The sequence below is a fragment of the Nitrospirota bacterium genome (assembly GCA_030645475.1).
In the GTDB taxonomy this organism is placed as follows: Bacteria; Nitrospirota; Nitrospiria; order Nitrospirales; family Nitrospiraceae; genus Palsa-1315.
Genome location: JAUSMA010000065.1, coordinates 54,572 through 112,242 on the forward strand (window position 1 = coordinate 54,572; position 57,671 = coordinate 112,242).

59 protein-coding genes (2 of these 59 running past the window's edge) are annotated in these 57,671 nt (G+C 57.0%); 56 read left to right on the forward strand and 3 right to left on the reverse strand.

The window, feature by feature from the left end; translation table 11 throughout:
* Window positions 1-15 carry the start of a hypothetical protein gene (locus Q7U76_13025; protein MDO8357306.1) on the reverse strand. It extends 411 nt beyond the left edge of the window, so the window shows 15 of its 426 coding nt (coding positions 1-15); it begins with the start codon at window positions 13-15; its stop codon lies off the left edge, out of view.
* 217 nt (window positions 16-232) lie between these two features.
* Between Q7U76_13025 and Q7U76_13030 the strand changes: the two genes are divergently transcribed.
* From Q7U76_13030 to Q7U76_13160, 27 genes are all read left to right on the forward strand, one after another.
* Window positions 233-1,165, forward strand: a complete 933-nt coding sequence (locus tag Q7U76_13030; protein MDO8357307.1) for a hypothetical protein — start codon at window positions 233-235, stop codon at window positions 1,163-1,165.
* A complete protein-coding gene (locus Q7U76_13035) occupies window positions 1,158-1,940 on the forward strand; it encodes a hypothetical protein (GenBank protein ID MDO8357308.1) in 783 nt (260 codons plus the stop codon). The genes Q7U76_13030 and Q7U76_13035 overlap by 8 nt, the downstream gene beginning before the upstream one ends.
* Window positions 1,941-2,063: 123 nt before the next feature.
* On the forward strand, window positions 2,064-3,536 hold the full coding sequence (locus Q7U76_13040) for a hypothetical protein (GenBank protein ID MDO8357309.1): 1,473 nt from the start codon (window positions 2,064-2,066) through the stop codon (window positions 3,534-3,536).
* Window positions 3,537-3,621: 85 nt separating this feature from the next.
* Window positions 3,622-3,954, forward strand: a complete 333-nt coding sequence (locus Q7U76_13045; GenBank protein ID MDO8357310.1) for a hypothetical protein — start codon at window positions 3,622-3,624, stop codon at window positions 3,952-3,954.
* A gap of 46 nt (window positions 3,955-4,000) precedes the next feature.
* Entirely contained in the window at window positions 4,001-4,552 is a 552-nt protein-coding gene (locus Q7U76_13050; protein MDO8357311.1) for a hypothetical protein, read from the forward strand.
* 6 nt (window positions 4,553-4,558) lie between these two features.
* Window positions 4,559-5,332: a hypothetical protein gene (locus Q7U76_13055; protein ID MDO8357312.1), complete on the forward strand. Its 774-nt coding sequence runs from the start codon at window positions 4,559-4,561 to the stop codon at window positions 5,330-5,332.
* Between the two features lie 66 nt (window positions 5,333-5,398).
* Window positions 5,399-6,010, forward strand: coding sequence for a hypothetical protein (locus Q7U76_13060; GenBank protein ID MDO8357313.1), 612 nt, complete (start codon window positions 5,399-5,401; stop codon window positions 6,008-6,010).
* Window positions 6,007-6,942 carry a hypothetical protein gene (locus Q7U76_13065; GenBank protein MDO8357314.1) on the forward strand — a complete coding sequence of 312 codons (936 nt, stop codon included), beginning with the start codon at window positions 6,007-6,009 and terminating at the stop codon, window positions 6,940-6,942. The genes Q7U76_13060 and Q7U76_13065 overlap by 4 nt, the downstream gene beginning before the upstream one ends.
* Entirely contained in the window at window positions 6,939-7,874 is a 936-nt protein-coding gene (locus tag Q7U76_13070; GenBank protein ID MDO8357315.1) for a hypothetical protein, read from the forward strand. Before Q7U76_13065 ends, Q7U76_13070 begins: the two co-directional genes overlap by 4 nt.
* 14 nt (window positions 7,875-7,888) lie before the next feature.
* Window positions 7,889-8,116, forward strand: a complete 228-nt coding sequence (locus tag Q7U76_13075; GenBank protein MDO8357316.1) for a hypothetical protein — start codon at window positions 7,889-7,891, stop codon at window positions 8,114-8,116.
* Between the two features lie 62 nt (window positions 8,117-8,178).
* The gene (locus tag Q7U76_13080) at window positions 8,179-9,969 is read left to right on the forward strand and encodes a phage tail sheath subtilisin-like domain-containing protein (protein ID MDO8357317.1); all 1,791 of its coding nucleotides are present in this window, start codon (window positions 8,179-8,181) and stop codon (window positions 9,967-9,969) included.
* 62 nt (window positions 9,970-10,031) lie between these two features.
* Complete coding sequence (locus Q7U76_13085; GenBank protein ID MDO8357318.1) at window positions 10,032-10,514, forward strand: hypothetical protein; 483 nt, start codon at window positions 10,032-10,034, stop codon at window positions 10,512-10,514.
* A gap of 40 nt (window positions 10,515-10,554) precedes the next feature.
* Entirely contained in the window at window positions 10,555-10,992 is a 438-nt protein-coding gene (locus Q7U76_13090) for a hypothetical protein (GenBank protein MDO8357319.1), read from the forward strand.
* Window positions 10,964-11,176, forward strand: coding sequence for a hypothetical protein (locus Q7U76_13095; protein ID MDO8357320.1), 213 nt, complete (start codon window positions 10,964-10,966; stop codon window positions 11,174-11,176). Before Q7U76_13090 ends, Q7U76_13095 begins: the two co-directional genes overlap by 29 nt.
* A 3-nt stretch (window positions 11,177-11,179) precedes the next feature.
* Entirely contained in the window at window positions 11,180-13,243 is a 2,064-nt protein-coding gene (locus Q7U76_13100) for a hypothetical protein (protein ID MDO8357321.1), read from the forward strand.
* A complete protein-coding gene (locus Q7U76_13105) occupies window positions 13,243-14,841 on the forward strand; it encodes a hypothetical protein (protein ID MDO8357322.1) in 1,599 nt (532 codons plus the stop codon). Before Q7U76_13100 ends, Q7U76_13105 begins: the two co-directional genes overlap by 1 nt.
* Before the next feature lie 3 nt (window positions 14,842-14,844).
* Window positions 14,845-15,678 (forward strand): phage baseplate assembly protein V, encoded by an 834-nt coding sequence (locus tag Q7U76_13110; GenBank protein MDO8357323.1) that lies wholly within the window; start codon window positions 14,845-14,847, stop codon window positions 15,676-15,678.
* Complete coding sequence (locus Q7U76_13115) at window positions 15,678-17,201, forward strand: hypothetical protein (GenBank protein MDO8357324.1); 1,524 nt, start codon at window positions 15,678-15,680, stop codon at window positions 17,199-17,201. Before Q7U76_13110 ends, Q7U76_13115 begins: the two co-directional genes overlap by 1 nt.
* 33 nt (window positions 17,202-17,234) lie before the next feature.
* Window positions 17,235-17,876: a DUF2634 domain-containing protein gene (locus tag Q7U76_13120; GenBank protein MDO8357325.1), complete on the forward strand. Its 642-nt coding sequence runs from the start codon at window positions 17,235-17,237 to the stop codon at window positions 17,874-17,876.
* Window positions 17,877-17,885: 9 nt separating this feature from the next.
* A complete protein-coding gene (locus Q7U76_13125; protein ID MDO8357326.1) occupies window positions 17,886-19,034 on the forward strand; it encodes a baseplate J/gp47 family protein in 1,149 nt (382 codons plus the stop codon).
* Window positions 19,034-19,807, forward strand: a complete 774-nt coding sequence (locus Q7U76_13130) for a hypothetical protein (GenBank protein ID MDO8357327.1) — start codon at window positions 19,034-19,036, stop codon at window positions 19,805-19,807. Before Q7U76_13125 ends, Q7U76_13130 begins: the two co-directional genes overlap by 1 nt.
* A 20-nt stretch (window positions 19,808-19,827) precedes the next feature.
* Window positions 19,828-21,624 (forward strand): tail fiber protein, encoded by a 1,797-nt coding sequence (locus Q7U76_13135; GenBank protein MDO8357328.1) that lies wholly within the window; start codon window positions 19,828-19,830, stop codon window positions 21,622-21,624.
* A gap of 19 nt (window positions 21,625-21,643) precedes the next feature.
* Window positions 21,644-21,886, forward strand: coding sequence for a hypothetical protein (locus Q7U76_13140; protein MDO8357329.1), 243 nt, complete (start codon window positions 21,644-21,646; stop codon window positions 21,884-21,886).
* Between the two features lie 54 nt (window positions 21,887-21,940).
* Entirely contained in the window at window positions 21,941-22,474 is a 534-nt protein-coding gene (locus Q7U76_13145) for a hypothetical protein (GenBank protein ID MDO8357330.1), read from the forward strand.
* Window positions 22,475-22,500: 26 nt separating this feature from the next.
* A complete protein-coding gene (locus Q7U76_13150) occupies window positions 22,501-22,872 on the forward strand; it encodes a hypothetical protein (GenBank protein MDO8357331.1) in 372 nt (123 codons plus the stop codon).
* Between the two features lie 255 nt (window positions 22,873-23,127).
* Window positions 23,128-23,373, forward strand: coding sequence for a hypothetical protein (locus Q7U76_13155; GenBank protein ID MDO8357332.1), 246 nt, complete (start codon window positions 23,128-23,130; stop codon window positions 23,371-23,373).
* 341 nt (window positions 23,374-23,714) lie between these two features.
* On the forward strand, window positions 23,715-24,365 hold the full coding sequence (locus tag Q7U76_13160) for a hypothetical protein (GenBank protein MDO8357333.1): 651 nt from the start codon (window positions 23,715-23,717) through the stop codon (window positions 24,363-24,365).
* An 88-nt stretch (window positions 24,366-24,453) separates the two neighbouring features.
* Here Q7U76_13160 and sthA read toward each other — a convergent pair whose 3' ends face one another.
* Both sthA and Q7U76_13170 read right to left on the reverse strand, forming a co-directional pair.
* A complete protein-coding gene (gene sthA / locus Q7U76_13165) occupies window positions 24,454-25,866 on the reverse strand; it encodes a Si-specific NAD(P)(+) transhydrogenase (protein MDO8357334.1) in 1,413 nt (470 codons plus the stop codon).
* Complete coding sequence (locus Q7U76_13170) at window positions 25,863-26,732, reverse strand: HDOD domain-containing protein (protein ID MDO8357335.1); 870 nt, start codon at window positions 26,730-26,732, stop codon at window positions 25,863-25,865. The genes sthA and Q7U76_13170 overlap by 4 nt, the downstream gene beginning before the upstream one ends.
* 581 nt (window positions 26,733-27,313) lie before the next feature.
* Here Q7U76_13170 and Q7U76_13175 point away from each other — a divergent pair.
* The 29 genes from Q7U76_13175 to Q7U76_13315 form a co-directional block, all read left to right on the forward strand.
* The gene (locus Q7U76_13175; protein MDO8357336.1) at window positions 27,314-28,018 is read left to right on the forward strand and encodes a response regulator transcription factor; all 705 of its coding nucleotides are present in this window, start codon (window positions 27,314-27,316) and stop codon (window positions 28,016-28,018) included.
* Window positions 28,019-28,590: 572 nt separating this feature from the next.
* Complete coding sequence (locus Q7U76_13180) at window positions 28,591-30,000, forward strand: sigma-54 dependent transcriptional regulator (protein MDO8357337.1); 1,410 nt, start codon at window positions 28,591-28,593, stop codon at window positions 29,998-30,000.
* Window positions 30,001-30,510: 510 nt separating this feature from the next.
* Window positions 30,511-32,661 (forward strand): tetratricopeptide repeat protein, encoded by a 2,151-nt coding sequence (locus tag Q7U76_13185; GenBank protein MDO8357338.1) that lies wholly within the window; start codon window positions 30,511-30,513, stop codon window positions 32,659-32,661.
* 4 nt (window positions 32,662-32,665) lie between these two features.
* Window positions 32,666-33,970: an ATP-binding protein gene (locus tag Q7U76_13190; GenBank protein ID MDO8357339.1), complete on the forward strand. Its 1,305-nt coding sequence runs from the start codon at window positions 32,666-32,668 to the stop codon at window positions 33,968-33,970.
* Entirely contained in the window at window positions 33,967-35,373 is a 1,407-nt protein-coding gene (locus Q7U76_13195; protein ID MDO8357340.1) for a sigma-54 dependent transcriptional regulator, read from the forward strand. Before Q7U76_13190 ends, Q7U76_13195 begins: the two co-directional genes overlap by 4 nt.
* 179 nt (window positions 35,374-35,552) lie before the next feature.
* On the forward strand, window positions 35,553-35,960 hold the full coding sequence (gene flgB, locus Q7U76_13200; GenBank protein ID MDO8357341.1) for a flagellar basal body rod protein FlgB: 408 nt from the start codon (window positions 35,553-35,555) through the stop codon (window positions 35,958-35,960).
* Between the two features lie 102 nt (window positions 35,961-36,062).
* Entirely contained in the window at window positions 36,063-36,512 is a 450-nt protein-coding gene (flgC, locus tag Q7U76_13205) for a flagellar basal body rod protein FlgC (GenBank protein MDO8357342.1), read from the forward strand.
* A 2-nt stretch (window positions 36,513-36,514) separates the two neighbouring features.
* On the forward strand, window positions 36,515-36,820 hold the full coding sequence (gene fliE, locus Q7U76_13210) for a flagellar hook-basal body complex protein FliE (GenBank protein MDO8357343.1): 306 nt from the start codon (window positions 36,515-36,517) through the stop codon (window positions 36,818-36,820).
* Window positions 36,821-36,852: 32 nt separating this feature from the next.
* The gene (gene fliF, locus Q7U76_13215; GenBank protein ID MDO8357344.1) at window positions 36,853-38,412 is read left to right on the forward strand and encodes a flagellar basal-body MS-ring/collar protein FliF; all 1,560 of its coding nucleotides are present in this window, start codon (window positions 36,853-36,855) and stop codon (window positions 38,410-38,412) included.
* Between the two features lie 15 nt (window positions 38,413-38,427).
* A complete protein-coding gene (gene fliG / locus Q7U76_13220; protein ID MDO8357345.1) occupies window positions 38,428-39,420 on the forward strand; it encodes a flagellar motor switch protein FliG in 993 nt (330 codons plus the stop codon).
* 18 nt (window positions 39,421-39,438) lie between these two features.
* A complete protein-coding gene (locus Q7U76_13225) occupies window positions 39,439-40,470 on the forward strand; it encodes a response regulator (protein MDO8357346.1) in 1,032 nt (343 codons plus the stop codon).
* The gene (locus Q7U76_13230) at window positions 40,457-41,764 is read left to right on the forward strand and encodes a FliI/YscN family ATPase (protein ID MDO8357347.1); all 1,308 of its coding nucleotides are present in this window, start codon (window positions 40,457-40,459) and stop codon (window positions 41,762-41,764) included. Before Q7U76_13225 ends, Q7U76_13230 begins: the two co-directional genes overlap by 14 nt.
* Entirely contained in the window at window positions 41,761-42,201 is a 441-nt protein-coding gene (locus Q7U76_13235) for a flagellar FliJ family protein (protein MDO8357348.1), read from the forward strand. The genes Q7U76_13230 and Q7U76_13235 overlap by 4 nt, the downstream gene beginning before the upstream one ends.
* Before the next feature lie 116 nt (window positions 42,202-42,317).
* Complete coding sequence (locus Q7U76_13240) at window positions 42,318-42,968, forward strand: hypothetical protein (GenBank protein MDO8357349.1); 651 nt, start codon at window positions 42,318-42,320, stop codon at window positions 42,966-42,968.
* Between the two features lie 199 nt (window positions 42,969-43,167).
* Window positions 43,168-45,000: a flagellar hook-length control protein FliK gene (locus Q7U76_13245; protein MDO8357350.1), complete on the forward strand. Its 1,833-nt coding sequence runs from the start codon at window positions 43,168-43,170 to the stop codon at window positions 44,998-45,000.
* Between the two features lie 23 nt (window positions 45,001-45,023).
* A complete protein-coding gene (locus tag Q7U76_13250) occupies window positions 45,024-45,689 on the forward strand; it encodes a flagellar hook assembly protein FlgD (GenBank protein ID MDO8357351.1) in 666 nt (221 codons plus the stop codon).
* Between the two features lie 60 nt (window positions 45,690-45,749).
* Window positions 45,750-47,486, forward strand: a complete 1,737-nt coding sequence (locus Q7U76_13255) for a flagellar hook protein FlgE (protein ID MDO8357352.1) — start codon at window positions 45,750-45,752, stop codon at window positions 47,484-47,486.
* Between the two features lie 310 nt (window positions 47,487-47,796).
* Window positions 47,797-48,360, forward strand: a complete 564-nt coding sequence (locus Q7U76_13260; GenBank protein ID MDO8357353.1) for a flagellar basal body-associated FliL family protein — start codon at window positions 47,797-47,799, stop codon at window positions 48,358-48,360.
* Window positions 48,361-48,381: 21 nt separating this feature from the next.
* Window positions 48,382-49,356: a flagellar motor switch protein FliM gene (gene fliM, locus Q7U76_13265; protein MDO8357354.1), complete on the forward strand. Its 975-nt coding sequence runs from the start codon at window positions 48,382-48,384 to the stop codon at window positions 49,354-49,356.
* A 29-nt stretch (window positions 49,357-49,385) separates the two neighbouring features.
* Window positions 49,386-49,742 (forward strand): flagellar motor switch protein FliN, encoded by a 357-nt coding sequence (fliN, locus tag Q7U76_13270; GenBank protein ID MDO8357355.1) that lies wholly within the window; start codon window positions 49,386-49,388, stop codon window positions 49,740-49,742.
* Window positions 49,743-49,764: 22 nt separating this feature from the next.
* A complete protein-coding gene (locus tag Q7U76_13275; GenBank protein ID MDO8357356.1) occupies window positions 49,765-50,151 on the forward strand; it encodes a flagellar biosynthetic protein FliO in 387 nt (128 codons plus the stop codon).
* Window positions 50,138-50,920 (forward strand): flagellar type III secretion system pore protein FliP, encoded by a 783-nt coding sequence (gene fliP, locus Q7U76_13280; GenBank protein ID MDO8357357.1) that lies wholly within the window; start codon window positions 50,138-50,140, stop codon window positions 50,918-50,920. Before Q7U76_13275 ends, fliP begins: the two co-directional genes overlap by 14 nt.
* Before the next feature lie 104 nt (window positions 50,921-51,024).
* Entirely contained in the window at window positions 51,025-51,294 is a 270-nt protein-coding gene (gene fliQ / locus Q7U76_13285) for a flagellar biosynthesis protein FliQ (GenBank protein ID MDO8357358.1), read from the forward strand.
* A 25-nt stretch (window positions 51,295-51,319) separates the two neighbouring features.
* Window positions 51,320-52,102: a flagellar biosynthetic protein FliR gene (fliR, locus tag Q7U76_13290; protein ID MDO8357359.1), complete on the forward strand. Its 783-nt coding sequence runs from the start codon at window positions 51,320-51,322 to the stop codon at window positions 52,100-52,102.
* Window positions 52,095-53,183: a flagellar biosynthesis protein FlhB gene (flhB, locus tag Q7U76_13295; protein MDO8357360.1), complete on the forward strand. Its 1,089-nt coding sequence runs from the start codon at window positions 52,095-52,097 to the stop codon at window positions 53,181-53,183. Before fliR ends, flhB begins: the two co-directional genes overlap by 8 nt.
* 12 nt (window positions 53,184-53,195) lie before the next feature.
* Window positions 53,196-55,322 carry a flagellar biosynthesis protein FlhA gene (flhA, locus tag Q7U76_13300; GenBank protein MDO8357361.1) on the forward strand — a complete coding sequence of 709 codons (2,127 nt, stop codon included), beginning with the start codon at window positions 53,196-53,198 and terminating at the stop codon, window positions 55,320-55,322.
* Window positions 55,323-55,330: 8 nt separating this feature from the next.
* Entirely contained in the window at window positions 55,331-56,689 is a 1,359-nt protein-coding gene (gene flhF, locus Q7U76_13305; GenBank protein ID MDO8357362.1) for a flagellar biosynthesis protein FlhF, read from the forward strand.
* A gap of 12 nt (window positions 56,690-56,701) precedes the next feature.
* Window positions 56,702-57,562, forward strand: coding sequence for a MinD/ParA family protein (locus Q7U76_13310; protein MDO8357363.1), 861 nt, complete (start codon window positions 56,702-56,704; stop codon window positions 57,560-57,562).
* A 39-nt stretch (window positions 57,563-57,601) separates the two neighbouring features.
* A protein-coding gene (locus tag Q7U76_13315; GenBank protein ID MDO8357364.1) for a FliA/WhiG family RNA polymerase sigma factor crosses the window boundary here: on the forward strand, window positions 57,602-57,671 show its 5' portion. Its footprint extends 683 nt past the window's final position; 70 of the gene's 753 nt are visible here — the first part of the coding sequence; it begins with the start codon at window positions 57,602-57,604; its stop codon lies beyond the right edge, outside the window.

Genomic DNA, 57,671 nt, shown 5'->3' on the forward strand with positions numbered 1-57,671 from the left:
CATGAATAGCTTCATGAGTGTTGAGTATGGGACATCCTCCGCCATGGCTGCGCCTGGCATTATCGCTAGCATCACGAGCATTGCTCTGACATAGAACCGCGTGGACTGGTACATGCTTCTCTCCTGCCACAGAGCATACCAACCGGTTGATTAGTCGATCAACCATATTCTCGCTTGTCTCTGTATTCTCTCTATTCCAGAGAGAGCCAAAAACGCATGGTATGACAGACCTGTGAATCCTACGGTATCTGAAAACATCAGCGTGACGGCCCCGTTTTGGAAGGCCACTCCTCATGTCGAAGGAGGCAAGCGATGGGTCTATTGTGAGCCAAGCAACGAGGCGACCGACCTCGATAATGAGCGGATGTTGCGCCAAGCGTTGATGGACTCCGCGGACTACTTCTTGTCTAAGGGCAATCTGGACATTGAGCATCTTACCTTGCTCGGTCAACAGAAGGGCATCCAGAATCCTCGCAAATATGAGATTGGGTTTCCCGTCGAAGTAAAGTTTGATGAGGGGCGCACCTTCGTCAAAGGTGAGATCTATCAAGGCACAGGCGAAGAACTCGAACAAGCCAATTTCTTTTGGAAATCCATCACTGAATTTGTACCGTCGATGCGCTGGTTTCCCAGTGTCGGTGGGCATATTCGGGATACGGGCATGATCCACCCCAAGGGCGCGCCCTCACCGGTGAAGGCCATCAAAAAAGTCTATTGGAACAACATCGGGTTTGCGCGTGAGCCCGTCAATCCAACGGTACCCGGCGTGTCCGTGATGGCTATGGGAGCTTTTGCAAAATGCTGGATCGGTGCCGGGTCCACGCTTGAATACACCCCTATCCTCAAAACCATTCAGGCGGGGTATGGCACGAGCTTACCTGATCTGACTGGCGGTGGTGCGTTGCGAAAAGAATCGATGCAGGGACTGGCCAGCTACTCATCGGTCGCCGACAAGCTGGTATCGGCCATGAAGTCTGGGCGCGTCAAGTCGAGCACGTCTCGCTTGACCCCGCAAGATCTCGTCGAGCATTTAATGCAGGAAGAGCAGATGTCTCACGTAGAAGCCGTCGCGGCGGTGCGGCAACTCTTGTCGCATGTGGCTTCAACACGGGCCGCACGGACACTTACACACCAGTCAGTTAGAAAGGAGTCTGTCCATGTCTAAGCAGCACTTGTTTGCAAAGTCCACTTCCGCGGCTGTGGCGGAGGCTGAGACCGGCGAAGAGTTGTTGGGAGAATTTACCGAATCCATGAAGGAATTGGATGCCTTCGTGAAGGCGAATGCCGAGAGCGCACCAATCGTTTCTAAGAGGAAACAGTTCGTGAAAGAGGAAGAGGACGAAGACGACCAGGCCGGTGAAAAGCCGCATGACGAGGATGAGAGCGATGTCATGGGCAAAGCTCAGGAGCGCAATCTTGAGATGAACACGAACGGACAGACCAGCAAGAAAAAGATTGTGCATGCCAAGACCATGGCGAAGTCCGTTGAGACGGACGAGGACGACTCGTCACAGACCTACGACGGCGAAAAAGTCATTGCTGGATTCCAGGAGAGCCTGAACAAGGTGGCCAAGAGCGTGTCTATGATGATGCGTCGGATGGACGAGATGCAGGCGGAGAACGCTAGCCTCACCGTCATGCTGGCGAAGGCCATCAAGATCGAGGGCACGCTCATTAAGGCAGTGGCGGGAGAAATCAGCCAGATCGGCAATACGGGCCGTCCGCGCAAGAGCACCTTGGCGATCTTCGAAAAATCAGCCTCGGGCTCAGTGACCAAAGATGAGAGGCCGGCGTTCGATGGGGCAGACTTCCTGAACAAGGCGGTGGCGGCATCCGCTGCCGGTCGTATTTCTCCGGTCCAGGTGGGCGAGATCCGGCAAATGCTGACCATGAATCAGTCATTGCCTGAGCAATTGGTGAAGCAGGTCGAAGGCAAGTAAGAGAAGAAAAAGGTGGGCCTAGCCTGATCAGCGAAACAGCCGGCGTCCCTCCGGCCCAGGCCCACCCTCCTTTGAGAGAGGGACTTACCGCACGCGGGGAGGTGCCAATGAGGAGCTTTAGATATGTACGGACAACAAGCCACGTTCGGCATTGGCACCCCCAATGTGCCGGGTATGCAGGGTTCCGAGTGGGACGCATTCATGAAAGCCATTACCGCGGGGTATGGCACCGATCTCTCCACCTTGAGCGGCGGTGGCGCACTCCGTATCGAGTCGTTGGAATCGACGCTCATGGCGGTTGTGCAGACCATGAAGGATTTTGCTCTCTTCAACAAGCTGGGCAAAACTCCGGCCACCGCCACGGTCGACGAGTGGATGGAAATGTCGAACGTCGGGCATCGTCTGGGTGGTGCGTTCAATACCGAATTGGGCGCGATTCAGGCCCAGAGCGGGACCTACAACCGGCGTGTGGCGTTCGTCAAGTATTTGATGACGCGGAGGTCCGTGTCGTTCGTGCAGAACGTGCAGCAGAGCTTGATCAGCGCCAAGGCCCAGGAAGAGGTCAACGGAACACTGGAACTGTTGTCCTCGGCAGAATGGGCCTGCTTCGGCGGTGACTCGTCCGTGGTGCCGGCTGAGTTCGATGGCTTGCAGAAAGCGATCGAAGGGGCTGGCAGTGTCGAGAACATCATTGACCTCGGCGGGACCGCACTGGACACCACAGGGTTTCAGGCCGTGTTGAATGCCGCGCAGGTCATTCGCAAGCGCGGGCACTTCGGTCGACCGACCGATTTGTATACGTCAGTAGCCGCGCAGACCGATCTCGATCAGGGATTGGACCCCGCGTTCCGTGTGCCGCTGAATGCGGTCCCCAACGGCGGGATTTCGCTGGGAAGTCCGGTGATTGGTGTGCGCACCTCCTTCGGTGATGTCGCCACGAATCCGGACATTTTCCTGGAGGAAAGCAAGAGTCCTGATGAAACCTTGACGCCTTCCATTGCCACGGCAACAAACCCGACTCCGCCCGTGAGCATGACGGCTGCGGTCAATACTGACGCCGCCAGCAAGTTCACCGCCGCCAATGCCGGCAACTACTACTACCGCGTGGCCTCCATCAGCAACGTGGGAGAATCCACGACTGTGCTCGTGGGGTCAGGACCGATTGCCGTGGCGGCTGGTCAGTCCGTGACGCTCACCATTACGCGCTCCGGGGCGATCGATGAGACCGGCTACATCATCTTCCGTGGTCGACTCAACGGCACCAATGCCGCGGCGGATATGCGCGCGATGCGTCGGATTGCCTACTCGGGATCGGCCACCTCCACCTATGTGGATCAGAACCGAGACATTCCGGGAACCTCCAAGGGATTCGTGCTCAACATGGACCCCTCCTACAACGCGATCAGCATTCGGCAATTGCTACCGATGACGCGCTTCCAACTGTACCCCACTCAGATCGCGGAAGATCCGTGGGCACAGTTGCTCTTCGTGTACCTCAGAGTCACCAAGGCGCTGCAGCACGTCATGATCAAGAACATCCTGCCGAATACGGCGGCTGCCAAGTGGCATCCATTCGGCGCGAACAACGGCGGATAAGTCCGTTGAGTGGAGTGGGTAGGGACTATATGCGGGAGCTCGAACGCTCCCGCATATCACAGGGAACCGCATAGGGAGACACGTTATGAAACGAGTGCTGTGTACTATTCCGAACTGCCCGGACACCATTATGGGCGTGAAATATACCCCAATCGCGGGAGGCATGCTGTCCGATCCGTTGCCAAACGAGGAAGCGGATCGTCTCTGCACGATTAACGGCTATGAGTCGTATATCAATGTCGAGGATGCGAAGGCCTTAGCGGAAGAAGCCTCACAGAAGGCCGTTGATGCCATGCGTGACGCCGATGAGGCAGCCAAGGTCGCTGCGGATCTGCAAGCACAAGAAGAGACCAAAAACGCTGCGTTAAAGGACGGACAGGGCGGCAAGGACGAGAAGAAGGGTAAGGGATCGAAGTAACCAAGCTATACGCGCACGTCGAACGTGCTGATCGGGAGGAAACATCATGCCTCAAGTAGATGTGCTGAACAAGATTACTCGTGGCTCGAAGGTGGCTGGTCTTGGCACCAAGCTCGCCGCGCTGATTGCCCTAGTCAATCAGCTTGCATCCGTAAAGTGCCGTACGCTGAACTCTGCAGGGCTGGCCATTGGTACCGGCTCATTGGCGGCCGTCAAAATCACCACGGCTACTGTCAATGTACTGATCAATTCTGAGTTCAAGTCCATCTCGACTCAGGAAGTGGCATTTACCGCGGTGACGCACAGCATTCCTGCCAACGCGGCCTCAGTGCAGGAAGCCGTCTATGTGTTGTCGGTCCCTATTGGATTGACTCCGATCATCACCATGGGAAGAATTGCTACTGGGGCTGGCAATGCCGTGGCCCCGTCCGCTCCCGCCAATCACGCGGTGCTGGGACAGGTGCGTATTGCAGTTGCGGCGGGGGCCACACCGTTTACAGCGGCCACGACCTTGCTCAATGCCGGAGCTGTGACCGTGACCTACACCAATCTCGAAATGTTGCCGATCACGGCTCCAATCGTCGACGTACTGGTTTAGGCACATATGGCGCTTCCCGTCACGAAGACTGGCATTCTGCCGAATGACATTCGGAGTGATTACCTGTTCGGCCTGATTCAATCAATTAGGCCGAACAGTGATTTCTCTGAGGTGTATCTCCTCAATAAACTTCGACAGGCCGAAGACGCGATCGAGCGTGACCTCGGAATTCTCCTCCAAACGCAAGTGATTGTGAGCGAGGGAGTACCTGGATTAGCAGAGGGCGTTGTCGGCGCGAACTGCGACATTGCTGAGCCGGCCTATGATTACTCGTCAGATTTCTATGACGGAGAACGCTGGGGGTCGATTCGACTTCGGCGCTATCCCGTGCAGTCGGTGCAATCAGTCGTCTTTGCCTATCCCAATATCAACAGCGTGGTGTTTACCGTGCCGTCCTCCTGGATTCGCCTAGACGGACCATTCGGCTTGATTCGATTGGTGCCGGATAGGGTGGCGATTTACGCCAGCTTCACATCGTACCTGCTCTCCCTATTTGCAGGAGGGCGAGGGGTCCCACAGTCGCTCTTTGTGAATTATACGGCGGGGTTTGGCGGTGGGACGAAGATGATCGTCAATGACACGGATCTTCTGGAACACGTCAAGCGCACGGTAGTCGTCGAGATTGCGCGTGATGCGATGCTGCCCAATTCGCTTTCCAACTCGGCAGACGGGATCTCGCAGAGCATTAGCGCCTCGCTCAAGGATTACCGTGACGAGATCAAGGAAGATCGGAAGGTCTTTCGCGAAAAAATAAAAGGCGTCCGCATGGTGGTCTGCTAACTCCGAGTCAGTTCCTGAATGCAAGGGCCCTCCATGGTTGGCTTCAATGTCAGTAGCCTTAACAATATGTTGTTCAGCCTGGGACAGACGGCGCTCTGGCAACAGGCGCAACTATGTCCATGCCGCAATGCCTCAACGGGAGGAGCCAATGTGAAGGACCCGGTATGCGGTGGCACGGGATATTTGTGGGCCGCCCCCATCGCCTGCTCAATCGCCGTCGAGGGGATGACCACCCATCGTGAGTATGCCATGACCACCGAGTGCGAAAAGGGAGACCTGGTCGCAACGCTGCCCTCGAACTCCCCCGCGTATCAGGCCGGCGAATATGATCGCCTGACGCTCACGCAATCCAGCATTCGACTGAACCATATATTGGTGCGAGGCACGAATGACAAGCTGCGGTATCGATCGCCTATTGCCATTGCGCAAGTCTTCGGCCTCGTCAATGGCGTCAAGACATTGTTGCTGCCGACAGCGGACTATACGTTGTCTGGACAGACGATTGTGTGGAATAGCCCGAGGCTTCCCGTGGGGAGTCAGTACAGCGTGCTCTATACCGCCAATCCAGAGTATTTCGTCTACAAGGAATTGGTGATGGATCGCCCGCACGGTGGGCGGTCGCTGCCTCGTAAGGTGCATTTGCGGCTCATGGAACTCTTCGGGCGGGCCATCGCATGAACATCCCTGTCACGATCCAGTTAGTGACCACGATGCCAGCTGGCCTCGAACGGCTCTTAACGGAGGGTTTGCGACCGGAAGATGCCGCACGCTTGTTCCCCAACACCATTCGTCGGCTCTCGCAACTCGCCCAGGTGGGGGTAGATTTGTGGAAGGAAAAGGCCCGCTCGATTGCCGGAACCGAGGGCCGTCCACTCACAGCCGGGAGCGCAGGATCACCGATGGTGCGTCTCGATCGCAAGGGATACGAGGACAGTATTGTGCTCGGGTCGTCAGTCGCACAGTCGAATGGCCTGAGCATCGAGATCTATAGCGATTCACCACAGGCGATGCCGATTGAAGAGGGCAGTACGATCATTGACCTGCATGCCGTCCTGCCGTATGCCAGGAAAGTTAAGATGAGCAAGTCCGGCAAGCGGTATCTCAGCATCCCCTTTCGGCATGCGACGACCGAACCAGGAGGCCGCGGAGGATCCCGTTTCCAATCGGTCAGCAACCGCTGGGGGTCGAACGTGCTGCCGCCCCAAGTGGTGGCCGCCATGCGAAAGAAGACCCCGTCGACCATCATCGGGACCACGACACGTCCATCCGTGAATTATCCAGGTCAACACGTGAAGCAGAACCTCTATAGCCCACATCCTGGCAGGCTCACACCGAACGAGTTGCGTCGGCTGGGCCTGAGCCCGCTCTTTCCGGCAGGTCGGAAGCTCGTCGGGCTCATGCGAACGGGCGCACAGGGACATTCATCGTACATCACTATTCGCACGCTCTCTGAGGCGAATCCTGAGGGATGGAGGATTCCAGCGTATCAGGCGCAGCATGTGGCCAGTGCAACCGCACGCGGCCTGCAAGCCCTGTCAAGCGATTGGTTTGATCAGGCGATTCGTGCCGACCTGGATGCCGTACTGCACACGATTGACGGTGGCGCATGAATCCAGTCACCGTGCAACAGGCTACCCCATTCGCGTTTGGCGGAGCCGTGAGTCTGGCATGGATCAATCCGTTGGATCTCACCTATGATCACGTCAAGATCCTGCGGAAAACCACGGACACGATCAGTGGGCCCACTGACCCGAGCGCGATCGTAATCTACACGGGCAGCGGCAACGTGTGTGCGCCCTATCGCGGGATCTTCATGCCGGTGGATGACGTGACGCTCGCGCGCTACCGGAAGGTCCTTGACGTTGTCACCGTGGGGTATGGTACCACCTATTACTATGCCATCTTCGCCTGCAATCTAGATGAAACCGACATCTCCGTCGCCGCACTGATCCAGGCTAGAACGCCTAACGTGTCGGCCTTTGAGGAAATCGACATCCTGCAACTGCTCATCGACTATATTAACCCGTACATGAATGCACAGATTGTGGCAGACTCGCTCGCCCTGCGTGATGGGCAAACGATCAACGTGCTGAATGGGCCACCGTTGCTGGATTGCGCGACTTGGCCTATGGTCTCCGTCCACCTGGACGATGATCACCCCTCAGATTTCTCCATTGGTGATGTGGTTGGAACCGATGATGTCACGGGCGATGCCGTCCTGCATCGACGCGGCTATATGTCGGATGCGTCAATCTCTGTCGTGGGATGGACGGATAACCCCGATGTCAGGAAGTCCCTCTATCGCAATCTCAAGGGCTGTCTCATTTCCGTGCGGCAACTCCTTGAACAGCTCGGGTTTATGAATATCGTCGTGTCGGGGCGCTATGCTGAAGATTTCGAGAGCTATGGCCTGCCCCTGTTCTTCGCCTTATTCACGATAAAGGGTAACCTAGTCACAAGTGTGCGTGAGGTGCCGTCAGAAGGCGTCATTGCGACCATCGATTTGCAGGTGCCTGTCCTGTCGGCCATTCAGACTGAATAAGGGGGGGGGTACCAGTGGCAAGGGAACAACCAAAATACTCGGGCGACGATGCCGACAATTCTGTGCCGGAGAAAGACCGAGCGGACGTGATGACCGTGCGCGATTATGCACGAGAGGCCAAGGTCAGCCCGAGCTTGCTGGCAGGATTCCTGTCAACACTCACGAGTCAATCCGGACTCCATTGGCGCACGCGAGGCGAGTGGAAGACGGTGCTTGAGACGTTTGCCAACGCTCCCGCGTAGTCGTTGGCGTAGGAACTAACTTACCGGTCAGTCTATAGTTCGATCTGAAGAAGGAGGCGGCAATGAGCAAGGGTATTTACTTCGGTGCGCGCAGCATCGTTAAGCCTGGGGCCTACTCAGTGGTGAATGCGTCCGAGATGGTGCCGAATCGTCTTGGGGCAGCCAACACCATCGCGGTAATTGGTCAAGCGACCGGTGGGAAACCGCGCACCTTCACGAAGGTCGGTTCGCCGGCTGATGCCGCGAGCCAGTTGCGGAGCGGGGTGCTGCTCGATGTGATGAACAATATGTACGACCCCTCGAACGAAGTGCCAGGGGCTGGTGATGTGCTGTATTACCGGCTCAACCTGGCCGTACAAGCGGCACTCAGTGTACTGGATGCTGGAGCGGTGGCCGTGCTCAATCTCACTGCAAAAGATTACGGTGTGCATACAAACCAGATCCGCACGAAGATTGAGGCAGGATCGATCAGCGGTAAGAAAATCACGATCAACGATGTCTTGGATACCGTCAATTACGAGATGGGCGACAACCTGGGCAATGCCTTCAGCCTCCAGTATACGGGTGCCTTGTTCGCCTGCCGTCTCTCGATCACCAAGACGGGTGATGTGGCCACGGCGCTACTTCTGCAGACTCAGGCCGCAAGCGGGGCTGATCCATGGGTGACCATGGCCTCGGTCGATCTGACCAATTCTTCCTTGGCGACGATGGGCATGCTCACGCGCTACCTCGCGGGGCTACAGAGCATGACGGTCACCATTCTCGGTGATTCGAATGAGCCGGTCGGGGATCTCGATGCCGTCTCTAATCAAAACGTGAAGTCAGCGGCATATACCGCGACGGCGAACATCGGAGCCATCGTCAATTGGGTCAATCGCAACTCCCAACTGATGACGGCGGCTCGGGTCGCGTCGGCAGTCAATGTGCCGGCGAACGTGGGCTACACGTTTATGACCGGTGGGAGCGAGGGGGCGGCTCCGTCGAATAGCGATTGGCAGGCTGCGCTCGATGCCTTGTTGTCAGTCGAATGCAACCTTGTCTTTGTGTGTTCGGAGAGTGCGGCCATTCATGCCATGGCGCTCTCGCACTGCAATACGGCCTCGGACGTGAAGGCGCGAAAAGAACGTATGTGCTTCGTCGGTGGGGCACGCGGGGAAACCGTGAGCCAAGTGGTAACGAGAGCGCAGGGCCTGGCCGGAGCTCGTTCCGTGCTCTGTTATCCTGGTGTGAATCAGATCGACCTCCTCTCAGGCAACATCGTGAACCGGTCTTCTCTGTATACCGCGGCCTTGGTATGCGGGATGGCCGGTGGAATTCGACCTGAAATCCCGCTGACCTTCAAGACCGTCAACGGCACGGTGCAGGGGTTGGAAACAGACCTGCAATTGGCTGACATCGAGACCTTGCTCACCTATGGCGTGCTACCAGTTGAGCATGTCGCTTCTGATGGTATTTTCCGTATCGTGCAGGGCATCACCACGTACCTGGTCGATGACAATGTGATCTGGCGCAAGGTGGCCGGCGTGCGAATCGCGGACTATCTGAATTCACAGGTTCGCAAGGCTGTGAGCCGCTATATCGGGAGGGTAGCCGATCAGCGCACGGTGACGAGCATCCTCAATACGGTCGTGTCGACGCTCTCGCAGTTGACGCGCTCGGCTACGAACCAGACAGGGGTACTGACGGCTGGCAACAAGCCGGACGGATCGCCGGAGCCGGCATTCAAGAACGTGCAGGCCGTATTCGATGGGTTCGACTTGGTCGCAGTGAGCTACATGGCGCATCCGGTGGGGGAAGTGGGCTATATCACGATCACGGCGGGATTGACGCCCACGCAGATCGTGGCCAATTAACCCGCCGATCACAGGCGTGCAACAACTAACTGACCAGTTAGTGTATTGAAAGGAGTGGCGCGATGGCGGACGCAAGCAGTCTGGTAACACAAGCAGGGCATTTGGTGCGGATTTTGGCCGGTGGTCTTGAAGTGGGATGGGCGCGGACAGCCCAGATGACGCAAGATTACGGGACGGATGCCGTGTATGCGATTGGCAGCGTCGCGCCGACCGAGCATGCGCCGTTGCGATGGAGCGGACAAATCACCCTCGATCAATTCGTGATCCATCAGAATCGTCTCGGGCAGGCGGTGCAGGCGATGGACCTCGTGGCGATGGGTCCTGAGGAATTACTCAGACAGGGTGTGATCGATTTTGAAGTCTTGGACGCACAAGATCTGACGATCATGACCTATGTGCAATGCACGCCTGTCAATCTGTCGTACTCCGTCCAGGCGAATGCGTTTTCAGGACAGAATGTCACCTTTACGGCAAAGTCCGTGATTCGCGGAGCTGGCAATTTCGATGGTGACGTACAAACCGGCCGCGTTGGGAAACCCAGCTAATCCTTGGGGAAGGATGACGCGCTAGAAAGGTAGGGACACCATGGGATCAACACGCTCGGTGGATGTGCAGGCCGCACAGGTGGTGCTAGGCAGCCAGTACGAAGAAGTCTACGACGTGCAGTCGGAATTGAATCCGGCTCATAAAGGGCAAGTGGCGATGAGCCTGCCAACCGGCAGGGATCAGCTAGAAATTGGCGTGATCCAACACCGCTTGCGCAAGGGCGTTCCATTGGCTGAACTGGATGAAGTTTCCGGGTCCACGGCCATCATGCTTGCCGTCTTGTCCGTGGTCGTGCGGCGAGCACCCGAATGGTGGTATCGAACCGTGGGAGAGGGGAAGAGTGCTGAGCGTGTGCCGGCCCCCGAAGAGCTGCATGACATGGATATGTTGTGGGATCTCTATGGGAGGTATACGGCTCTTCGAGCCACCTTTCCCCGACAAACAGGAGATGCTGGCGGTAGTCCGCCGACCGCGTGAACGCGAACGCTGGCTCCTCTCCAAGTTGCTCCGGGTGGGACCGTTTGACGAATCGATCCTCTCACTAACTGAGCCACAGGTCAGTTGGATTATGTCGCAGTTCTCGCTGGATAGTCCGGTCGATCCAAAACTGTATCAGCGACTCGATGATAAGGTCGCGGCCATGATGGCCTCTGAGGGGTAACGCATGCCACCCAATGAACGTGTCGGGATCAATGTCCAGGCGACGTTTCGCGCGGATACCTCACAGGCGAAACAAGCCTTCGATGAGTTCACGCGATCCAGCACCCAAGCGGCCCAACGCATGCAAGGGTCGGTGGGAGACCGTGATTCCGCCAGCTCGCGCGCCAAGCAACTGCTCAAAGAACAGTTGGGCGACAACTTCTCATTTATCCGCCAGCAAAAAGAAGTCAACTCCATCCTCCATGAGCAACGCCAGCACTATCGCGAGCTGAGCGACAATCTCTATCGCCAGGAACGGGCGGTCAAGAACCTGGGCGGCGAAGAAGAAAAAGCCGCCATGAAGCGTGTGCGTCGGATGCGGGACGAGAAGCGCGAAATGGCTGGCTTGGTCCATGCGCTGGAATCGCACAAGGCGGTTGGCATGGCGGCTGAGGGTGGATCCGGTCGAGCAGGCATGCTCTCTGGTCTGTCGATGTCAGGGGCCATGAACGGAGGCGTCGTGGGTTCTGCGCTGGGACGGCTCGGGGCTCTCGCCATGTCGAACCCGATATCGGCATCCGTCATTGCGACTCTTGGAGGCCTTCATTTCCTCGACAAGTTCACTTCTGGCGAATCCAAATATAGTGAAGACATCGACGTGAGTATGGCCAATGTGGGACGGAGGACCGGAGGCGGGCTCAATCTCCGAAGCATGTTCGAACAGAACCCTGGTCGGATCTCGGACACCTTCAAGAACATGGGCTACACCGGCGAACACCTTGCGGGCATGATGCAGGCCTATTCCATGCCGGGTGGCGCGTCGGCGATGGAGTCTCAGGGGCGCTTTGCTCGCAAGTTTGGGTTTGGTGAATCGCCCGAGATGATCTCGGGCCTCGGACGGCGCGCCACGCAATTAGGAACCGCTGAGCCGGCCCAGCAAGGGCAGTTCTGGGCCCTGATGACGGTCGCTGTCGAGAAGGGGCTCAAGAACGGGGTCGACGCCAGCGAAACCATGCGCAGCCTGTTGGGCATGACCGAACAGGTCGCCGCCCATACGGGCGTGGTCTCACAGAGCTATGTCGCGGGTCTCGCTGGGATGCAATCCTCACTCTCGTCCGGGGACAGTCGGTTCTTCAAGGGGGAGATGGGCGCGCACCATATCGGCAAGGTGCTGCAGGGGTTTCAAAATCCGCAATCCATTGCACAAGAGCGGTTCGTGATGAACTCGATTCGGGAGCACTTTGGCGGCACACCAACCGCTGGTCAGTTGAAACTGTCTGGCGGGGATGCCGAGGCCTACGGGCAGATGCCAGAGGTGCAGCAGCTCCAGTATGTCATGCAGAAATTGCCGGAGCTGATGAAGTCGAATCCTGGCCTGATGGCGAGCTTGGTCCGGAGCATGGCCAGCGGGGCAGGACCGGGCATGCAAAGCATGATGGCGGGAGCGGCCTTCAATATGTCAGCCGGAGAAGTCGCCGCCATGCACTCGTCGCTCTACGGCTCGCTGAAAGGCGGAGGGATGAGCGAGAAGCGGCTCCATGGTATGGGCGCGTTGGATCTCCTGGGTGAAGTCATCGGTCGGTCCCCAGGCGAGGCCCAACAGATCCTGAGAGGAGACAGTGCAGGCAGTCCGCTGACTGATGCGGAGCGCGCGCGGACACTCGATAAGATGAACCTGGAGACATGGTCGTCGTCGTTTAGCCGTGGGTCGATGGGGCTCCGCTTGGGCGTGAAAGGGGCCAAGTCTGGCATCGCGGAATCGTTCGAGCATGCCGCGAAGGATGCCTTCGGCACCCCCAGTGAAGAGGTGCAGCAACAGAATCGTATCCGTGAGATGGAACGGGAAATGATGTACGGCAACGGTGGCAGCGTCTACAAGCAATCGTATGGCGGTGGGGAAAGCATGAACGTGAATCCAGTCGAGGTGACGGGCTCAATCCAATTGATCGGCGCGGACGGGGTGAGTCTGGGGCAGGTTCCGGCCGCAGCGATTGGGCTCCTCATCCAGAAGGCCATTCAAGACCAAAGTGGCACGCCGCGGGCAGGATCTCCGAGACGACCGCGACTGCTCGCGCAGCAGGTCACGTAATGGGATATCCGATCTGCCTCGTGGAAATCCATGGGCAAGATGAGAGCTTTGAGCTGTCATCAGGCGCACTGCCCTATGGCAATTCACTGACCTCTGATCTGCTCGAAGTCAAGACCGATAAAAGCCTCAGTCCTGAACGTCCTGCCGGTGCGTTCGAGATCCGTCTGGCTCGCCGGGAAGACGACGATCGAGGGCGTACCTGGATGGACAAGATCCGTCCGCAAAATGTCGTGGTGATTCAGATGATGAATCACCAGGGCACGATTGGGGCCCATGGCGCGGGTGAGATGCACACCGTCATGATCGGCCTCGTCGATACCATCACGGAATCGATGGGGATTACCTCTCGCGGTCTGCCACAACGGCAAGTGGTCGTCCGTGGGCGCGACATGGGCAAACTGTTTACGCATGGCATTGTCACCTATTGGACCTTTATGGGGGCCTCCTTCGGGGGTGTGAACCCGCTGGGTCTTGATGCGTCAAAATACAACGCCAAGCCCGATCAGGTGATGGTGCAACTCCTACAAGACATCTATCAGCGGTTCCTCAAGCTCTCCCTCGTCGTCGATGGAGAAGCGGGAGACTTCTGGGATTATCTCGGGTATCAACTCCGCTCGTATGGCGCGGAGATCCCTGCCGGCCTGGATACCGCGTTTCTTCAGGGTGAGGGGTCATTTTGGAGTTTTTTCGTGAAATGCGCGAGTCTCCCGTTTCACGAGCTCTATATTGATACGCGCCGGCAGGGAGAGGCGAGCAATGTGTTGGAGACGCAAGAAGGGAGCACCTTATCCGTCGCGAAGCGGATACTGGGTAAGGATAGGTCTGCTCCGACACTGGTATTGCGACCCACCCCGTTCCCATACCTGACGACTCCTCCTGTCACAGGGAGAATCCCACCGTTACCTCAGCAAACTGATCCTAACGTGTTAGAGCTGCCAACTGTCGACATCGTGGATCATCAGTTGGTGAATCGCACGGCCTGGGATGCGTTGGTCCAGCATGAGGTGGGTGATAACGATATGGCCGGAGAGGCGATCGACGATGGGGTGTCACGGAGCGATGCGGAGCAATACAACGTCTATCTGACCTTTCCGCATTACCCCTTTATCCAAGAGCGGCAATTCCTGCTGAATGTCCCGGTGATCATTGATGAGGAGCGGTTCCACAAGTACGGCTACAAGCCGCTGATGCCGTATACGACGCTCTTGAAAGCGCCAGGCATCAACAACACAGCAGATCCATTGATCGGCTTCTATTCTGCGCTCAACTGGCGGATTGCGAGCTGGCATGTCTTCAATGACAGATTCATGAGTGGCTATAAGACCTTCAAGCTGCTGCCGCATGTCCATGTCGGGGAAAAGCTCCTGGACCGTTCGACGTGGAAGGCCAGGGAGGAACTGTATTACGTGGAGTCTGTGTCGCACCACTTTGTTCAGAACGAAAAAGCGACCACTACGGTAGGATTGACCAGAGGACTCGCGAAAACTGACTATGACCAGTACACCTCCTCTTTGCTAAGTGCCAACTTGAAGTTGGTCAACTCAGATGCCGTCCGATCGCAGTGGAATGCGCTGACCGCGCCGGACGTGCCGAGCTAACATATGATGCCTCAAAGCGGATTAGGTGTGACCTACGATGAGTTGCCGGCGCTGCCGCCGCTCAGCGGATTTCATCTGGCACAAGTGGTGGAAGCCGTACCCATCAATCATGCCTTGCGTGTGCTGCTGCCATCACTGACGGGCATCCTGAATGGTTCTTCGACCGGTGGGATTACGGTCCATGTGATGGAGCATCGAGCTGGTGTCTACTCCGGAGACCTCGATCTCCCGCGTAAGGGCGATTGGGGGCTCGTCGTCTTCCCTCACGGGTCAGACCAATATCCAGTGTGGCTGGGCTCGCTCTACCAGGACTTTAATACGCTGGCCACGGCGAACCCCAATGAAAAAATTAGTCACCATGAGAGCGGAGTCTGGACGAAGACAGACGCCAATGGCAATGTTGAATGTGCCTATCCCGATGGGTCCTATCTGCGTATCGGCAGTGGTACGGCACTCAGTGCCCGTACACGGCAGCGCCGGCAAGGGTCCAGTCGTGAAACGATCCCCTATGATGTGCCGGACAAGCCGGTGCCGACCGTCTTCTTTTCGCACAGCTCAGGCACGACATTCACAATTGATCCCAGTGGCAATCTGACCATCAGCGGGGCTGCTGATGTGACCGTACAAAGCCAACAGGCTGGGCCACATGTGCATCTCGGGGGGACGGCCAGCGAGGACTTTCTCGCAAAGTTGGGAGGGCTCGCCAAAATTGTCGCCGCATTCAATGCGCATACGCATGGCGGAGTACAGGGAGGCGCAGGCTCAACGGCTCCTCCTGCGACACCCATTACCTTGATACCGGTCACGGATTACACACAGCATGCGAAAGCGAGATAATGGATAACGTCTCATCGTTCACAGCTCGTGCGTCTCGCAATAAATCCTTCTCGTTTTTTCTGTTGGAGCCAGGAGGACGGCCACATCCGTTCGTGGTGGTGCGCAATGGCGAAGCGATTGCCTGTACCGGAGAGCTGGAGCTGTTTGTCAATCCGCAAGAATTGTCGAAGGAGTGTCCGTCGCGCAGCACCGTCACGCAGACGCCGCATGCGGCCTGGGTCGATAGTTTCGGCGCGGGCCTGCCCCGTTGGACGTTGAGCGGCATCACGGGGTGGCGCGCGCGGGCGGCGTCGCAAGGGGTGCTCTCTGCCGATTCTCGCATGGATGGCTACAGCGCCTTTCATGTGTTCTCGCAAATGATTCAAGAATATCTGGATGAGAACCGTGAGCGCGTCATTCAGGTCTCACGGACTGGCGCGCCGACTGGCATGCTCTCGTTAGTGTTCTACGACCATGCGGATGATGATGCGTGGATCATTGAGCCTGAAGGCCTCCCGACCAAGCGCCGGACGAAGGATCGCCCGTTGTACTACGAATACAGTTTCCGCTTTACCGGGATCCACGACCTGCACAAAAAGAACAGACAAGTGGATGACCCTCTGGCCTCTGCGGTCATTGGGGGGATTGATCGGAATAAGGCGATTGCGGCGGCGATGACGACCTATGCCAACGCACTGGAGACACTGACCAACGACTATCTGATGACCGCGGCAAACGATCAAGCCAGTGCCGAATCGGTAGATGCGATGACGCAGAACGTGTCGGACATGGTGGATATGCAAACGCCGGAATCCGTCAATGCGCGCACGCAATTGTTCTCGGTGGTCGATGATGCCAATAGCCAAATGGGTGATCTCCCGCAAGGGAGTTTGACGGCGGCACAACAGGCCGCGGTGGACAATGCGACGGTGGCTGGCGCGGACCTGCAGCAGGCTATCGCGTCTGGCACAGCCGCTCAAGTCGAGACGGCCCATGGCGAGTGGGCGACGTGCATGGAGTCGGTGCGCGATTCAGGTGCCATGTTGCCAGGCGACGTGACGCAACGGCTGGCACAAGCCTCCGTGTTCTCCAAAGTCAAAGACGGGGCTGCTGAATTACTGCAGGGTGTGAAGAGTACGGCCACACGCCTGGGCAGCATTGTTCAAACTGGACAAGCGTTAGCGGGAGATTTCATGAACATGGTCAGCGGTGTGCAGAAGGCGATTATCACCCCGATTGAAAAGGCCGTGGCGTACGCACAGGATATCCGGAAAACGCTCCAGGGGTTCGCGTGGACGCTGTCGCTGGTGAAGCTCACGGCCAACGTCCAATCGCAACTACGAGGGCTGCGCACGCAACTGCGAGGCATGCTCTGTGCGGTCCAAAGCCTCCTGGCCTTCCCTCACAACTTTGTGCAGAGCTTGCGGGACAGTCTGCAATCGTTCTTCGATCTATTCAAGCTGTCGGGCTGTGCGTCGACGTTCCCGCGCATCAAAGGCGTCTCCTGGCATCCGAGCGCACCGCTGACCGTGCCAGGATTGTAAGACTGTGTCGAGACGATAACTAACAGGTACGTTATGGGACTCACGCGCTACACAATCCAGTCTGGTGACACACTACGGCAGATCGCTCGTCGTCTGGTCGGCAATGCTGATCAATGGTGGGTCTTGGCGCAGTTCAACCAACTGTCCTGGCCGTTCATCGATACCACCGGCACGAGCTATCCTGCTAGTCAGCGGGTATTGTCGTTGGGGTCCGTCCTGTTAGTGCCGATAGGCACAGATGATCCAGCCATTGCGCACGTCGTCATCCCACAGCCGGACCTATACACAGTCCTCCTTGGGGTCGATCTCCTGACCACCTCCATCGGTGATCTTCAAGTCAATTATGGGACAGGGGATCTCAGCACGGTCCAAGGTGTGCCCAATCTCCAACAGGCCGTCCAGCACCGACTCATGACGCGCAAAGGTGAACTACCGCACCATCCTGAGTATGGTAGCAATCTGCCACTGCACATCGGTCATGTGCTGGATCAGTCGCGGGTGAATGTGATCCGGATGGAAATCCTTCAGACGCTCTTAGCTGATCCCAGGATTAAAGAGATCAAGCGCCTCGATGTCAGCACGGATGCGGACGCCGTGCATATTGTCGGGTCGCTGGGCGTGATTGGGCAACACGATGCCGTCACACTCAATTTAGTCATTCCGTCACACTCATAAGGCGCGCACATGGCTGTCCCGGCACAAGTTCAATTCAATCTCAAGCACTTCGAACAAATTACGGCGTCCATGATCAATTGGCTGTCGTCCATGCAAGCCCTCACCACGGATTTCAATATTGGATCTGTGACGCGCACGCTCCTCGAGGCCTCAGCGATGGAATTGGAGGAATTGTACTATCGATTGTTCGCCGGCATCCAAGCCTCGATTCCAGAGGAATGCTTTATTGCCTTTGGATTTTCTGCGGTGTCGGCCTCACCAGCTACGGCCACGGTGACGTTTGGACGCACGGTTGCCGATCCATTCAATAGCTACCAGATTCCTGCCGGCACAATGGTGTCGACGGCGGATGGGGTGTCCTTTCAGACCGTGGCGGCTGTCACGCTCTTGCTCAATACCACCTCGATCACGGCAGCCGCCGTTGCGGTGGTCTCTGGCGTGTCCGGCAATGTGGCGGCTGGGTCCATTACGGTCATGAATAGCGCCGTGGTTGGAGTCCAGACCGTGACGAATAGTGCCCCTTCGACCGGGGGTGTCGATCAAGAATCTCCCTCAGCACAACAAGTGCGGTTTACCCAGTATGTGGCGGCACTTGCACGGTCACCGATCAATGGCATCGTCGCCGGAGCCCTCACGGCACAATTGGTCGACGGCGTCTCGGGTCTTGTGACAGAGCGCGTACTCTTTGCCAGTCTGGTCGAGCCGTACCGTACCGATGCCACACAGCCTGTCGGTGTGTGCAATCTCTACATTGATAACGGAGGCGGATCCGCATCCGGATCCCTCGTCACGCAGACTCAACAGATCATCGACGGCTATATCGACCCCGTGCTTGGGCCCATCATGGGCTATCGTGCGGCTGGGGTGACGATCAACGTCTCCACAGTGCAAACCGTCTCTCAGTCCCTCACCGCGACGGTCACACCGAAGTCAGGCGTGTCGTTTAGCACTGTGCAAGCGGCAGCACAAGCGGCGGCGGGGAGCGCCTTCAACGCCTTGGGTATTGGACAGACCTTGCGCTGGTCACAACTCTTGGCCGCGATCATGTCCGTACCTGGGGTGCAGGCCGCGACGATTGCTGTGCCGGCAGGAGATGTGACGTGTTTGGCGTCTCAGCGTCTTCGTCTCGGGGCCGTCACGATCACGCAGGGGATCTAATGAGCGTACCAACCGCAACACGGCTGCAGGCGAATATGGGCAGGATCTATGGAGGGCCGTCCAGTGGGGTCCTGCCATCATTGCTGAGCGCGATAGGCTCGGTGATTGATCGCGCCCATGCAGATGGGCAGGGCGCTCTGGCGCAACTCAATCTGCTGTCGTCCAGTGCGGTATGGCTGGATCAATGGGGTGCGCTCTTCGGGGTATCTCGTCTCAGTGGCGAGGGCGATGTGCTCTATGCCCCTCGTATTGTCGCGCAAGTGATCCGCCAGAGGCCTCAAGGCATCGCGCTCCAGGACATTGTCCAGGCGGCGTTCAATCTCACGGTCCAGATTCGAGACCTCTATCCCTATTGCCTCTTGAGCGACCAATGGACCACGCCACCAGGCCGTCCACCGCAAGTGAGCGATGGACAGTTGACCGTGGGATTTAACGGGAGTGCGCCGGATAACGCTGTCAGGTGCGATTACCTCACGCCCTATCTGCCTGGACATTTCGGGGTCTGGATTCAGTTCTCGTCTGATTCGACGCCCTACAGCTTTACGATGGAGGATATTCGGGCGAACTTCCCTCTTGTCTTGTTCAGTGATGATCCTGTTCTTGCAGGTACGATGGTGTCTGATGGGCAGATCGGTGTGGCAGCGTATGGCCTCAGCTTTGGACCCGTCTCACCACTGCCTCCGTTCTCGGTTTCGGATGTGTTGGCTCTGATCAACGCGAATCGTGCCGCTGGCACGCAATCCGTTTTTATGCAAATCACGCACGTTGACTGATCGCGGAAAGGAGTTGGTTCATGGCTTGGGGAAAAACGAAGAATGTCTGGAGTAGTGATGCGGCTGATGTACTGCAAGAAAAGAACCTGCAGCAAACGAATATGTTGGCATCCACCTGGGGTCTCTCAACGCCGGCTTCGTCAAAAGAGGATGCCGTCTTCCAGAAGATCCTGGTCGAGCGTGAGCGAGAAATGCTTCGCCGCATGGGGCAGTCCGGATGGACTGCAGTAGGCGCGTTCACGTTTGGCGCGGGTGCTGTCGGCACCTTCCAACTGGCCGTCTCGAAAGCCTTCGTGGATGGTCTCTCGATTACCGAGGCCGGCAGCGGAATGAATTCTGATGTGTTGAGCACGATCACCGCGCTCGCGCCTCCAGGCTCTTCCTCGCGCACTGATCTGTTGTACCTCGAAGCGTTTATTGTCGAGGTCCCTGGCTCCACGCCATCGGTACCTGTTTCAACCAATAAGCCGTCTGCCAGCACGATTTGGAAATGGGGGAATGTTCTGTATGGTGGCACAAACCCCGTCGATGACATCAACGAAGTGAACTTCGAGATTCGTCGCCGCGTCCAAGTCCAGTATCGGTTGCGGGTCATCAGCGGTATCAATTTTGTCACCTATCCGAACGGGCTCGGTGACCCAAACGCCCTCGCGCAAGGCCCGAACGGATCAGCGACGGCCTTGCCATTTGTGTCATCCCCTTCCGATCCTGGACTCTGGATTGCCGGCAACGGATCCTTCACACATCAGGGCATTTTGAATACGCTGGATGGAGTGGTCTACGCGATTCCCATGGCGAAGATCACACGTATCGCCGGACAAACGGTGGTGAACGCCGTCGATGTGCTCGATCTGCGCATGGTCTGGGCCAGCAATCTCGCAGGAGGCGTGCTGCAGGCCGCACAGGCCTATATCAACCAGCATGCCGTGCCCACTGGCGGTGAAATCTCCTATCCTGGCCTGACCACACCAAATGGTTTTCTGCCGTCACTGGGTGGGGCCTATAGTCGTGTGACCTATCCCGATCTATTTGCCGCGTTAACGAGTACGCAGTCTGGCACCACGACCAACGTGTCGCCTGTTATCACTGGCCTCGCAAATACCGCGGCCTTGCGAGTCGGGTTGAAGATCTTTAGTGCGGCCGGCATCCCTGCCAATGCGGTGATTCAGTCGATTGATTCGATCTCACAGATCACCATGAATCTTAACGCCACACTGACAGGTTCACGTTCGCTCCTGTTTCATGCCCACGGAGCAGGTGACGGCGTGACCACCTTCAACGTCCCAGACCGCCGAGATAGAGGATTGGTCGGGGCTGGGACTGGACAGGTGGTTGAAAGCGTCGTGAGCCAGACCGCTGCGGCTAACGCTGTCGCGGTGGCCAGTAATACGGCGAGATGGATCACGGGCATGCCGGTGACACTCTCCGGTGTCAGCGGATTCGTCGGTTTGTCCAACGGGGCGCATTGGATTGTCCGTGCGAGCGCCGGGTCGGTTGCCTTCGCCAGCTCACTCGCCAATGCTCAAAATGGCACGGTCGTGATTGTCACCGGCACCGGCAGCTTGACGATCACCTGCACCTTTGCGACACGGATCTTGGGAGAGGACGGAGGAGAAAATGCACACGCAATAAGCTTGCAGGAACTCTTGGCCCATGGCCACCCCTATGAACGATATTCCTCTATTTCAACAGCAGATGGGGGAGGAATTAATAGGTGGAATGATGGCACCACTGCTCAGACTGGTTCCACTGGCGGTAACCAAGCCATGAACATTCAGACCCCGTTCGGCGTCACCAATTGGATTATCAAGACGTAGCATAAGGGAGATACGCAGCATGAACGATGAAGCCGGCGCGTTCGAGCAGGTCACGCGAGAAAAGGTCTTAGCCCTTGAATTGCAAATTGCGAAAGCGATCGAATCGCTCAGCGAAAATATCAAAGGGCTCTGGCACGCGGTGGAAAGTATGCGCACCGACATGCACAGCCGGTTGCCGTCGTGGTACACGTTTCTGCTGACGGGATCCTGGACGATTATTGGGGCCATGGGCATGTTCATCGCGGATCATTTCTTTAAGTAGACAGCGGTGTGTCGTTGAACTAACTAACTGGTGTGTTGATACTGGGAGGACGCTGTGACGCTGGAGATTGCCGACATGGGGTTGGGGCCATTGGCAGAGCACGGGGCGATGCTCTTACGTTCAGAGCTTGGCCCAGAGGTAATCAAATTCCGCCGTGGGTATCGCGATCTCAAGACGCAAGCGCACGATATGGCCGGCAATATCGTGCGCAACAAGGAGTGGATCAAGCAGACATACACGCGCCAGGACCGGCCCAGCTATGCGGTGGCCTGCAGACTCCAGGATGTGGTGTATCAGCACAGCGAGGTGACCGAGTCGGCAGAGATCGAACGCTATCTCTACGAGGCCATGCTTCAGATGCCAGATGCACACGAAATTTCATTTCACATCAAAACGCGAAACGGGAAACCGGCTGCTGAGGCGTTCGATCTGACCCCGCTTGAGGATAGTCGTGGGACCCTGACCGCAACGGGCATCCATGTGAAGAATCGGATCTTGAAACTCCCCTACCTGGATGCGTTTCTGTTGCGCGAAGGCGGTTTACGCATTTGGCATCTGCAGTTTTTGCTCAAGAGTGTCACGGCATGAGCCTGTAAATCCGAAAGGAATCATTGATGGAACCACTCGATCTCCACAAAGGTGCTCGAACGGACGAAGTGTTTTATCTCCAGCAGGGTGAGCCTGTCCCGAAATCATGGGGGTGGCGCTGGCTCATTCGGCGCACCTCATGGAGCAATATCTTTTTAGCCGATGGTACGCCGGCCAGATGGACCAACTGGAATGTGTTCTGGGGCGGTCAGTTCTATCATGGGAACGCGAAGTGTGACGCCACTCGCTGCTTTGCCTACTGGGCCGGTCAATTGGGTGGCACGATGGACAGATCGAAGTACGTCATGACAGCGACCCCCAAGGAAATGCTGGCGTTCCGGTGGCGTTCGAAAGGGTCAGATAAAACACCAGTGTGGTCGAACATGGGAAATTCGTAGGTCGCATGCGCGCAACAAAATATGATGGAGATTGCCGCCACTTTACCTGCCTGAGATGCGGTGGATTGCTGGTGGAAATGGTGGTGCGACGACTGCGAATGTGGCGCTGTGTACAATGTGGTGATCGGTTAGATGATGTGATCTTGAGAAATCGGGAGCTGTCGAAGTCGGCCCATCAATACAGCAGTTTGCAAGTCGCGGACAAGCTGTTACGTGATCTGATGAAATGATCCGTTACGGATAAGGAGAATAGGTATGATCGGACGACGGCTGCCGGACGAAGAGCAAGGACCGGGCAACTTTCAACCTGGTGACTACTGGAAAAATTCGATGGGCTGGCTCTGCGTCACGCCTAACGGGCATCTGGGGAACCTGCGAAAGCACAGGGTGGCCGAGCATGAAGACGGCACGATCACCGTCTCCCCATCGATTTTGATCAGCAATGCAAAAGGTGAGCTCTGGCACGGCTACCTGGAGCGAGGCGTCTGGCGGAGCTGCTGATTCCCCCGACACTTTCCCGACACTTCCCCGTATTCCGTGAGCGCAATCATATGCCGAGCCAACTCTATATATGCCAAATCAGCGGAATATAGATAGTTGAGGGCACGAAGGAATCAATAGGAGGGCTTGTCATCGGCTTATGAGTCCGCTGCTCTACCAACTGAGCTACACCGCCAGAATCGATGGTACGTAACTGGGCGATATAATACAGGAGTGATTTGGAGAGTGTCTACAGCGTGCAGCAGTATTTTTAGTGTAATCTGCGATGTTTTATCGCGTTCGATATATTTTGTTTTCACCCGCCTGTTGGTTCCAACCTATCCATTCCGGTAGACTGTCGCATGATCCACCCGCTTCCTTCCAATTGCGAACATGCGATCCTCGAACAATTCCTAAAAGCAGAGGCGATGGCCTTGTGGGCGGTACGCTCTGCGCAAGCGCAGGACGTTCCTCCTGGAGTGCTGCAGTTTTTGCGTCGGCATGAGGAAGAGGAGGCCCAACATCTCAAGCAGTTTGAACTGCTGTTGGGAGTGAAGTCACATGGAAAGACCGCGCTGCCACGTGTGCCTGATCAATGGAGGGTGCTTGCGGTACATCTGTATGGATACGAAACGTTAGGACTTGAGTTTGCACGGCTGTTAGTGGGGTTGCGTCCTGATCTTACGTCGATTATGGAAGATGAAGAGGTGCATGTCGGATTTTTCGAGCAGGAGGTCCGTGCCATACTCAGTCGTGGAGGGCTTGCGGCTGACGGTGCGCGACAAGCTGCACAGGCCTGGAGACGGCGGTTGCCTCGCACGGTTGATCGCTATCTTCATGATGAAAGTCTTGCGCCCTTTCGTGATGAATTGCGGCAGCATATTTTGGGCGTGATCGATGCGCGGTTTCTCGCATCCGGATTATTGGTATGGTCTGAGAAGCAGGAATCGTCTGTGGTGAAGCCGGCAGGGGAGAAGTCGGGCGCCTATTCTGCCTTCGAATCAAACGGGTGAGCCTGGCTTCTGTGATGCGCGATGTGGAGTTCCAGTTTCGAAGATCCTGACGTCTCGAATCGTCTCGCACCATGCCGTTCTTGTCGGTTCATGCGGCCTGTGAAGTCAGTCGTTTTTGCCGTTGTCCTGCAATGTCAAGCGCTGCGATGCGGTAGCCCTCAGCCAACGTGGGAAAGTTGAAAATATTCTCCACGAACGAATCAATCGTGGCTGCATGTTGTAGCGCGATCTGGCCCACATGAATCAGCTCTGTCGCCCCTTCTCCGATGATCTGAACCCCCAATAGGTAAACTCCGGTGGGATCGGCCACCAGCTTCATCAAGCCGTTGGACATGCCTGAGATTTGGCCTCGGGCAATTTCGTCGAATCGCGCCCGGCCAATCAGGACCTCTCGATAGCGTGCGCGCGCGGCCGCTTCGTCCAGTCCGATACTGGCCATCTCGGGGATCGTATAAATGCCGACTGGAATGTCGGACGAGCGTCCTTCGGGGAGACCCAAGGCGTGACAGACGGCTCGCCGGCCCTGTTCCATAGCCGTAGAGGCCAGGCCCGGGGGGCCGAGTAGGTCGCCGACCCCATAGATGTGGGGAAGAGCCGTTTGGCAATGTTCGTTGACGGACAACGTCCCCCTTTCGGTGAGTGGCAACCCTGTGGCGCTCAGATTGAGGTCCTCAAGATTCGGCTGTCGCCCCATGGCCACAAGCATCTTATCGCTCGTAATGACCTGCCCGTCCTGGAGTGTCGTCACGACCTGAGAGATCCCATCCCACCGGACGTCCTTGATGGCTTGCCCTGCGCAATAGCGACCGCCCTGTTGCTCAAAGCTCTGCACAAACATCTTTACGAGTTCTGCGTCCAGAAACTGAAGCGGACGATCGGCCCGATCGATAATGGTCACCTGTACGCCAAGCGCGGCAAAGATCGATGCATATTCCGATGCCACGACGCCTCCGCCGAGCACGGTAAGGGAGCGTGGCAAATAGATCATGGAGAGAATCGAGTCACTGTCCAGAATATGTTCGTGGTCGATAGGAATCTCGACCGGTGCACGAGGCCGTGATCCGGTGGCAATGACGATCGTGTCGGCAGTGAAGAGTTGCTTCACCCCATCGACTGAGAGCATTTCGAGCAGGGTGGCGGAGCAAAACTTGACGCGTCCATGGAAAAACGAGATACCATTGCGCTTAAGCTGTTTCTCCATATAGACGCCATGTGCCGTGACCACTTCATCCACACGGCGCATCAGTGAGGCGACGAGAATATTGGGCGGCATACGAACGTCTAAGGTGGTCGATGATCGTTTGGATCGGTCCAATTGCAGGGCGCTCTCACGAAGCGTCTTGCTCGGGATCGTTCCACGGTAGACACAGCCACCGCCGACGCCTGGCTCGCGTTCGATCACGGCCACACGTTTGCCTGCTTTAGCGCCCTGGATGGCCGCCTTCTGGCCGGCGGGACCACTTCCGATTACGACAATGTCAAAATGTGTAGCATCACTCATAGCGTCATGGTGTCCACCAGGCTGAGAACTTTGTCCTTGAGACTGAGTAGCGTGTCTACGTCGTTGGGATAAAGGTTGAGATCGGCAATTACGCTGTGGTCGCGTAGGGTGCTGTCATCGAAGGAATCGGGTACGAGTATATAGGTGGCTAGCCGGTCGGCTAGGCAGGTCATCATCGCTTCGTGCTTATGTGTGGGCGCCTGCTCATAGACCGCATAATAGGCGATGGCCTCGGCGACTTGGGAGGGCAGGGCCCATTCAGTGGCGATCAAAATACCTACGCGGGAATGGTACCCGTCGAGGAAGGCGAGGATTGCGTTGGGCTCGAGCCGCACATGCAGCTCCGTGGCAATCGTCGTGACTGTCTTGAGGACGACCGATTTCCCGACAGTATGCAAGAGCCCGCAGAGATAGGCGCTTTCCACATTATAGCGGCGGAGGCGTGCGATTTCTTTGGCATAGGCCCCGCTCGCCAGTGCGTGACGCCAAAGCTGTTTGATATCCGCTTCATAGCCTGGAATCTTAACGGCTGCGCTTTTGAGCGAAATCGTCACGGCGATCTCCGACAGTTGGTTTACCCCGAGCATTGCGACGGCATGCTGGAGCGACATAATCGGAGTTCTGGGCATATAGGCTGGAGAGTTGGCAATTTTCAGCACATGGGCCGCCAATGCCTGGTCTTGGTGGATGAGGGTAGAGAGACGAGCCGCGTCTGCCGATGGATCATTGGCCAAGGCCATGACCCGACCCGCGACTTGCGGAAGCACAGGCAGTTCGATTTTGTCCTTATCGATCCGTTCGATTAAGGCCTGTTCGACCTGCTCCGGCATGTCGATATTCGTCGATCGATCTATTTCAGTCGTCATGCTGTCGGTGGTCCTTGAGAGCGGTTTGTGACCACTGTGTTTTGGTACAGTCTCTTGTCGGCAGAAAGATGTGGAACTTTAATTTCCTGGTCCGCATCGCGAGGGGGATTTATGGGCAGTGGGGACCATCCTGTCGTGAACGCTTCTGTCTCTAAGGGGCGTTCGATCTGCAAGAGCCTGATAGCTGTGTCTATTGCGGCAGGATTCACCGTCGTATCAATGCCGAGCCGAGGACAAGCAATGATACGTAAGTCATCAGATGTCGGTGTATACGAACATAATTGCTAGCTGAACTAACATCTATGTCAGTTCAGCTAGAGCCGATTAGCATCATTGCTATAGATGGTAAAGGGATTTATGATTCCTGAGCAATGACGCGGTAGTCGGACTGTGAGGCTCACCGGTGTATCGGCAACCTTCCTTGATCTCTCCTTCTCAACTAGAGTGTAGTCGCGTCGTTTCCGCTTGCCCCGTTCGAGATATCTCATCGATTTCTCTGCATGAAACGCTGGACGTAGGGGGAACGGCTGTGGCTGGCGTTGTTCTCCGTATGCTCAATAACCTGTACAAAGGGGGGCGTGGTGATTAACTCGACTACGATGCCAGTCAAAGTGTTGATCGTGGACGATCACGAAGTCGTTCGAGTGGGGTTGCAGACGGTGCTGAGCCGACAGAGCAGTATTAACGTCGTTGGCGAAGCCGCTACGGTCGAGGATGCAATTCGTGAAGCCTGCGACCTCAATCCGGACGTGGTGCTCATGGATGTTCGCCTGTCTGGGGGGAGTGGAGTGGATGCCTGTCGAGCGATTCGCAGTTCTTGCCCCAACACGCGAGTGCTGTTTCTTACGTCTTACCAGGACGATGAAGCGGTGCTCGCCGCAGTCATCGGGGGCGCACATGGTTATCTGTTGAAGCAAGTCAATGTGGATGCGTTACTGCGCGCTATCCATGCCGTCGCCCAGGGCCAGTCGATTCTCGACCCAGCCATTACCCAGCCTCTCTTGACTCGTATGCGGTCACAACGAGAGGAGGCTCCCGAACCACGGGCGACACTCTCCTCCCAACAGCAGCGTGTCCTCGCGCTTGTGGCAGAGGGAAAAACGAACAAGGAAATTGGCTCATCGCTTGAGCTGAGCGATAAGACGGTCAAAAACTATATCCGGTTCATTTTCCAGAAACTCAAAGTGACCCGTCGTGCTCAAGCGGCTGCCTTTTTTATTCGGGATTCTCACCCGGAGAAGCAGGTTGGTTTACATTCACCGTTGATGATGGAGAAAATCCACTGACATCGAGGGTACGATTCGAGGCAGCTCTGCCTGCACTCCTCATCGTCGTGTCGTTTTGGGATGCCGTCCATCCAGCGATCGACTCCTTCTAGTGATTGATATCCCCTTTCTCAGCTACCCTCCTTCTTTTAAGCTATAGGCATTTCAATCTCGCTGCACATGAGTCGGAGTCCTCATTCTTGTTGCCGTAGGCTGGCCATATGCCTCGCAGGTGTCAATTCTGACAATCGGCAGAGTGCGATGCCATTTTTATAGGGCCGAGTAGTATTTGCCTAGCAGTGAATGGCTCTATTGCGATAGGGCTTAGGGTCGTATGGTCCCATTGTTTGGAATGCATAGCTCTATATAGCTAGGGGCATAATGCGTTCAACGTATGAGCTATTAGGCACTTTCCGTTATAGGAATCTCATCTACGCTTAGTATCGATGCGCTTCTTGTATGACATGACAACTCAGCTCGGCAAAAATGCCCATGCAGATCCCGCATGCAGCGGTTGTGCGGACATTGTGAGAGTTCGGTACGAGAACATGCCTTCGCCATCATCTGTCATTATCTTTCATGAGGAGTACGCTATGAGTCTGCTGTCTATACTTGTGGTTGAAGACGATGAAGGGGTGCAGAGCTTGCTTCGCAGGCTCTTGACGCAAGAGGGCCATCAGGTCACGGTGGTCGGGAACGGACAGGATGCGATTCGAGTCGCCCAAGAGATTTCCGTTCATGTGCTGCTGACGGATCTGAAGCTACCCGATATCGATGGTCTGGCCGTCCTGGAGCGCATTCTGCAGATCGATTCGAAGGTGATCGGTATCGTGATGACCGGTTATGGCTCGATCGACGGTGCGGTGAAGGCGATGAAGGTCGGCGCATTCGATTTCCTCACAAAGCCATTCGAGAATGAGTCGGTGATTGCCGTCATCAATAAAGCGTTGGAGGCGCATCGTCGTGGTCTGGATACTCGTGGTTCACGGAAATCTGCGCGCGTTCCTTATCGGGCTGAACAGTTGGTCGGCACCAGTGAACCGATCAAGCGCGTCTTGGATTTTGTCTCGAAGGTAGCGGACCATGACAGCACGGTGTTGATTCAGGGCGAGAGCGGGACCGGTAAAGAGTTGGTCGCGCGGATGTTGCACTTTAACAGTATCCGGAAAGACCGCCCGTTCGTGCCCGTCAATTGTGGTGCCATCCCCGAAAATCTTCTTGAATCCGAGTTATTCGGCCATGAGAAGGGAGCCTTTACCGGCGCCGCCCACACGCGGATCGGGCGTTTTGAATTGGCGCATGGCGGGACGATCTTTCTCGACGAAATCGGTGAGTTGAGCCTCGGGTTACAAGTGAAGCTGCTTCGCGTCTTGCAAGAACGTTCCTTTGAGCGGGTGGGGGGCACGAAAACCATCGACGTGGATGTTCGTGTCGTCGCTGCCACAAATCAAGATTTGGAACAGGCCGTCGAGCACAAGCGTTTCCGGCAGGACCTGTATTACCGTCTGAATGTGATTCCCATCACGACGCCTTCCCTGAAGGAGCGACGGAGCGACATCCCGCAGTTGGTCAATCATTTCATGGAGCGGTTGAATCGTACCAAGCAGACAGCCATTACAGGTTGTTCCCCGGAGGCGATGACCTGTCTGATGGGACATCACTGGCCGGGAAATATCCGTGAGTTGGAAAACATGATTGAGCGTCTGGTGGTACTGAAACAATCGGGAACCATCGAGGTCTCCGATCTTCCCGAGCGTGTCTTTCCGCGACCGGCGCCGTCGGATCAGGTTGAGGAGCAGTTCATTGGATTTACCGACCAGGGGGTGAGTCTGTCACGAGAACTCGAGCAGCTCGAGCATCGTCTCATCGTCGGAGCGCTTCGCCGAGCCAACGGGATTACCAGTAAAGCCGCCCAGCTGCTTCAGGTCAACCGCACGACGCTTGTCGAGAAATTGAAGCGAAAAGGGCTTGCTACGAAAGCACAGAGCTGCCTTGCCTTTTAGCAACGGGCCTGACAAGCATGATGTTGCGCGCGTCTGCCAGGACTGTGCCTGCATCGCGCAGTGAGTCCATCTGCCGTAAAGGTCCGTTTCCTCTTTATATTCCTTATCGCCATGCTGGATGGCTAGTCTGTGGTCATCTCGACACTTCCACTTTCCATGATCCACTGATACCACCGTACTATTTCCCGCCCTGCTAGATCTGACCAATGGATTATCAGTGTGCCGCATCGTCTCCCAGCGGGAATCGAATGTGGTACGGCAGATGTCCCGGCGTGAGAGAGACTAGTGTGCTGCACCGTTGTTACAACGTGACTGGATCACTCCTGTCGAATTCCTCTTCTTCTTTCTGATTGTGTCCGTCAATCATTTGACCCATCTCACGGCCGACGCGTTGACGATTTGACGAACGTCGCGATGGCGCAGCAGCTACCGCCATCATTTCCCACGCAGAATGGATATTTGCGCACCAATTGCAAAGGGCACAGAAATTGCTGAACCCGTCATGTGTCTATGAAAATCACGACATCTTGCCATTGGTTGCTCGCCTGTCTGCTTACGCAGGGTTTCCCGTTGGATGCCGCTGCGGCAACGGAGAGTCAATCCTCTTCTGCTGCAGCATTGCCTCTTCAGGCGGGAGAGGTTCAGGCGACTGCTCCAGCAGCGATCTCACGGCTCACGTTACCCGATGAAGGGCCCCGCTACGACTATCTTGCAGAAGGATCGAACTCGCTGCAGTTTCAAGAGGCGATTGCCTCATTTAAACATGGGGAATATGCCCTGGCCCGCGAAGGATTCTCCGCACTCGTCAAGCAGGATACTGATAGCCGACTGATCCCATCGATCAAGGCATTTTTGGCAGAGATCGCGTTGCGTGAAGATCCGACGACTCGCGGGCGGTCCGAAGCCATTCTCCAATATCGAGCTCAGGTTCGTCAGTATCCGAAAGATCCGAATACCTCCCGTGCGCTCTGGAGGATCGGAGATCTGTATGTCGAAATGGGATGGTTGCAGGAGGCCATTATCGCTTATGAATATGCCACATCGCATGTACAGCTTCGAGCCGATGCAGACCGATCCCTGTTGAGTTTGGGCGTCATTCTTGAATCACGAGAACGTTGGGTGGAGGCGGAACGGGCGTTCGAGTCGGTCCGGAAGCGCACGAGCGACGATCGAGTCCTCAGACGTTCGACATTGGGATTGGCCAACGCCCTGTACGCGCTCCAGCGCAAGCGAGAGGCCCAACCCCTCTACGACATGCTCTACCAACGCTGGCCAGATCTCCTTAAAAATGAACCGCAGTATTTACAGCAGTATGGCGATGTGCTCGTCGGCACGAACGAGCGGCAGCGCGCCCGTGCCATCGACATCCTGCTGTATAACCTGTATCCGTCGCACCAGTATGCCGGCGCGGCCCTCGTGCGCCTCGGCGACAGTCACCGCCAGCAGAATCAGTCAACCCATGCGGAGCTGTTCTACCACGTCGCGCAGGAGCGGTACGTGGGCATGCCGGCCGCCGTGCTTGCTCGTATGCGCCTGGCGCAGATGGCGGAGCAGCCTGTTCAGTCCGAGAAGGGCTCCGTGCCGAACAGCGACAAGGGGACGGTAAGCCAGAGCGACGAGTCCGTGAACGCATCCAATGGCGTGAAGGTTTACCAGGAGATTGCCAAGACCTATCAGGGAGATGTCCTCGGGAGTGAAGCGCTGTTCCATCTGGCGGAACATTACGAGTTGCGAGGCGATCCGTTACGTGCCATCCAGATCTATCAAGACGTCGCGAGACGGGCTGGTACCATTCAAGACGATCCATGGCCTCAGATGGCGGGACGTCATCTGACCGGCATCTTGAAGCCCCAATTGGAAGCCGCACTCAAAGCCGGGAAAGATGTTCTGGCGGTGGCTCTGTTCCACAACCACGGACATGCGCCGGAGCATCAATATGCCGGGACGAAGACCTTGTTGGCCGTCGCGGACACCCATCGCCGTCTGGGCTTCTCCATCCAAGCATCGCGCCTCTATCAATTGCTGGTGCGGGATCGAAAGGCAGCCGCGCTGCACGAGGCGGCGCTTATCGGTCTTGGCGAGAGTTATGTGGATCAGCGGATGTATGCCGCCGCTCGGAACGTGTTCGAGAATTTTCGCCTGCAATACCCGCAGAGTCCACAGACGATGCCGGTGCTGCGGCAATTGACCACGGCTATGCTTGAGCAAGGCGACCGTCCCGGCGCGATTAGACTGATGCGGCAATGGCTCCGGACACATCCCAAGGCGCAGGAGCGGGGGTGGATGCAACTGACCTTGGCGAGAACGCTGGCCGCCGATCATCAACCGGCCGAGGCCGTGGCGGCATTCGAAGAGGCGGCACGCAACAAATTTATGCAGTCGCAAGGGGATCGACTCCTGTTAGCGGACCTCTTGACCTCCCTGAGAAAACATCAGCAGGCCGTCGATCTGTATCAGAAAATTCTGGCGTCGAACCCGGCACCTGATCAGGCCGAATGGGCGCGCTTGCAGATCGTCAGAAATCTCGCCACGCAGAAGTTGCATGGTCCGGTGCGCGCGGTCTTGACGCCAGGCGCCGGGACTGGCGATCCGTTCTTGTATCGGGCAGCGGAAGCGATACAGGCCAGTATCCGCGTCTCCACCGACAAAGAAGGAGGATGATGTGATGAATGGACATCCGGTTTCGGCACAGATGGATAGCGATTTGCTGCACGAAGCCTTTCGAAGCTTCGACGATGCGGCGGCGACGCTCCAACAGTCCTATCAGACGTTGACGTCCCGGTTGGAGCAGCTCGACGTCGAACTCGCCGACCGCAACGAGGCGCTGCGAAAGAATTTACGTGTCAATGAAGAGTTGCGCGAGCATTTGACGGCGATCGTGGAGTCTCTGTCGACCGGTCTGCTCGTCATGGATGAAGCCGGCACTATTACGCGCTGTAACCAAGCCGGCACACAATTGCTCGGATTGGCGCACGAACAAATCATCGGACGTTCCTTGGCCACCTGCCTCAAAGACGCGCATTTGGACGGTGATGTCTATCCCCTGACCACGCAACAGGGTGCCGCGGTGTCTCTCTCGCAACGTGCCTTGCAGACGAGCGACGGACGCCAGGCGGGGAGCTTGGCTTTGATTCAGGATGTGACGGCCATGCGAGAGCTAGAGGATCGGCTGCAACGCCGTAATCGCCTCGCGGCCATGGGCGAAATGGTTGGACGGATCGCCCACGAAATTCGGAATCCGCTCGGCAGCATCGAACTGTTCGCGTCGATGCTGCGCCGCGATTTACACGATGCGCCGGCAATGCGCGGCTATGCCGAACACATCTCGTCGTCGGTCCACATGATGAATCGTCTCCTCACGAACCTGCTGCTCTATACCAAGCCCGACTGTTCCCATGGAGAACGCCATGAGACGGAAGCCCTGATGTTGAATGCCTTGACCCTGGCCGCCCATGCCGTCGCCGGCGCCAGAGTGGATATTCGTCTGGATGTCAATCCATTAGCATCACACATGTGGTGCGATGCCGGGCAGATGAAGCAAGTGCTCCTCAACTTGATCCTGAACAGCATCCACGCCATGCCGAACGGTGGAACCTTGACGTTGTCGGCGAGACCGGCTGCGGAGGCGACATCCGGCGGAGCAGGTATCTGTCTTTCGGTGTCGGATACGGGTATCGGCATCCCGGCGGCGCAGCGTTCAAGGATCTTCGATCCCTTCTTCACCACCAGGGATGAAGGCACCGGGTTAGGTCTGGCTATCGTCCACGCGATTGTCGAAGGGCATCGTGGCCGAATCGACGTCGAGAGTGAGGAAGGACGCGGCACCACATTTACCATCGTACTCCCGAATCATCATGCGACGAGCCCTCTGCCGATACAGAAATCACCTGTTCTCTCGTTCTCGGAAGGGTACCCTGCGTCGGAGTTGATCGCTGAACGACTGCTTGTTGGAGAGGAGACATCGGCATGACCGACCATAATACAGAATCTCCGGTGGCGGATGTTCCTGCACAAGCTGAACGAATTTTAATCGTCGACGATGATCCTTCCATGCGGATGGCCTTAATGGAGTCTGTTCGCCGGCTGGGTTACGACGTACAGGGTGCGATGGATGGCGCCGATGCCGTCGAGCTGGTTGGCCGTTATAAACCCTGGTTAGTGGTCACCGATTTAAAAATGCCACGGCTCGGTGGACTCGACTTGATCAAGGAGATCAAAAGCCGTTCGCCGCAGACATTGATGGTGCTGATGACCGCCTATGGGACCGTGGAAACTGCCGTGGAGGCGATGAAGTACGGAGCGAGCGATTACATTCTCAAGCCGTTCTCGACCGACTTACTGGAGCGGGTCATTGCCAATCTCAAAGCCTGTGGCGCGGATGCCTCGATGTCCCCGGCTGTGCCGATCGATCAGCGGTCGATCCTGACACAAGATCCCGGCATGGCAAGGCTCCTCAGTACCGTTGAAGGAGTCGCGGCAAGCCAAGCCACTGTCCTCATCCATGGAGAGAGCGGTACGGGAAAAGAGTTGCTGGCGCGCTTTATTCACAGCCGAAGCCCACGTGCCCATCGTCCCTTTATCGCCGTGAATTGCGCGGCATTACCGGATGGGCTTCTGGAGAGCGAATTATTCGGCCATGAGCGAGGCGCCTTTACCGGGGCGATCATGAAGAAACTCGGTAAGTTCGAGATGGCACATACCGGCACCCTGTTGCTGGATGAAATCAGCGAAATGAACATGAGCTTGCAAGCGAAGTTACTGCGGGTGATTCAGGAGCGAGAGGTGGATCGAGTCGGAGGGCGCGAGCCGGTGTCTGTGAACATCCGTCTCATTGCGACGACCAACCGTTCGCTCTATCACGAAGTCGAGCAGGGGCGGTTTCGAGAGGACTTGTATTACCGGCTGAATGTCTTCCCCATCACTGTGCCGCCACTACGGGAAAGGCCTGCGGACATTCCGTTGCTCGTGAGGCATTTCGTGGCCGTTTCATCGGCACGTAACGGCCTTCCGCAACCGGCGGTGTCGGCGGCCGCCTATGCCGTGCTTCAGGAGAGGCGATGGAAAGGGAATGTGCGCGAGTTGGAGAATGTCATGGAGCGCGCCGTGTTGTTAGCCGGGAACGAGCCGATTCTCCCGAGCCATTTATTGCTGGAGGCCGGCGCCCAACCAGCCGCCTCTGTGCCAGTCCCGTCCGTACCGCAGTCTTCTGTGAATGGATCGTTGTGGGAAATGGAGCGCGAGCTGATTTTTCAAACCTTGGCTCGTGTGCATGAGAATCGGACTCATGCAGCGAAAGAACTGGGCATCAGTATTCGAACCTTGCGGAACAAGCTTCGCGAGTACCGGGGGGAAACGTGCCCAGTCTCGGCTTGACCTATTGGTATTGGCCGGAGTGGACCGTTCCCGCTGGGCAACTCCTGCCGATCGGCAGGAAGCGTATTGGACGAAACGATCCGGCAGACTCTGTCGTTGCAGTCAGATTCTGCCGATTGAAGATGGCATCGCGATTGCAATGATGACATCTGTGGGACGGAGCCAAGAGGAGACGCATCATGATGATCTTTGATCGCACCATGCAATTGGTTCATCGCACCTTGGATTTGCGGCAAGCGAGGCAGCGCGTCATCGCCTCGAATATTGCGAACGAAGAAACCCCCGGTTACCGTGCCACCGACTTCAATTTCCGAGACTCGCTCCAAGCGGCGCAGCGTGGTCAAGGACCGGTGACGCTGGCGGTGACGCAGGGCAAACACTTCGGTCCGCAGGGGGATGGATTTCAGCGGGTCGTCGGAACGCTCAGTGATGTGCCGGCAGGCGACCTTCCCTTGGATGCCAACTCGGTGAACATGGAGCTGGAAATGGCCAAGATGTCCGACAACGCCATGCAATACAACGGGGCTGCCGCGATCATGGCGATCCGCTTGCGTCAATTGATGGGAGCGGTACGGGATGCGCGATAACAAAAACGGCGAGAGGCATGCGGCTAGGGGCAAGGGGCGACAAGCCTGTGACCCCCTCGCCCCTTACCTTTCGCCTCTAGCCTTCAGCCTGGAGGAACGACCATGGAAATGACCGATAGCATGGCAGTGTCCGTTACGGCTTTAGACGCACAACGCCGTCGACTGAATGTGATCTCCAGTAATCTGGCGAATGCCCAGTCTACCCATACGCCTGGTGGAGGGCCCTATAAACGCCGGGATGTGGTCTTTCAGTCCACGCCCGTCACCAGCCCGTTTCAGCGCACATTCCGGCAAGTGGCAACTGGGCCTGGAGCCCATGCGCTCGACGGCGTGAAGGTGCTGCGTGTGCATGAAGATTCAAAACCCGGTCAAGCGATTTATGATCCGCGCCATCCTGACGCCGATAAAAAAGGTTTCGTGAAGATGCCGAACGTCAATGTCATGGAAGAAATGGTGAACATGATCGGTGCATCGCGTTCGTATGAAGCGAACGTGCAAGCGATTAATGCCACTCGCGCCATGATGAATAAGGCTCTGGAGATCGGGAGGTAGTCATGGATCAGATCAAGCCGATTGCGATTCCGACACCGTCATTTGGGGAACTGGGCACGGCGTCTCAGGGTTCAGGTGGCACCCCAGCCACTGGATTTATGGATACGTTGCAGCATGCGATCAGTAAGGCCAACGATATTCAGCTGCAAGCCAGCCAGGCCACAGATGCGCTGATGACCGGCCAGTCGCAGAACGTGCATGGGACGATGGTCGCGTTACAGGAGGCGGATATCTCCTTCCAGCTGATGATGCAGATCCGGAACAAGCTGGTGTCGGCCTATGAAGAAATTCAACGGATGCAGATGTAACCCAGCTGTCGCGTAGCGAGGAGTAGGGCTCTATGTTGTCAAAGTTTTCCATCAATCAACGCTTGATCATTCTGGTTGCGCTCGCCGGCTCGATTGCTGGATTGATTGCCGTGACCCTCTGGACGCAACAACCAGACATGCAGGTGTTATTTACCAACCTCAACCCTGAGGATGCATCCGGGATTGTGGATAAACTAAAAGAAACGAAGGTGCCGTACGAGACGACCGGCGGTGGCACGACCATCTTGGTTCCTAGTGCGCAAGTGCATGAATTGAGATTGCAGTTGGCCTCCCAGGGGCTCCCGCATGGTGGCGGTGTAGGATTTGAGATTTTCGATCGTTCGTCGATCGGGATGTCTGATTTCGTGCAGAAACTCAATTATCGTCGCGCCCTGCAAGGCGAACTGGCTCGAACTATTGCCCAAATGCCGGAGATCGAACGAGCCCGCGTGCATCTCGCGACCCCGGAACGGCGGCTTTTCGGGACCGAAGAAAATCGGGCGCGCGCTTCGATCGTGGTGTCGTTGCGGAACGGACAGGCTCTCGCCAAGACTCAAGTCAACGGCATCGTTCACCTTGTGGCGAGCAGCGTTGAGGGGCTCCAAGTGAAAGATGTCACCGTGGTGGATGGCCATGGACGGCTCCTTTCGTCGGCCGCCGGGAGCGATGACGCGGCAGGGCTCACCGGGTCGCAATTGGAATACCAGCGGACGGTGGAGAAGGACATTGAAACCCGTATCCAATCCATGTTGGAGCGGATCGTCGGACAGAATAAAGCGGTCGTGCGCGTCTCGAGTATCCTCGACTTCCGCAAAATTGAAACGACGGAAGAGCGGTACGATCCGAACGGCCAAGTCGTGCGGAGCGAACAGCGAGGACAGGAGAAATCGAATGGCGTGAATGGCGTATCCGGTGGCGTCCCAGGTGTCCAATCGAATGTGCCGCCCGGAACCGACCAAGAGCCGCCTCAGACCAGCTCGACCAGTAATCAGACCAAGAACGAGACGGTGAACTACGAAATCAGCCGGACCGTGTCCCGCATCGTGGAATCAAGCGGCAACATTAAGCAGCTCTCTGTAGCGGTGCTCGTGGACGGCATCTACGAAGGAGCGAAGGCCTCTGCAGACGGAAAGCCGGCAGCCGATCAGGTCAAGAAGTATGTCGCACGGTCTGAAGAAGACATGAAGCGCATCGAGGAAATCGTGAAAAAAGCGATGGGCTATTCGGCTGAGCGCCAGGATCAAGTCCAGGTGACGAATGTGCAATTCGACATCGCGACTGAAGAGCCGTCCACCCAGGGTGTCGAGGCTGCGGCCGATGCGACGAATCCCTTCTTGCCCTATCTTCGGTATGGGGTCGGCGGGCTGCTCTTTCTCCTGATCCTGTTCATGGTCGTGCGCCCGCTGCTGGGCATGTTGGGATCGACGGGGACTGCATTAGAACAGAGTGCCACCGCGTCATTGCCTGCTTCGGTCAGTCAGGTCGAAGCGGCTCTGGACGGGAAACCGCGCTCACAACTCATCGATATGGCACGCAGCAATCCTGAAGCGACGGCTGTCATCGTTAAACAATGGTTGAAGACCGATCAGTAAAGAGGACTTGCTGCAATGGCTACGCAATTAACCGGTGAAAAGAAAGCGGCGATTCTCCTGCGAGCGATCGGTGAAGATGCGGCGGCGTTGGTGATGAAGAGCCTCGACCCCAAGGAAATCAGAAAATTGGGCACGTTCATGAACGATACTGCCAATATCTCGAAGGAAGAAGAGCAGAGTGTGATGGGGGATTTTGAAAAAGCCAGCGCGACCGGCGAAGTCTCATTTCAGGGGAAAGATTACATCAAAACCATTCTCACAAAAGCACTCGGTCCTGAGAAAGCGGCCCGTTTGCTTGAATCCATGAATAGCCGAGTCTATCCGGGGCTCGATGCGTTGAAGTGGGTGGATGCCAAGGCCGTGTCGCAAATGCTCAAGATTGAGCACCCTCAAACTATTTCTCTCATCATGGCTCATATGGAGCCAGAGCAGGCAGGGCAGGTGCTCACGGGCTTACCAGCAGAGCTGCGGGCGGATGTGGCCCATCGGTTGGCGACGATGGAGGAAGTTCAGCCGGACGTGCTCGAGGAACTGAGCGGTGCGCTCCAAGACATTTTGATTGCCAACTCCGGCGCCCAATCCCTGACAGTGGGTGGCTCCCAGGTGATCGCGGATATTCTCACTCGGGTGGATAAAGCGACCGAGGGCGGCATTATGGCCAAGATTGCCGAGCGAAATCAGGCTCTGGCCGATGCCATCCGTGCTTTGATGTTCGTGTTCGACGATCTGATCAAACTCGACGATCGCGGGATGCAAGAGCTGATGAAGGAAGTCAGCAAGGAAGATTTACCTGTCGCGCTTCGTGGGGCCAGTCCGGACGTGAAGGAGAAGTTCCTGAAGAACATGTCGAGTCGCGCTTCCGAAATGTTGAAAGAGGATATGGAGGCTCGAGGACCGGCGAAGGTGGCGGATGTGGAGAAGGCTCAACAGAATATCTTGAAGGTCTGCCGGAAGTTGGAAGAAGAGGGCCGCATTGTGATCTCAGGCGCTGGGGAGGCGCTGGTGTAAATGGGGAGTCCCCTGAGTATGGAATCCACCCTGTCGCAGCCTGCACCACGTGCCACCTGGCAGCGTGACACGTCAATCTTGATCGTCGACGATGAGCTGTCGATCCAGAAGTTACTGACCGTATTACTCCAGTCAGATGGGTATCGCATCCGTGCGGTTGGGTCGGCGCGGGAAGCTCTCGCAGCGCTCAAGATCGCACCGGCTTCGTTGATGATCACCGACATTAAATTGCCTGACCAGGATGGCCTGTCCTTGCTCCAGCAGGCCGTGAAGATCGATCCGCGTATGATCGGAGTGGTGATGACGGGATATGCCACGGTCGATCTCGCCGTTCAAGCAATGAAGGCCGGTGCGACTGAATTTCTGATGAAACCCTTCGAGTGCGACATGGTGCTCCTGACGGTCAAACGACTCCTCGAGCTCTATCGCCTGCGGGTAGAAAATGCCGTGTTGAAACAGGCGGTGGTGCGTGAGGGCGGCGTGCGGTTGGAGAATCCGTCATTGATCGATTTTGGGACAGGCCATCAGTTCGTCACGACCAGCGGCCCGTCCGACTACGACCGGGGGATTGCTGAAGGCGAACGCCGAGCCGCGGTGCGTGACGACGCCTCGCACCGGCATGAACAGACGCTGTTCGCCAATGCCGTGCAGCAGTTGGAGGAAGTCTGGAGATCGTTCAGTACCACGATGGAGGATGATGTGGCTGCCTTGGCCTTCAGTCTGGCTGCGCGCATCTTACGAGGCACGATCGCCGAGCATCAGGATGTTGTGACGGCGCAGTTGAAAGCCGCCTTGGCGACAATTCGTGAATCAGGCGTGGTGACGGTCCGCACCCACCCCTCCGATGTGTCGGTCCTTGAAGCGGCGAGGCCTGAGCTGAGTCGCGATCGAGAGACGGCGTTGGTGCTGCACATTGAAGGCGATGCCTCACTCTCGCGTGGCAGTTGTGTGGTCGCGACAACGAATCGATTAGTCGACGCCTCTCTAGACGCGCAGTTGCTGCGGCTCGGAGAGGTGTTACAGAAACGGGGGCGCGGTGGATCTCGCTGAACTGATTGACCGGACAGATCCTCTTGCCGTTTCCGGCCGTGTGGCCCAGGCGGTTGGGATTGTGATCGAGGGTTATGGCCCCATGACTTCTGTGGGAGAGCTCTGCGAGGTTACTCGCGAGGACGGAGAAGGGGCCGTGCTCGCAGAGGTCGTCGGATTTCGCGGTGATCGTGTCCTCTTGATGCCGCTCGGGGAGATGCGAGGGATCGGCCCTGGAAGCCGACTCTTGATGAAAGGGCATTGTGCGTCGGTACCGGTAGGTCCGCAACTGCTCGGTCGGGTGCTGGATGGGCTTGGCGAACCACTCGATGGAAAGGGTCCGCTGGTGACGGAGCGTCAATATCCGCTCCATGCGGCCCCGCTCAACCCGCTCCAGCGTGCACGCATTACAAAACCGCTCGACCTCGGTGTCCGGGCGATCAATGCCTGTCTTACCTGTGGTCTGGGGCAAAAGATCGGGATCTTTGCCAGTGCAGGCGTGGGCAAGAGCGTTTTGCTCGGCATGATGAGCCGCTACACCAGAGCCGACGTGAATGTGATTGCTCTGATCGGTGAACGAGGCAGAGAAGTGAACGAATTCCTCGAACGGGACCTCACGCCGGCTGCACTCCAACGGTCGGTCGTCATTGTGGCCACGTCGGATCAGCCTCCGCTGGTACGGTTGCGGGGCGCATTGATCGCGACGGCGATTGCGGAATATTTTCGCGATTGCGGAAAGCAGGTCCTCTTAATGATGGACTCGCTGACCCGCTTGGCCCATAGCCAGCGTGAAGTGGGGCTCGCCATCGGCGAACCGCCGACCACAAAGGGATATACGCCGTCGGTCTTTACGTTCCTTCCAAAGCTCCTGGAGCGAGTCGGGACCGGGCCAGGATCCGGCACGATCACCGGACTCTACACGGTGCTGATGGACGGCGACGAGGTGTCCGATCCTATTGCCGAAACCGTGCGATCGATTCTCGATGGACATATTGTGCTTTCACGGCAGATGGCCGCGCGCAACCATTTTCCTGCGATCGATCTGTTGAACAGTACGAGCCGGGTGATGAAAGACATCGTGGGGCGCGAGCATTATTCGGCGGCCCGGGCCATGGTCGAGCTCATGGCCCGCTATCAACAATCGGAAGATCTCATTCTGTTGGGTGCCTATAAGGCGGGGACGAACAAGGCGCTGGACCGGGCCGTATCCGCACAAGATGGGATCGATGCCTTTCTTCGTCAGGAGATCGAACAACCGGCCGATCTTGGGGCATCGGTTCAGGATTTACTCGCGCTGATGAAGAGCACCGCATGAAACTCGATGCGGTACGACGCTATCGTGCACAAGTGGAAGATCTGTTGCGTATGGATCTGCTTCACGCTCGCCAGAATCTTCAAGATGCTGAATCCGCCTGTCAGGCCCTCGACGCACAGGCGCGGATGACGGCTGAGCGTTATGTGGCCAAGGCCAGCAGAGGAATCGCGTTGGAAGAGTTTCTTGAATGGCAAGTCACCTGTGATGCGGAAGCCGCCTTACTTACGCAAGCCTGGCAGGCTGAATGCCGGTGCCGTGAAGAATGGCATCAGAAGCAGCAAGAGTTGCAGATTGCGATGCAGGAGCGTCGGACTCTCGACCGTCTCGCTGAACGGCTCCGCCAGCAGCAGCGAGTGATTCAGTATCGTGCAGAGCAACTGCAAATGGATGAGTCCGCGCGCCGTACGAGTGGAATGCCTAGCACGCATCAATCATGATGAGCAAATATCGGATAGACCAACAACGAGACCGGATTACCCTCTCACGCACTCATGCGGAAGGACCTCGTCGTCCTTGCAGGGGGTGGGGGAGGCAGATCTGGTCTGTCTCAATCATGCTGGGTGTGATCATGGTGTTGTGCTGGACGGTCGTGCAGCTCAACGATGCCTCGTCCGCTCCTGCGACTGCTCCTACTGCCACCCGCAAGGCCCTCCCCAAGGCAGGCATCTCCAAGGACTTGCCCGCCGAGTTGATGCCACCGGGAGAGACCAAGGCCGTATCGGCTGAGTCCTCACCGGCAGAGGCGCCACAAACGCAAGGCCCCGCGATCAATCTGCCGGAGGAAGTGGTGGCGATGTTCCAACAGCGGCAAGATGATTTGGAGCGCCGTGAGAAAACGGTCCGGACATCGGAAGATCGACTGACGAATCTCAGGGCTGAAATTGAGCAGATTTTGAGCAAAGTCGAGGCGGCAGAACAGCGCCGCCTCCGTGCGAAGGAACAGCAGGAGAAGGCGGCTGCAGGGCAGAGCGCGGCGCAGAAGAAACAAGCGGCCGATGAGCATAGTCAACGATACGCACAGTTGACGAAGATCTATGAAAGCATGCCTGCCGAGGAGGCCGCCGCACGTCTTGAAAAGATGCCGGATCGAAAGGCCCTGGAGATTCTCCGATTGGTGAAAGGCAAGACTGCCGGATCGATCCTCGCGCAGGTTAAAGTGGACCGCGCCGCAAAACTCACCGAACAATTGCTCTCCAACCCCTGACCGGTTTCTGTCTTCTGGTTGCTCCCGGTATTTTTTACCCCATCATCCGGTATCTTTTTCCGCAGTCGTGTTTCTTGCCGCATCGATTTCATCAAAGTGCACGCCAATCGCGAGATGTCTCGCCATTTGGTCTGGCATGAGCCTTGAAAGATCCACAATGACAATGTGCCCCTATTACCCATAAGGACAACGAGGACCTATGGACTTTCAACAACTCAGCCCACAGATCGGCACCGCACCGGCGAGCGGAGACCTCCAGCCATTCGCCGCTGGAAACTCGGTTGGCGCGGCTTCTCAGGAGAGGGGATTCTCATCGGTCTTGCAGGCCGCCTCGCAGCGGGTCGAAGCCAGGAGGGACGTGAAGTCGCGCGCCTCTCAGGGTGAGCGAGAAAGTCGGTCATCCAGCACCACGCAGTCTACGCACCGTGGTCTGTCATCCAAGACCGATGGCAGTCGAGGGTCCAAACCACGTGCCTCGCAGTCAGAGCGTGAGAATCGATCTTCCAGTACGACCCCGTCGGCTCACCGCAGCCAGATGCAGAAGGCGACAGACACCGCGGACAACATGGATACAGAATCTCGTCTTCCTCAGACTGAGACCGACGATCACTCCTCCGCAGGGATGTCCGATCTGTCGATGACCCCACAACAGGAGACGGCTTCTCGTACGGACACCGAGTCTCAGACCTCGCAGTCTGAGACCGATGACAGTTCGTCCTCGACCATGTCTAGCTCTGATCCCCTGTTGACCTCGTTGGTCGGGGCTACGCTGGTGGCTCCACCCTCCCAGGTCGATCAGACGCAGGTCGTCGTTGGGTCGGATCTGCCAACGGCCGACGTTGATGGGCGCTCAGTCGTATCCGAATCGTTGATGAGCCAACCGGCCACTCAGCCGGCTGAGGAGGGCTTGGGACTGGTTTCTTCAGACAACTGGACCGAGGTTCCTGTCGTTCAGCCTAAGACTTCTGCTAAGAGTGACATCATTGCCAAGGTGTCTCCGTCGGCGTCAGAGGCGACACCGAGCCGTGAGAAAACCGATACCTCTGCAACATCTGTTCAGCCATCCGACATAGGTACGCCGCTCACCACTGAGCAGAGCCAGAAAGCCGAGAGCCCTACTCTCGATCAGGCTTTTCCCATCAAGGAACAGCAAGAGAGAGAAGCTTCTCAGACTCCTGTTCCATCAAAGCCAATAGCTTCGCAAGGTCAGGAGTTCGTCCAGCAGGCCTCGACGATGACGACGCTGCAGCCTGGTCAGAAGGGTGAGGACGTTGCGGCAGAGTCCGACTGGTCACCGGAACAACAGATTGCTGGGAAGGGTGAGTTGTCCCTCCGTCAACAACATCGTGAGGCCACCTCTTCGGTGGCGCAAGCAGCCGCAGCTGAGCGCATGCCGGCTGAGAAACAGGGCTTCAATCCAGGAGCAGGCGGACAGAATAAGGATGAGGGGCTGAAGTGGTTGTCTCATATCGACCTTCAATCGACGGAGGTCTCGTCTCCTGTCCCACAGCCAAGGACGAGTGAACCAGTCGAAGGGGGAACGCAATATTCGTCGTATCAGCAGGGGCAAGGAGGTACTCCGCCGAATATCAGGTCTGCCCCGGCATCCTCCGTTGTCGTGCCACAGCCGACCAACCCGTTAAGCCCCGATGCTGAGCCGACGCCTGTTCCACGGACACAGTCCGTGCAGTTCGATCTGTCTCCTGCCGACTTCGGTCAGCTTCGTGTCCGTGTCGTTTTGTCCGACCACACGATTCATACACACATGTCGACTGATCGTGCCGAACTCGGTCAGATGCTTACCGGTCAGCAGGAACAATTGAGCACCCAGTTATCGACTGCCGGTTTGGATTTAGGGCGTTTTCAGGTGCATGTCGATCAGGATCGCACGAATCAGTCAGGGCTGAACGGGCAGTCGCAGGCCCATCAAGGCCCATCCCAGCAGCGGCGAGAGTCCCGGTCGCAGGATACTCCTCACGATGCGCCGGTTCCCTCGGCGCCGCGAACCGGCATCCTCAGCTATTTTGCATAACGAGAGAACGAAGGAGACGTATCATGGCCACTATTAATGGAGCTACATCATCGACGATCGCATCCGCGGCCAATCCGACGCCGGCATCGTTGAAACAGGCCGAACTTGGGAAGAACGATTTTCTCAATCTGCTTGTGACGCAGCTGAAGAACCAGGACCCATTGAAGCCGATGGACAGCTCGTCGTTTGTGGCGGAATTAGCGCAGTTCAGCCAACTGGAACAGAGCTCCAATCAATCGACCCTGCTGGGAAAGGTTCTCGATGCACAGAACTCGAGTCTGCAGTATTCCTTGTTGCCGCTGATTGGCAGGGATGTGCGTGTCGAGGGTGCGATTATCCCATTGGGTTCGGGGCCCGCGCCGCTCGACTACAATCTGAACGAGGATGCGGTGTCCGTCAGGGCGTCTATTCTGAATGCGAGTAATCAGACAATCCGGACGCTCGATCTCGGAGCGCAGAGCGCTGGAGAGCAGCATGTCGTGTGGGACGGGCGAGATGGGAACGGCACGCTGATGCCGCCAGGGACCTATACCTATTCGGTGGCGGCCAGGAATAGCCAGAATCAACCGGTGCCGATTACGGCGACCTCGCGTCTGACCGTTTCCGGCATCCGGGTGGTCGAAGGTCAGCCCAGACTGGCTGCGGGCGAGAATACGATCGATCCAAGCGCCGTCATTGAGTTTCGTTAAGAAGTCTGAAATAGGCTGTTGTCATTCATTGTCATAGAACTCAGAAGGAGGGAGTAAACCATGGGTCTTTTGTCCTCATTGTTTGCCGGTGTCAGCGGACTTAATGCGAACGGTACCGCTTTGTCGGTGATCGGCAACAACATCGCCAATATGCAAACGGTCGGATTCAAATCGAGCAAAGCGACCTTTGCCGATTTGATCAGTTCATCGATATCGGGCGGATCCGGTTCCGTCCAGACCGGCATCGGCGTCGCGCTGACGTCGGTGCAAGGCAACTTCTCACAGGGGTCGTTGGCCACGTCGGCCAACGTCCTCGATATGGCGATCGACGGCAACGGATTCTTCATTGTGCAGGATGCCCAGGGCGGCACCTTCTACAGTCGAGCGGGGACGTTCCGGTTGGATAAGGATAACAATGTCGTCGATCCGAGCGGTTTTAAATTACGGGGCTTTCTCGCCGACACGACCGGGACGATTACCGGGTCGATCGGCGATGTGTCGCTTCCCTCTACCACCGCTTCGCCGAATGACACAAATTTAGCGTTCCTGGCTGCGAACTTGAATTCAGCCGCACCGATTACGGGCGTGGAAGGGAATGTCGTCGGCTCCGCGGCATCTGCCACGACGAGTGCCGTCGGCAACCTTTCATTTAATATCAATTTGAACGGCGACGGGGCCCAGGTCGTAACAGTGGCTGCCGGCTTGACGGGCGCGGCCTTAGCCACCGCCATTCAGAACGGTGTGCGTGCGTTGACGCCCGCCGACCCGTTTCGAACCGCCGCCTATACAGGCTTCACCGCTTCGGTCAATGCGGCGGGGTTTTTCACCTTTGCGTCAGGGCTCGCTGGGGTGACTAATAACACGACCACCGGCACAGGAGCGGTCGTCGTCACGGCCAATGGCGCCGACACCTTGGGCGCGAACCTCAATATGCTGGCCGGGACATCCACGACAGGCACGAACTTCAGTATTGCCGATCCGACAGGGACCTCGAATTTTTCGACGTCGATGACCGTCTACGATTCTCTTGGAAATAGTCACCTCCTCACGACCTATTTCACCAAGGCCGGAAGTAATACCTGGAACTACAATGTAACGGCCAACAGCAATGACGTGGTGACGGCCAACTATGCCTCGGCGAATATCGATGCCACACTCGGCATCACCAGGGTCGGGGCCGGGACCCTCACATTTGGCACGGACGGTACGCTCGACCGCGAGAGTGTGGCCATCCGGTTTGATACAGGGACGGCAGCCGGGACAGCCGGGACAGTGCCGGGGCAAATGCAAATCGATTTCAACGGGGCGACGCCCGATCAGCTGCTCACCTATAACTATGGCACCAGTGTCACGACGGAGGGTGGTAACGGATTGGACGGCACGACTCAGTTCGGCTCGCAATCCGCGGTGGTTCAACTGACGCAAGACGGGTATGCGGCCGGTTCACTCCAGGCCTTTTCGGTCGACGGGAACGGGGTCATCAATGGACGGTTCTCCAACGGTCAGTTGCGGGCGCTGGCTCAAGTGGTTTTGGCACGTTTTCCCGACCCCCTTGGTTTGACTCGAACCGGGAACAATACCTTTGCGGAGTCCGGCAACTCAGGGCAACCGGTGACGGGAGTTCCGGAGAGCGCGGGATTGGGCAAATTGAAGTCCAATACGCTGGAACTGTCGAATGTCGATTTGGGTGAAAGTTTTATCGACATGATCGCCGCCCAACGTGGTTTCCAAGCCAACTCTCGCGTCATCACGACATCCGATGAGATTCTCCAAGAACTCGTCAATCTCAAGCGGTAGTCCGCTGTGATGGGTGGGTCATGCGCCGCCGCGCGCGTGACCCACCTCACGGGAGCCATTCTTTCTCCCAGGAGCCGATACCCTCGTCATCGATCTGTTGTCCGACTGGCGTTCCCTGTCAGGATTTTGACATCGTCAATCGACTGGCGTCCCGTCCTCTCATCCTCTGTGTTTCCTCTCCTCCGTTACGACGAATCTACTCATTTGGCGTGGGTTCCTCGCTTGAGGCGCGTCGAACTGAACGAATTTCTTGTGGCATACGCATTGCAAACTCCCTGTTCCTGACACCGTTGGACTAGAGGAGGATCTTATGTCAGATGCAGCAGCTGCTGAAGATGGGAAGGCCCCGGTCGCAGTCTCCGCCGGGATCCCCATGAAAATGGTCATCATCATTGTTGTCGGGACTCTCTTGCTGGGCATCGGAGCGGCCTTCGCAATTTTCAAGATGACCTCTGGAGGGCATGGAGGCGACGAGGCGAAAACAGAGGCCAGCGAACCGAAAGCCAGCGAGTCGAAAGCCGAGAGTCACGGCGAGAGCGGGCATAAAGGAGAGGGGAAAGCCGTCGTGGCTAAGGGCGTCATGTTCGATGTGGACCCCTTCATCGTCAACTTGGCCGATGCCCAAGATGTGAAGTATTTGAAGCTGACGGTGAAGCTGGAGATGGACAATCAGGAGGGGGCGGATGCCTTGACCGAACGCATCCCGCAGGTACGCGATACGATTCTTGTGCTGTTAACCAGCAAAGAATCTTCGTCGATTCGTACGACCCAGGGGAAATTCCAGCTGCGCGACGAAATTACGCAGCGGGTCAACAGTCTGCTCCCCAAACCGGCCGTCCATACGGTGTATTTCACTGACTTCGTCGTGCAGTAGCCACAAGGACGATCCGGACCTATGGAAAAAATCCTCTCCCAAGACGAAATCGATGCTCTCTTAAAGGGAGTTGATTCCGGTGCCGTCGAATCCAAACCGGCAGAGGAGCCGGCTGCTGCATCGGGGGCTAAGCAGTTCGATCTGTTCAATCAAGAGCGGATCATTCGCGGACGGATGCCGACGCTCGAGTTGATCAACGATCGTTTCATTCGCCGGCAAACGATTTCGTGGGGGGCGGCGCTCCATGACACGATTGAATTCGCCGTCGTCGGCACACAGATCACCAAGTTCGGCGAATTCCTCAAGAAGGTGCCGATGCCGTCCTCGATGAACGTCTTTCATATGGAGCCGCTTCGGAGTAACGGGCTCTTTGTCATGGACGCGTTCCTGGTCTATCTGATTGTCGATTACTTTTTCGGCGGCAAAGGGCAGACACACGTCAAACCGGAAGGCCGCGACTTTACGCCGATCCAATTGCGCGTCATCAAAAAACTGGTCCAGCAGGCCTTCCTCGATCTCGAGAAAGCCTGGGAAGCGCTGATGACGGTCAAGATCCAGCATGTGCGCTCGGAAAGTAACCCCCAGTTTGCCATGGTGGTCTCCGCCTCCGAGATCGTGGCTGTGGTGACGCTGCAAGTGGTGATCGGTGAAACCGCCCGCGATATGTTCATCGTCTATCCCTATTCCATGCTCGAACCTATCAAAGAAAAGCTCTATTCGGGACTGGTGTCCGATCATGTCGAGCAAGACGGCGGGTGGGCCGGCCGGTTTCGGGAGAGATTGCAAGAATGCGAACTCAATGTCGCCGTCAGGCTCGGGACCGCCTCCGTCAAGGTGCAAGACGTGCTCAACTTTACGGCGGGAGATGTCATCGTCTTGGATCAACGGCCGGGCGATCCCCTGGATTGTTTTGTCGAGGGATATTTGAAGTTTCAAGGAAGCCCCGGTGTCTTCAAGGGGAACCATGCCTGTCGTGTATCGAAGGTGATTGCGTAAGCGAGCCCTGTTGTTGAGGAGAACGATCTATGGCTGATACCGACGTCACAAAACCTGAATCCGGTACATCGTCCCCTCCGGTGGCTTCGTTTCCGCAGGTCGACAATGGTGGAGCTGTGCCGGCGCAGAAGAATTTGGATTTTATCCTCGATATTCCCATGCAGGTGACCGTGCAGGTGGGGTCGACCAAGATGGCAATTCGAGAATTACTGCAGCTCGGGCAGGGGTCTGTGGTCGAACTCGAAAAACTTGCGGGCGAAGCCATGGAAGTGCTGGTCAATAATAAGCTGATAGCGCGCGGTGAAGTGGTGGTGGTGAACGAGAAATACGGCATCCGGTTGACCGATGTCATCAGCACGGTCGAACGGGTTCAGCAACTCGGCTAGGACTAGGGGAGACGGAGACGGCATGGTCGACTTCTGGGACAGCTTCTTACGTATGGCGGCGGCCCTTGCGCTGGTCCTAGCTCTTATCGCCGGGCTGGTTGCGCTGGTTCGGCGGTTTGGCGGCGCGCGACTGTTCACGCCTGTGACTGCGCCGATCGTGCAGGTGCTGGGAAGCGGTTACCTCGGTCCCCGCAAGACGATTTCGCTCGTATCGGTGGCAGGAGAGTTCCTGATCGTCGGCGTCACCCCCACAGATCTGGTGTCTTTTGGGCGGATTACGGATCAGGAGCAGGTTCGACAATTGCTGGCCAAGGCGGCGGCCGCTCCGTCGCAGGTTTCTTCTGTACCCTCATCGGGCCTATCAGCGCAGATAGAGACAGAGATGAAAGGCGGCCATGCTATTGCTTAACCGCCGGCTGGCGTTACCGGCTCCTTCGGCCTGTCTCTTCTTGATCGCACTAACTTGCGGGCTCTCATTCGGTCTTGTGCAGGATGCCGTAGGAGGGACCAACCCTTCCGTCACCATCGATTTGGGGCAGACCGGTCCGAAGCAAACCGCCGTCGTTTTTCAAATCCTCGCGTTGTTGACGGTGCTCTCGCTCGCGCCGGCTTTCTTTATCATGGTCACGTCCTTCACCAGAATCGTCATCGTGCTCTCATTCCTCCGTCAGGCGTTGGGCACACAGCAAGTGCCCCCGAACCAGGTCCTGATCAGCCTGGCTCTGTTTCTGACCGTCTTTGTCATGGCACCGGTGGGGCAGACGGTATACAGCCAGGCGGTCGAGCCGTTGCTGGCTGAAAAGATTTCGTATGAGGAAGCCTGGACGAAAGGTATTCAACCGATTCGCGCCTTCATGCTGAGACAGATCCGAGATAAGGATCTGGAGCTCTTCATCGACCTCGGCAAGATTCCAAAGCCGGAAACGGTGGATCAGGTTCCTCTTCATGTGGTGATTCCGGCCTTTATTCTCAGCGAATTGAGAGTCTCGTTTCAGATCGGGTTCTTGATCTACATCCCCTTTCTGATTATCGACATGGTGGTGGCCAGCATTTTGATGGCCATGGGTATGATGATGTTGCCGCCGGTGATGATTTCTCTTCCATTCAAACTGATTCTGTTTGTGTTGGCAGACGGCTGGTATCTCATCGTGGGATCGTTAGTCAAAAGTTTCCAGTGAACAGGCTAGAGGCGAGAGGCCAGTCAGTCGCAGTCCGAGAATTTTCCCATTGCCTCTAGCCACGAGCCTCGTGCCGTGAGCGAGATTCGAAAGGAGCGAGCGAGATGACACCTGAGATGGTGACAGAGTTAGGGCGTCAGGCCTTAGAGACCACGTTGCTCGTGTCCGCGCCCTTTCTGGGGCTCAGCCTCGTCGTCGGGTTGGCGGTCAGTGCCTTGCAAGCCATGACACAGTTGAATGAAGCCACATTAACGTTTGTGCCGAAGGTCTTGACCATATTCGGCGCCATCGTCGTTTTTATGCCATGGGTGTTGGGTGTGATGACGACATTTATGACGGAGCTCTTCACCAACATTCCGAATTACGTGCATTGACATCGGTTGGCGAACGAATATGAACGTGACACAGCCACTCCATCTTCTGCTGCCTGAATTTCAGTCCTTTCTCGTCGTGGCCTCCCGCATCGGGGGCATCGTGACGGCGATGCCGATGTTGAGCGGACGGACCGTCCCGCCTCGAATCAAATTGGCGCTTGTGCTGATGTTGTCCCTGGCATTGGCGCCGGCCATGCATCTTCCGCCGGTTCCTCCGGACGCCCTCGCCATGACGGCAGGTCTTGTGAGTGAACTGATGATCGGTTTCGTGATCGGCATGGCTGTGAGATTGCTCTTTTCCGCGCTTGAGGTGGCCGGAGAAATTGTCGGAAGCCAGATGGGGTTCAGTATCGCGCAGCTCCTGGATCCGATGACCTCGCATTCCACCCCGATGGTCGGGCAACTGTTTAGCGTCGTCGCCTCCTTGGTTTTTCTCTCGCTGAATGCCCACATGATGGTCGTGGCGGCCATCGTCTCCAGTTATGAGTCGATTCCACCGTTCGGCGCACACCTCTCGCCCGCTGTCGGCGAGGAAGTGCTGCACCTGTCGCAGCATATGTTTCAAGTGGCCGTGCAGCTGGCTGGACCGGTTCTCGTGGCGGTCGTCCTCATTAATATCCTGCTGGCCATGTTGGGGCGAGCCGTGACACAGATCAACATTTTCGTGCTGAGTTTTCCCCTGACCATCGCCGCGGGGCTCGTGGTCTTGGGTTTGTCGTTACCCTTTATGGTTTCGATGCTCGAACGGGAATTCATCGGATTGCACGAGACCATCAATGGTCTCTTGAGGATCATGGGACATGGCTGACGATAAAGATAATAAAACAGAACCGGGGAGTGAGAAACGGAAAGCGGATGCCCGACTGGAGGGGAACATCCCGATGAGCCGTGATGTGACCACGGCGGCCATGCAGCTCGCAGGAGTTGGACTGCTGTTTTTTTTGATTCGTCCCGGTGTGCAACAGCTCACCGACGTCATTCGTCTGGGGTTGTCCAATTCATTCGATCGCGGAGTTCAGGCGAGTCTCACCATCGATCATATTCACTCCTTGGTCGTGCAAGTCTGTATGTCGACCATCCTGTTGCTCCTTCCGGTCTTGGGCGGCCTTGCGGTCGCAGGAGCCGGCGCCTCGCTTGCGCAGACGGGATTCATGTGGAAAACCTCATTTCCGTTCGACGCCTCGCGTTTGAATCCCATGTCGGGGTTTTCCCGACTGGTGTCGTTCCGTTCGCTCTCTGAGTTGATCAAAGCGCTGCTCAAAATTTCGGTCATTGCCGCCATCGGTATGTTCGTCCTCCGAGGGGAAATGGGCCGGCTCCCGGAACTCGTGGAATATGACATCTGGGGTCTGCTGACCGTCATGGGATGGCTGACCCTGAAAGTCTCCGCCTCGGTGACCGGCGCGTTCGTCGTCGTCGCAGGCGCCGACTATTTCTATCAACGGTTCGAGTGGGAACGTTCGTTGCGCATGTCCCATGCCGAAGTGAAGGAAGAACATCGCAGTTCGGAAGGCGACCCGCAGATCAAGAGCCGCGTGCGGAGTATGCAGCGGGAGATGATGAAGAAACGGATGATGGCTGCAGTCCCGACCGCGGACGTCGTCGTGACTAACCCGACGCACTTGGCCGTCGCGCTGAAATACGATACCGCGCGGCCAGGCGCTCCCATCGTCGTGGCCAAAGGAGCGGGCTTTCTCGCTGAGCGGATTCGAGAAGTGGCCAGGCAACATGGCGTATCGGTGATCGAGAATAAGTTTGTGGCCCGGACGCTCTACAAACTCGTAGAGGTCGGTAAGGAGATACCCTCCAATCTTTATCTGGCGGTCGCAGAAATTCTGGCATTTGTCTATCGCACCCGCGGTTTCACGCCAAAACAGGCGCCTAGGTAAGGTGTAAATTATATGGCTGCTCAAACCTCGATTCAGGCAACGCCTCCGATCCTCTCACCGCAGTCGATCATCAAACACCCGGACATTATGTTGTCTTTGGGTGTGGTGTCGGTGATCATGGTCATGCTGTTGCCGCTGCCGAGATTTCTTCTCGACCTCCTCCTGGCTTTCAACATTACCGTGTCGGTCATCATCCTGCTTGTGGGCTTGCAAGTGCGGAGGCCGATCGAATTCTCGGCGTTTCCGTCCGTGCTGCTGATGGTCACGCTCCTTCGTCTCGCGCTGAATATCGCCTCGACCCGTCTCATTCTGCTCCATGGCAACGAAGGAGCCGGAGCGGCGGGAGAGGTGATTCGGGCGTTCGGAAACTTCGTGGTCGGCGGAAACTACACGGTCGGCCTCGTAATCTTCGCGATTTTGGTCATCATCAATTTTGTCGTCGTGACGAAAGGCGCCGGACGCGTGGCCGAAGTGGCCGCGCGGTTCACGTTGGACGCTATGCCCGGGAAGCAGATGAGTATCGATGCGGACTTGAATGCCGGGTTGATCAACGAGACGGAAGCGAGACGTCGACGCCGTGAAATTGCCGAAGAGGCCGATTTCTACGGATCGATGGACGGCGCCAGTAAGTTCGTGCGTGGCGATGCCACGGCGGCGGTCATCATCGTGTTCGTGAACATTTTGGGCGGATTGACGATCGGCGTCTTGCAGCAGGGCATGAGTCCCGGTCTGGCCGCGCAGACCTATACGTTGTTGACGGTGGGTGAGGGGCTGGTCGCACAGATCCCGGCGCTGATTGTGTCGACTGCAGCCGGCATCATTGTGACGCGCGCCGCGTCCGACGGCGACCTCGGCACCGATATTATGGGGCAAGTCCTGGTGTCGCCCAAAGCAGTGGGGACCGCCGCCGGGATTTTGCTGGCCCTCGGCCTGATTCCCGGCCTGCCCCACCTAGCATTTCTTGGCTTGGGTGGAGCCGCCGCCTATTTAGCCTACCGGCTCTCTCAACAGGGAGAGCAAGCGACGCAGTCAACGCCGGCCCCGGCTGCGGCTGCGGCTGCGGCTGCGAAATCTGAAGAGGCGGCATCTCACGTCGCTCCCCTCGACTTGATGGAAGTCCAGGTGGGCTATGGCCTTATCGGTATGGTTGAAGGCACGCATGGGACTGCCCTGCTGGAACGTATCAAAGGTCTGCGGAAACAGTTTGCCGAGACGATGGGCTTTCTCCTGCCGCCGATCCATATTCGCGACAATCTGCAACTCCGTCCCAACGAGTATGCCGTCATGCTAAAGGGGGTGGAATTGTCGAAATCCGAGGTGCTGCCGTCGCACGTCCTGGCGATCGATCCAGGGACAGCTCAGCGAGGCGCCATCCAGGGTGTGGCGACCAAGGAGCCAGCGTTCGGGTTGCCCGCATTATGGGTGCCGGAGTCGATGCGTGAACAAGCGCAATTGGCCGGTTATACCGTTGTCGATGCCAGCTCGGCCATCGCGACCCATCTGTCTGAAATCATCAAACGTCATGGACATGAACTATTGGGCCGTCAAGAGGTACAGGCGTTGCTGGACGAGACGGCCAAGGCGCATCCCAGACTCGTCGAAGAATTGATTCCCACGTTACTGCCCTTGGGCTCGGTGGTGCGCATTCTGGGGAACTTGCTGCGTGAAGGGATTCCAATCCGCGATCTGCGTTCCGTCCTTGAAGCGATTGCCGATCATGCAAGCTCGACAAAAGATCCTGAATTACTCACAGAAATTGCGCGGCAGGCGTTGTCACGAACCATTACGCGCCAGCATCAAGCTCCGGACGGCACGTTGCCTGTCATCACATTGGATCCGCGTTTAGATCGGTCGCTCAGTGAACAGGTCGCGGCGCTTCCGCAGGGGGGCGTGCTGAATCTGGATCCTGGTACCTCCCAGAAGTTATTGACGGCGTTGAAACAGGCGGCGGAACGGGTCGCGGCGCGTGGCCAGCAGCCGGTAGTGCTCTGCTCCCCGGCGTTGCGGCGCCATATCCGCCGCTTGACCGATCGGATTCTGCGCACGGTGCCGGTGCTGGGTCTCAATGAAATCGATGCAATGGTCCAGCTTCAATCGCTGGATACGATCAGGTTGGATGTCGAACTCCCACGATTGTGAGGTGAGCCATGAAAGTGAAGTTGTTTCATGCTGAAACCATGCACGAGGCCATCCGCGACATTAAGGCAGAGCTGGGGCCTGATGCCATTATCTTGTCGACGAAACGCGTACGCCAGGGGAGCTTGCCCTTTGGATTATTTGGTAAACCGTTGCTGGAGGTAACCGCGGCGACCGATCGCGACGCGAAGGAATTCGCGCCGATCCCTCAGCCGACTGTCCCGGTACAACGGCAGGAAGCGCGGCCGGTGACGCCTACCCCTCCTGCGGCACCGGAGCCCGCTCCTCTGTTTCAGGATACCCTGAGCGCCTTACTCCGTCGTTCCGCCACGACCCAACCCAGTGTCCAGTCGGCCCCTGTGCCGTCACCGGTTGTGTCTCCGCGCGTTAAGTCGACGGAACGAGTATATCGGTTGAAGCAGGATCTCCAAGAGCTGCATCAGCGCCTGACGACGTCGTTGCCCGATGCCGCGCCGACTGGTGGCGCAGGATTTCCCGTTCCCATTGCCCGGGCCTGCCGTCAGTTGATCGCCCAAGGCCTGCGCCCGGCCAGCGCCGAGAATCTCTGTCTTGCGCTTCGCCGACGGCTTGCGTCGGAGACGACCCTGACAGATGGCGATATTCAGGAGACGCTGCATCGGCTCCTTGAGGAGGCCATTCGGGTCAGCGGGCCGCTCTTGAGCCCGGGGGACAATTACAATGTCGCCATGTTTGTCGGCCCGAGCGGAGTCGGCAAGACCACGGCGATCGTGAAGCTCGCGACACATTACCGTCTGGAGGAGCACAAATCAGTTGTATTGATCACCTTGGATACCTGCCGTACGGCGGCGGTCGAACATCTTCGCATGTATGCCGATGTATTAGGCGTGACGCTTGAGACCGCGCAGACTACGGCTGACGTGATGGATGGCATCCGCCGTCATCGCGAGGCCAATCTTATTCTTATCGATACCCCGGGGTTTGGCGCGAATGAGACGGCGCGGTTGGCTCATCTTGGCGGGCTGAAAGACTCGTACGGCCCGATCGAGACACATCTCGTCCTCTCCGCCTGCACCAGGATGCAGGATCTCCGTCGCACGGTGGCACGGTATGACGTCTGTGCGCCGACCCGTCTACTCTTTACCAAGCTAGACGAGACAGCTGAATACGGAAATCTCTTCGAACTGGCCTACCAGACGACCTTGCCCCTCTCGTATTGGGGGATTGGTCAACAAGTGCCGGAAGATCTCGAGCTGGCGCAACCGGGACGGTTGGCCGATCTGTTGCTCGAACGTGGTTCTGTTCACGTCACATCACCAGGCCTCTCGTCACCCCGTGGATGCGACATGCTCGCTTCCGTCGGCGGCACGACGCCACAACACGCGCAGTAGGGAGGCTCCCGCATGAAGTATCTGCTGAGTACAAAGGACACCGCGAAACCGATGGTCGGTCGTGAAAGTTCATACACCCATGTGATTACGGTTACGAGCGGAAAGGGCGGGGTTGGGAAGACCAATGTCGTGGCCAATCTTGCCGTGGCATTGTCGCGAGCCGGCAAAGAAGTACTAGTGCTTGATGCTGATTTGGGATTGGGCAATATCGATGTGCTCTTGGGGCTGGTGCCCCGGTATACGTTGGAGCATGTGCTGGCCGGTTCCCACCACTTGTCCGATATCGTCATTCCCGGTCCCGCCGGCATCCAGGTGCTGCCGGCAAGCTCCGGCCTGCCACAACTCACATCCTTAAGCGACGCGCAGCAACTGCTGCTGCAAAGCGAGCTGGAAGAGGTGGCGAAAACGGTGGACGTGCTGTTGATCGATACCGGAGCAGGGATTTCTCCCAATGTGACCTATTTTGCCTCTGCGGCGCAGGAAACGGTCGTCGTGATTTCGCCGGAACCGACGTCCCTGACTGACGCCTATGCGCTCATCAAAGTCCTGTGCCGGCAGCATCGGGAACGCCGATTTAAAGTGTTGGTCAACATGGTGAAGAGTCAGCGCGACGCGACGCAGACCTTCCGGAAGCTTGATGCGGCCGCGGATCGTTTCCTGCATATCAATTTGGAGTACATGGGGTATATCCCGTTCGATGATTACCTGCCGATGGCGGTTCTTCAGCAGAAGGCGGTGACAGAGTGTTTTCCTCATTCGCCCGCCAGTCGAGCGTTCGTCCAGCTTGCGGGGCAGATCGCAGAATGGCCAGTTCCTCAACTTCCGAAGAGTACCGTGCAGTTCTTGTGGCGCCAATTGATCCACACGGCCTAGAGGTAGGTCCATGGTGATACGAACACAGAAAGCATACTGATGATGAACAATATTGCGACACAACCAAGCCCAGCGGTCGGCCCCGCGCTCGAAGCGCAACGCGAACGGA

Coding starts and splice junctions, on each gene's coding strand:
- Q7U76_13120 (MDO8357325.1), top strand. CDS start 17,235: ATGGGACTCACGCGCTACACAATCCAGTCTGGTGACACACTACGGCAG.
- Q7U76_13235 (MDO8357348.1), top strand. CDS start 41,761: ATGAAACTCGATGCGGTACGACGCTATCGTGCACAAGTGGAAGATCTG.
- Q7U76_13260 (MDO8357353.1), top strand. CDS start 47,797: ATGTCAGATGCAGCAGCTGCTGAAGATGGGAAGGCCCCGGTCGCAGTC.
- Q7U76_13110 (MDO8357323.1), top strand. CDS start 14,845: ATGATGCCTCAAAGCGGATTAGGTGTGACCTACGATGAGTTGCCGGCG.
- flgC (MDO8357342.1), top strand. CDS start 36,063: ATGGAAATGACCGATAGCATGGCAGTGTCCGTTACGGCTTTAGACGCA.
- Q7U76_13090 (MDO8357319.1), top strand. CDS start 10,555: ATGGGATCAACACGCTCGGTGGATGTGCAGGCCGCACAGGTGGTGCTA.
- Q7U76_13245 (MDO8357350.1), top strand. CDS start 43,168: ATGGACTTTCAACAACTCAGCCCACAGATCGGCACCGCACCGGCGAGC.
- Q7U76_13160 (MDO8357333.1), top strand. CDS start 23,715: ATGATCCACCCGCTTCCTTCCAATTGCGAACATGCGATCCTCGAACAA.
- Q7U76_13150 (MDO8357331.1), top strand. CDS start 22,501: ATGGAACCACTCGATCTCCACAAAGGTGCTCGAACGGACGAAGTGTTT.
- Q7U76_13170 (MDO8357335.1), bottom strand. CDS start 26,732: ATGACGACTGAAATAGATCGATCGACGAATATCGACATGCCGGAGCAG.
- flhA (MDO8357361.1), top strand. CDS start 53,196: ATGGCTGCTCAAACCTCGATTCAGGCAACGCCTCCGATCCTCTCACCG.
- fliG (MDO8357345.1), top strand. CDS start 38,428: ATGGCTACGCAATTAACCGGTGAAAAGAAAGCGGCGATTCTCCTGCGA.
- fliE (MDO8357343.1), top strand. CDS start 36,515: ATGGATCAGATCAAGCCGATTGCGATTCCGACACCGTCATTTGGGGAA.
- Q7U76_13065 (MDO8357314.1), top strand. CDS start 6,007: ATGAACATCCCTGTCACGATCCAGTTAGTGACCACGATGCCAGCTGGC.
- Q7U76_13155 (MDO8357332.1), top strand. CDS start 23,128: ATGATCGGACGACGGCTGCCGGACGAAGAGCAAGGACCGGGCAACTTT.
- Q7U76_13310 (MDO8357363.1), top strand. CDS start 56,702: ATGAAGTATCTGCTGAGTACAAAGGACACCGCGAAACCGATGGTCGGT.
- Q7U76_13195 (MDO8357340.1), top strand. CDS start 33,967: ATGACCGACCATAATACAGAATCTCCGGTGGCGGATGTTCCTGCACAA.
- Q7U76_13100 (MDO8357321.1), top strand. CDS start 11,180: ATGCCACCCAATGAACGTGTCGGGATCAATGTCCAGGCGACGTTTCGC.
- Q7U76_13035 (MDO8357308.1), top strand. CDS start 1,158: ATGTCTAAGCAGCACTTGTTTGCAAAGTCCACTTCCGCGGCTGTGGCG.
- Q7U76_13055 (MDO8357312.1), top strand. CDS start 4,559: ATGGCGCTTCCCGTCACGAAGACTGGCATTCTGCCGAATGACATTCGG.
- Q7U76_13080 (MDO8357317.1), top strand. CDS start 8,179: ATGAGCAAGGGTATTTACTTCGGTGCGCGCAGCATCGTTAAGCCTGGG.
- Q7U76_13180 (MDO8357337.1), top strand. CDS start 28,591: ATGAGTCTGCTGTCTATACTTGTGGTTGAAGACGATGAAGGGGTGCAG.
- Q7U76_13105 (MDO8357322.1), top strand. CDS start 13,243: ATGGGATATCCGATCTGCCTCGTGGAAATCCATGGGCAAGATGAGAGC.
- fliQ (MDO8357358.1), top strand. CDS start 51,025: ATGACACCTGAGATGGTGACAGAGTTAGGGCGTCAGGCCTTAGAGACC.
- Q7U76_13135 (MDO8357328.1), top strand. CDS start 19,828: ATGGCTTGGGGAAAAACGAAGAATGTCTGGAGTAGTGATGCGGCTGAT.
- Q7U76_13050 (MDO8357311.1), top strand. CDS start 4,001: ATGCCTCAAGTAGATGTGCTGAACAAGATTACTCGTGGCTCGAAGGTG.
- fliP (MDO8357357.1), top strand. CDS start 50,138: ATGCTATTGCTTAACCGCCGGCTGGCGTTACCGGCTCCTTCGGCCTGT.
- Q7U76_13130 (MDO8357327.1), top strand. CDS start 19,034: ATGAGCGTACCAACCGCAACACGGCTGCAGGCGAATATGGGCAGGATC.
- Q7U76_13070 (MDO8357315.1), top strand. CDS start 6,939: ATGAATCCAGTCACCGTGCAACAGGCTACCCCATTCGCGTTTGGCGGA.
- Q7U76_13255 (MDO8357352.1), top strand. CDS start 45,750: ATGGGTCTTTTGTCCTCATTGTTTGCCGGTGTCAGCGGACTTAATGCG.
- Q7U76_13045 (MDO8357310.1), top strand. CDS start 3,622: ATGAAACGAGTGCTGTGTACTATTCCGAACTGCCCGGACACCATTATG.
- Q7U76_13140 (MDO8357329.1), top strand. CDS start 21,644: ATGAACGATGAAGCCGGCGCGTTCGAGCAGGTCACGCGAGAAAAGGTC.
- Q7U76_13275 (MDO8357356.1), top strand. CDS start 49,765: ATGGTCGACTTCTGGGACAGCTTCTTACGTATGGCGGCGGCCCTTGCG.
- flgB (MDO8357341.1), top strand. CDS start 35,553: ATGATGATCTTTGATCGCACCATGCAATTGGTTCATCGCACCTTGGAT.
- Q7U76_13250 (MDO8357351.1), top strand. CDS start 45,024: ATGGCCACTATTAATGGAGCTACATCATCGACGATCGCATCCGCGGCC.
- fliN (MDO8357355.1), top strand. CDS start 49,386: ATGGCTGATACCGACGTCACAAAACCTGAATCCGGTACATCGTCCCCT.
- fliM (MDO8357354.1), top strand. CDS start 48,382: ATGGAAAAAATCCTCTCCCAAGACGAAATCGATGCTCTCTTAAAGGGA.
- flhB (MDO8357360.1), top strand. CDS start 52,095: ATGGCTGACGATAAAGATAATAAAACAGAACCGGGGAGTGAGAAACGG.
- Q7U76_13190 (MDO8357339.1), top strand. CDS start 32,666: ATGAATGGACATCCGGTTTCGGCACAGATGGATAGCGATTTGCTGCAC.
- flhF (MDO8357362.1), top strand. CDS start 55,331: ATGAAAGTGAAGTTGTTTCATGCTGAAACCATGCACGAGGCCATCCGC.
- Q7U76_13115 (MDO8357324.1), top strand. CDS start 15,678: ATGGATAACGTCTCATCGTTCACAGCTCGTGCGTCTCGCAATAAATCC.
- Q7U76_13095 (MDO8357320.1), top strand. CDS start 10,964: ATGCTGGCGGTAGTCCGCCGACCGCGTGAACGCGAACGCTGGCTCCTC.
- Q7U76_13040 (MDO8357309.1), top strand. CDS start 2,064: ATGTACGGACAACAAGCCACGTTCGGCATTGGCACCCCCAATGTGCCG.
- Q7U76_13225 (MDO8357346.1), top strand. CDS start 39,439: ATGGAATCCACCCTGTCGCAGCCTGCACCACGTGCCACCTGGCAGCGT.
- Q7U76_13185 (MDO8357338.1), top strand. CDS start 30,511: ATGAAAATCACGACATCTTGCCATTGGTTGCTCGCCTGTCTGCTTACG.
- Q7U76_13085 (MDO8357318.1), top strand. CDS start 10,032: ATGGCGGACGCAAGCAGTCTGGTAACACAAGCAGGGCATTTGGTGCGG.
- sthA (MDO8357334.1), bottom strand. CDS start 25,866: ATGAGTGATGCTACACATTTTGACATTGTCGTAATCGGAAGTGGTCCC.
- fliF (MDO8357344.1), top strand. CDS start 36,853: ATGTTGTCAAAGTTTTCCATCAATCAACGCTTGATCATTCTGGTTGCG.
- Q7U76_13240 (MDO8357349.1), top strand. CDS start 42,318: ATGCTGGGTGTGATCATGGTGTTGTGCTGGACGGTCGTGCAGCTCAAC.
- Q7U76_13125 (MDO8357326.1), top strand. CDS start 17,886: ATGGCTGTCCCGGCACAAGTTCAATTCAATCTCAAGCACTTCGAACAA.
- Q7U76_13060 (MDO8357313.1), top strand. CDS start 5,399: ATGTTGTTCAGCCTGGGACAGACGGCGCTCTGGCAACAGGCGCAACTA.